Source organism: Streptomyces sp. 8N114 (genome assembly GCF_052245835.1).
Taxonomy (GTDB): Bacteria; Actinomycetota; Actinomycetes; order Streptomycetales; family Streptomycetaceae; genus Streptomyces.
Map to the genome: position 1 here is coordinate 1 of NZ_JBQQBT010000028.1, position 56966 is coordinate 56966.

At 70.0% G+C, this 56966-nt stretch carries 53 protein-coding genes, 3 tRNA genes and 1 pseudogene (1 of these 57 running past the window's edge); 31 read left to right on the forward strand and 26 right to left on the reverse strand.

Annotated elements, in window-relative coordinates; translation table 11 throughout:
• Positions 1 to 70 precede the first annotated feature (70 nt).
• The 9 genes and pseudogenes from ACTWQF_RS32335 to rpmH form a co-directional block, all read right to left on the reverse strand.
• The gene (locus tag ACTWQF_RS32335; RefSeq protein ID WP_443283302.1) at positions 71 to 691 is read right to left on the reverse strand and encodes a GNAT family N-acetyltransferase; all 621 of its coding nucleotides are present in this window, start codon (positions 689 to 691) and stop codon (positions 71 to 73) included.
• 135 nt (positions 692 to 826) lie between these two features.
• Positions 827 to 1993: a ParB/RepB/Spo0J family partition protein gene (locus tag ACTWQF_RS32340; protein ID WP_443283303.1), complete on the reverse strand. Its 1167-nt coding sequence runs from the start codon at positions 1991 to 1993 to the stop codon at positions 827 to 829.
• Entirely contained in the window at positions 1990 to 3147 is a 1158-nt protein-coding gene (locus ACTWQF_RS32345) for a ParA family protein (protein ID WP_443249845.1), read from the reverse strand. Before ACTWQF_RS32345 ends, ACTWQF_RS32340 begins: the two co-directional genes overlap by 4 nt.
• 271 nt (positions 3148 to 3418) lie before the next feature.
• A complete protein-coding gene (gene rsmG / locus ACTWQF_RS32350; protein WP_443283304.1) occupies positions 3419 to 4183 on the reverse strand; it encodes a 16S rRNA (guanine(527)-N(7))-methyltransferase RsmG in 765 nt (254 codons plus the stop codon).
• Positions 4180 to 4692: a Jag family protein gene (locus tag ACTWQF_RS32355; RefSeq protein WP_209266052.1), complete on the reverse strand. Its 513-nt coding sequence runs from the start codon at positions 4690 to 4692 to the stop codon at positions 4180 to 4182. The genes rsmG and ACTWQF_RS32355 overlap by 4 nt, the downstream gene beginning before the upstream one ends.
• 20 nt (positions 4693 to 4712) lie before the next feature.
• Positions 4713 to 5915 (reverse strand): membrane protein insertase YidC, encoded by a 1203-nt coding sequence (yidC, locus tag ACTWQF_RS32360; protein WP_443283305.1) that lies wholly within the window; start codon positions 5913 to 5915, stop codon positions 4713 to 4715.
• Between the two features lie 3 nt (positions 5916 to 5918).
• Positions 5919 to 6209: a membrane protein insertion efficiency factor YidD gene (gene yidD, locus ACTWQF_RS32365; protein ID WP_209242663.1), complete on the reverse strand. Its 291-nt coding sequence runs from the start codon at positions 6207 to 6209 to the stop codon at positions 5919 to 5921.
• Positions 6210 to 6268: 59 nt separating this feature from the next.
• Positions 6269 to 6634, reverse strand: a pseudogene (gene rnpA, locus ACTWQF_RS32370) (ribonuclease P protein component); the annotation flags it as partial.
• Positions 6635 to 6658: 24 nt separating this feature from the next.
• Complete coding sequence (gene rpmH / locus ACTWQF_RS32375; RefSeq protein ID WP_443283306.1) at positions 6659 to 6796, reverse strand: 50S ribosomal protein L34; 138 nt, start codon at positions 6794 to 6796, stop codon at positions 6659 to 6661.
• A 466-nt stretch (positions 6797 to 7262) separates the two neighbouring features.
• Here rpmH and dnaA point away from each other — a divergent pair, with 466 nt between their 5' ends.
• The 17 genes from dnaA to ACTWQF_RS32460 all read left to right on the forward strand — a co-directional run bounded on the left by dnaA (position 7263) and on the right by ACTWQF_RS32460 (position 28873).
• Positions 7263 to 9224 (forward strand): chromosomal replication initiator protein DnaA, encoded by a 1962-nt coding sequence (gene dnaA / locus ACTWQF_RS32380; RefSeq protein WP_443283307.1) that lies wholly within the window; start codon positions 7263 to 7265, stop codon positions 9222 to 9224.
• A 920-nt stretch (positions 9225 to 10144) separates the two neighbouring features.
• Positions 10145 to 11275 carry a DNA polymerase III subunit beta gene (dnaN, locus tag ACTWQF_RS32385; protein WP_443283308.1) on the forward strand — a complete coding sequence of 377 codons (1131 nt, stop codon included), beginning with the start codon at positions 10145 to 10147 and terminating at the stop codon, positions 11273 to 11275.
• A gap of 102 nt (positions 11276 to 11377) precedes the next feature.
• The gene (gene gnd, locus ACTWQF_RS32390; RefSeq protein WP_443283309.1) at positions 11378 to 12316 is read left to right on the forward strand and encodes a phosphogluconate dehydrogenase (NAD(+)-dependent, decarboxylating); all 939 of its coding nucleotides are present in this window, start codon (positions 11378 to 11380) and stop codon (positions 12314 to 12316) included.
• Between the two features lie 10 nt (positions 12317 to 12326).
• Complete coding sequence (recF, locus tag ACTWQF_RS32395) at positions 12327 to 13442, forward strand: DNA replication/repair protein RecF (protein WP_443283310.1); 1116 nt, start codon at positions 12327 to 12329, stop codon at positions 13440 to 13442.
• Positions 13443 to 13554: 112 nt separating this feature from the next.
• Entirely contained in the window at positions 13555 to 14112 is a 558-nt protein-coding gene (locus tag ACTWQF_RS32400) for a DUF721 domain-containing protein (RefSeq protein ID WP_443283311.1), read from the forward strand.
• Between the two features lie 262 nt (positions 14113 to 14374).
• Positions 14375 to 16438, forward strand: a complete 2064-nt coding sequence (gyrB, locus tag ACTWQF_RS32405) for a DNA topoisomerase (ATP-hydrolyzing) subunit B (protein WP_443283312.1) — start codon at positions 14375 to 14377, stop codon at positions 16436 to 16438.
• Between the two features lie 67 nt (positions 16439 to 16505).
• Entirely contained in the window at positions 16506 to 19118 is a 2613-nt protein-coding gene (gyrA, locus tag ACTWQF_RS32410) for a DNA gyrase subunit A (protein ID WP_443283313.1), read from the forward strand.
• A gap of 18 nt (positions 19119 to 19136) precedes the next feature.
• Positions 19137 to 19745, forward strand: a complete 609-nt coding sequence (locus tag ACTWQF_RS32415) for a DUF3566 domain-containing protein (protein WP_443283314.1) — start codon at positions 19137 to 19139, stop codon at positions 19743 to 19745.
• 90 nt (positions 19746 to 19835) lie between these two features.
• Positions 19836 to 19909, forward strand: a tRNA-Ile gene (locus ACTWQF_RS32420).
• A 289-nt stretch (positions 19910 to 20198) separates the two neighbouring features.
• Positions 20199 to 21281 carry a calcium-binding protein gene (locus ACTWQF_RS32425; protein ID WP_443283315.1) on the forward strand — a complete coding sequence of 361 codons (1083 nt, stop codon included), beginning with the start codon at positions 20199 to 20201 and terminating at the stop codon, positions 21279 to 21281.
• A 241-nt stretch (positions 21282 to 21522) separates the two neighbouring features.
• Positions 21523 to 22419, forward strand: a complete 897-nt coding sequence (locus ACTWQF_RS32430; RefSeq protein WP_443283316.1) for a DUF5707 domain-containing protein — start codon at positions 21523 to 21525, stop codon at positions 22417 to 22419.
• Positions 22420 to 22516: 97 nt separating this feature from the next.
• A complete protein-coding gene (locus tag ACTWQF_RS32435; RefSeq protein WP_443283317.1) occupies positions 22517 to 22999 on the forward strand; it encodes a hypothetical protein in 483 nt (160 codons plus the stop codon).
• Positions 23000 to 23035: 36 nt separating this feature from the next.
• On the forward strand, positions 23036 to 23410 hold the full coding sequence (locus ACTWQF_RS32440) for a hypothetical protein (protein WP_443283318.1): 375 nt from the start codon (positions 23036 to 23038) through the stop codon (positions 23408 to 23410).
• 238 nt (positions 23411 to 23648) lie between these two features.
• Positions 23649 to 24974, forward strand: coding sequence for a YihY/virulence factor BrkB family protein (locus ACTWQF_RS32445; protein ID WP_443283319.1), 1326 nt, complete (start codon positions 23649 to 23651; stop codon positions 24972 to 24974).
• A gap of 128 nt (positions 24975 to 25102) precedes the next feature.
• Positions 25103 to 25237, forward strand: a complete 135-nt coding sequence (locus tag ACTWQF_RS32450) for a DLW-39 family protein (RefSeq protein ID WP_019356762.1) — start codon at positions 25103 to 25105, stop codon at positions 25235 to 25237.
• Between the two features lie 202 nt (positions 25238 to 25439).
• Positions 25440 to 27482: a VWA domain-containing protein gene (locus ACTWQF_RS32455; protein WP_443283320.1), complete on the forward strand. Its 2043-nt coding sequence runs from the start codon at positions 25440 to 25442 to the stop codon at positions 27480 to 27482.
• Complete coding sequence (locus ACTWQF_RS32460; protein WP_443283321.1) at positions 27476 to 28873, forward strand: hypothetical protein; 1398 nt, start codon at positions 27476 to 27478, stop codon at positions 28871 to 28873. The genes ACTWQF_RS32455 and ACTWQF_RS32460 overlap by 7 nt, the downstream gene beginning before the upstream one ends.
• 30 nt (positions 28874 to 28903) lie before the next feature.
• On the opposite strand, the gene ACTWQF_RS32465 is transcribed toward ACTWQF_RS32460, so the two are convergent.
• Entirely contained in the window at positions 28904 to 30202 is a 1299-nt protein-coding gene (locus ACTWQF_RS32465) for a serine/threonine-protein kinase (protein WP_443283322.1), read from the reverse strand.
• Positions 30203 to 30270: 68 nt separating this feature from the next.
• The gene (locus ACTWQF_RS32470; RefSeq protein WP_443283323.1) at positions 30271 to 30822 is read right to left on the reverse strand and encodes a helix-turn-helix domain-containing protein; all 552 of its coding nucleotides are present in this window, start codon (positions 30820 to 30822) and stop codon (positions 30271 to 30273) included.
• Positions 30823 to 30952: 130 nt separating this feature from the next.
• Here ACTWQF_RS32470 and ACTWQF_RS32475 point away from each other — a divergent pair.
• Positions 30953 to 31025: transfer RNA gene (locus ACTWQF_RS32475), tRNA-Ala, on the forward strand.
• 162 nt (positions 31026 to 31187) lie between these two features.
• Here ACTWQF_RS32475 and ACTWQF_RS32480 read toward each other — a convergent pair.
• Entirely contained in the window at positions 31188 to 33242 is a 2055-nt protein-coding gene (locus ACTWQF_RS32480) for an ATP-binding protein (protein WP_443283324.1), read from the reverse strand.
• Positions 33243 to 33470: 228 nt separating this feature from the next.
• Between ACTWQF_RS32480 and ACTWQF_RS32485 the strand changes: the two genes are divergently transcribed.
• Entirely contained in the window at positions 33471 to 33992 is a 522-nt protein-coding gene (locus ACTWQF_RS32485) for an STAS domain-containing protein (RefSeq protein ID WP_443283325.1), read from the forward strand.
• Between the two features lie 106 nt (positions 33993 to 34098).
• On the opposite strand, the gene ACTWQF_RS32490 is transcribed toward ACTWQF_RS32485, so the two are convergent.
• Positions 34099 to 34836 carry a DUF5324 family protein gene (locus ACTWQF_RS32490; RefSeq protein WP_443283326.1) on the reverse strand — a complete coding sequence of 246 codons (738 nt, stop codon included), beginning with the start codon at positions 34834 to 34836 and terminating at the stop codon, positions 34099 to 34101.
• A gap of 214 nt (positions 34837 to 35050) precedes the next feature.
• On the opposite strand from ACTWQF_RS32490, the gene ACTWQF_RS32495 reads away from it, so the two are divergent.
• Positions 35051 to 35578 (forward strand): peptidylprolyl isomerase, encoded by a 528-nt coding sequence (locus ACTWQF_RS32495; RefSeq protein ID WP_443283327.1) that lies wholly within the window; start codon positions 35051 to 35053, stop codon positions 35576 to 35578.
• A gap of 109 nt (positions 35579 to 35687) precedes the next feature.
• The gene (locus ACTWQF_RS32500) at positions 35688 to 36587 is read left to right on the forward strand and encodes a rhomboid family intramembrane serine protease (RefSeq protein WP_443283328.1); all 900 of its coding nucleotides are present in this window, start codon (positions 35688 to 35690) and stop codon (positions 36585 to 36587) included.
• A gap of 311 nt (positions 36588 to 36898) precedes the next feature.
• Here the strand turns inward: ACTWQF_RS32500 and crgA are convergent, their stop codons facing one another.
• Complete coding sequence (crgA, locus tag ACTWQF_RS32505) at positions 36899 to 37162, reverse strand: cell division protein CrgA (RefSeq protein WP_443283329.1); 264 nt, start codon at positions 37160 to 37162, stop codon at positions 36899 to 36901.
• A 102-nt stretch (positions 37163 to 37264) separates the two neighbouring features.
• Here crgA and ACTWQF_RS32510 point away from each other — a divergent pair, with 102 nt between their 5' ends.
• The 6 genes from ACTWQF_RS32510 to ACTWQF_RS32535 all read left to right on the forward strand — a co-directional run bounded on the left by ACTWQF_RS32510 (position 37265) and on the right by ACTWQF_RS32535 (position 41889).
• Positions 37265 to 38002, forward strand: a complete 738-nt coding sequence (locus ACTWQF_RS32510; protein ID WP_443283330.1) for a DUF881 domain-containing protein — start codon at positions 37265 to 37267, stop codon at positions 38000 to 38002.
• 20 nt (positions 38003 to 38022) lie between these two features.
• Positions 38023 to 38793: a class E sortase gene (locus ACTWQF_RS32515; protein WP_443283331.1), complete on the forward strand. Its 771-nt coding sequence runs from the start codon at positions 38023 to 38025 to the stop codon at positions 38791 to 38793.
• An 87-nt stretch (positions 38794 to 38880) separates the two neighbouring features.
• Positions 38881 to 39090 carry a hypothetical protein gene (locus tag ACTWQF_RS32520; RefSeq protein WP_443283360.1) on the forward strand — a complete coding sequence of 70 codons (210 nt, stop codon included), beginning with the start codon at positions 38881 to 38883 and terminating at the stop codon, positions 39088 to 39090.
• Positions 39087 to 39788 (forward strand): aminodeoxychorismate/anthranilate synthase component II, encoded by a 702-nt coding sequence (locus ACTWQF_RS32525; protein ID WP_443283332.1) that lies wholly within the window; start codon positions 39087 to 39089, stop codon positions 39786 to 39788. Before ACTWQF_RS32520 ends, ACTWQF_RS32525 begins: the two co-directional genes overlap by 4 nt.
• A complete protein-coding gene (locus tag ACTWQF_RS32530; RefSeq protein ID WP_443283333.1) occupies positions 39785 to 41047 on the forward strand; it encodes a class E sortase in 1263 nt (420 codons plus the stop codon). Before ACTWQF_RS32525 ends, ACTWQF_RS32530 begins: the two co-directional genes overlap by 4 nt.
• A gap of 59 nt (positions 41048 to 41106) precedes the next feature.
• Positions 41107 to 41889, forward strand: a complete 783-nt coding sequence (locus ACTWQF_RS32535) for a class E sortase (protein ID WP_443283334.1) — start codon at positions 41107 to 41109, stop codon at positions 41887 to 41889.
• A gap of 114 nt (positions 41890 to 42003) precedes the next feature.
• Here the strand turns inward: ACTWQF_RS32535 and pknB are convergent, their stop codons facing one another.
• From pknB to ACTWQF_RS32565, 6 genes are all read right to left on the reverse strand, one after another.
• Positions 42004 to 43965 carry a Stk1 family PASTA domain-containing Ser/Thr kinase gene (gene pknB / locus ACTWQF_RS32540; RefSeq protein WP_443283335.1) on the reverse strand — a complete coding sequence of 654 codons (1962 nt, stop codon included), beginning with the start codon at positions 43963 to 43965 and terminating at the stop codon, positions 42004 to 42006.
• Between the two features lie 149 nt (positions 43966 to 44114).
• Positions 44115 to 45593, reverse strand: coding sequence for a peptidoglycan D,D-transpeptidase FtsI family protein (locus ACTWQF_RS32545; RefSeq protein WP_443283336.1), 1479 nt, complete (start codon positions 45591 to 45593; stop codon positions 44115 to 44117).
• On the reverse strand, positions 45590 to 47008 hold the full coding sequence (locus tag ACTWQF_RS32550; RefSeq protein WP_443283337.1) for an FtsW/RodA/SpoVE family cell cycle protein: 1419 nt from the start codon (positions 47006 to 47008) through the stop codon (positions 45590 to 45592). Before ACTWQF_RS32550 ends, ACTWQF_RS32545 begins: the two co-directional genes overlap by 4 nt.
• A 14-nt stretch (positions 47009 to 47022) precedes the next feature.
• Complete coding sequence (locus ACTWQF_RS32555; protein WP_443283338.1) at positions 47023 to 48708, reverse strand: Stp1/IreP family PP2C-type Ser/Thr phosphatase; 1686 nt, start codon at positions 48706 to 48708, stop codon at positions 47023 to 47025.
• Positions 48709 to 48729: 21 nt separating this feature from the next.
• Positions 48730 to 49236 (reverse strand): FHA domain-containing protein FhaB/FipA, encoded by a 507-nt coding sequence (locus ACTWQF_RS32560; protein ID WP_433101690.1) that lies wholly within the window; start codon positions 49234 to 49236, stop codon positions 48730 to 48732.
• Positions 49237 to 49246: 10 nt separating this feature from the next.
• The gene (locus ACTWQF_RS32565) at positions 49247 to 50074 is read right to left on the reverse strand and encodes an FhaA domain-containing protein (protein WP_443283339.1); all 828 of its coding nucleotides are present in this window, start codon (positions 50072 to 50074) and stop codon (positions 49247 to 49249) included.
• A 439-nt stretch (positions 50075 to 50513) separates the two neighbouring features.
• On the opposite strand from ACTWQF_RS32565, the gene ACTWQF_RS32570 reads away from it, so the two are divergent.
• Positions 50514 to 50597: transfer RNA gene (locus tag ACTWQF_RS32570), tRNA-Leu, on the forward strand.
• Positions 50598 to 50701: 104 nt separating this feature from the next.
• Here ACTWQF_RS32570 and ACTWQF_RS32575 read toward each other — a convergent pair.
• Positions 50702 to 51358 carry an FMN-dependent NADH-azoreductase gene (locus ACTWQF_RS32575; RefSeq protein ID WP_443283340.1) on the reverse strand — a complete coding sequence of 219 codons (657 nt, stop codon included), beginning with the start codon at positions 51356 to 51358 and terminating at the stop codon, positions 50702 to 50704.
• Positions 51359 to 51485: 127 nt separating this feature from the next.
• Between ACTWQF_RS32575 and ACTWQF_RS32580 the strand changes: the two genes are divergently transcribed.
• Genes ACTWQF_RS32580 through ACTWQF_RS32590 form a run of 3 tightly spaced genes read left to right on the forward strand, consistent with a single transcriptional unit; the run spans position 51486 to position 53141 of the window.
• Positions 51486 to 51869, forward strand: coding sequence for a winged helix-turn-helix transcriptional regulator (locus ACTWQF_RS32580; protein ID WP_443283361.1), 384 nt, complete (start codon positions 51486 to 51488; stop codon positions 51867 to 51869).
• 52 nt (positions 51870 to 51921) lie between these two features.
• Positions 51922 to 52797 (forward strand): J domain-containing protein, encoded by an 876-nt coding sequence (locus ACTWQF_RS32585; protein ID WP_443283341.1) that lies wholly within the window; start codon positions 51922 to 51924, stop codon positions 52795 to 52797.
• Positions 52794 to 53141 carry a rhodanese-like domain-containing protein gene (locus ACTWQF_RS32590; protein ID WP_443283342.1) on the forward strand — a complete coding sequence of 116 codons (348 nt, stop codon included), beginning with the start codon at positions 52794 to 52796 and terminating at the stop codon, positions 53139 to 53141. Before ACTWQF_RS32585 ends, ACTWQF_RS32590 begins: the two co-directional genes overlap by 4 nt.
• 132 nt (positions 53142 to 53273) lie before the next feature.
• Here the strand turns inward: ACTWQF_RS32590 and ACTWQF_RS32595 are convergent, their stop codons facing one another.
• Entirely contained in the window at positions 53274 to 54377 is a 1104-nt protein-coding gene (locus ACTWQF_RS32595; protein ID WP_443283343.1) for an acyl-CoA dehydrogenase family protein, read from the reverse strand.
• A 119-nt stretch (positions 54378 to 54496) separates the two neighbouring features.
• Complete coding sequence (locus ACTWQF_RS32600) at positions 54497 to 55588, reverse strand: 2Fe-2S iron-sulfur cluster-binding protein (RefSeq protein WP_443283344.1); 1092 nt, start codon at positions 55586 to 55588, stop codon at positions 54497 to 54499.
• The gene (locus ACTWQF_RS32605) at positions 55588 to 56250 is read right to left on the reverse strand and encodes a PaaD-like zinc ribbon domain-containing protein (RefSeq protein WP_443283345.1); all 663 of its coding nucleotides are present in this window, start codon (positions 56248 to 56250) and stop codon (positions 55588 to 55590) included. The genes ACTWQF_RS32600 and ACTWQF_RS32605 overlap by 1 nt, the downstream gene beginning before the upstream one ends.
• A complete protein-coding gene (gene paaC, locus ACTWQF_RS32610) occupies positions 56244 to 56966 on the reverse strand; it encodes a 1,2-phenylacetyl-CoA epoxidase subunit PaaC (protein ID WP_443283346.1) in 723 nt (240 codons plus the stop codon). The genes ACTWQF_RS32605 and paaC overlap by 7 nt, the downstream gene beginning before the upstream one ends.
• Positions 56963 to 56966, reverse strand: the 3' end of a protein-coding gene (gene paaB, locus ACTWQF_RS32615; protein WP_443249889.1) for a 1,2-phenylacetyl-CoA epoxidase subunit PaaB. 281 nt of this gene lie beyond the right edge of the window; 4 of the gene's 285 nt are visible here — the last part of the coding sequence; its start codon lies beyond the right edge, outside the window; the stop codon is at positions 56963 to 56965. The genes paaC and paaB overlap by 4 nt, the downstream gene beginning before the upstream one ends.

Below are 56966 nucleotides of genomic sequence, written 5' to 3' on the forward strand. Positions count from 1 at the left end.
CCGTTTCACGTGAAACGGCGCGCCCCTCAGTCGTACTCGAAGGCCCCCTAGGAAGCCCCCAACTGCGCCCTCACAGCGGCCGCAGTGCCGGCTCCTTGCTGTGCACCTTGCCCAGCAACTGGTCCAGCGCCCGTTCCATGTCGTGCCGCCACGAGACGGTGGAGCGCAGTTCCAGCCGCAGCCGGGGGTAGCGGGGATGCGGGCGGACGGTCTTGAAGCCGACGGACAGCAGATGGTCGGCGGGCAGCAGACAGGCCGGCTCCGCCCACTGTGTGTCCCCGAACGCCTCTATCGCCTTGAACCCCCGTCGCAGCAGATCCTTCGCCACTGTCTGCACGATCACCCGGCCGAGCCCCTGCCCCTGGAACTCCGGCAGCAGGGAGGCCGTCATCAACTGCACCGCGTCGGGGGAGACGGGGCTGGTAGGAAAGGCGAAGGAACGCGGCACATACGCAGGGGGCGCGTACAGCACATAGCCGACCGCTACATCGTCGACATAGACGACCCGGCCGCATGAACCCCACTCCAGCAGCACCGCCGAGATCCAGGCTTCTTTCTCCAGATCCGGCCGCCCTGCCTTCTTCGCCTCCTCACCGCTGACCGGGTCCAGCTCCCAGAAGGTGCACCCACGGCAGCGCTTCGGCAGGTCCGGGAGGTTGTCCAGCGTGAGCGGAACGAGTTGTCGCCCCATGACAGACATCGTATCCATGGGGCGACAACTCGTCGGCGGGTTTCTTCTGTTGTGACGGGCACAAGCAGGGGCCCGGGCGACAGACGCCCGGGCCCCTTACCGTCTATGGGGATTCAGCTCTCTGTAGGTCCAGTGCTAGGAGACATCGGCGTCCTCGCCGCTGTCGCCCTCGGCGAGCTTCTGCTCCAGCACCCGGCCCTCACCCGGAGCGAGCTGCCCCAGGATGCGCTCCAGATCCTCCATCGAGGCGAACTCGACCACGATCTTGCCCTTCTTCTGGCCGAGATCGACCTTCACCCGCGTCTCGAAGCGGTCCGAAAGCCGCCCCGCCAGGTGGTCCAGCGCGGGGGAGACCCGCGCGCCGGCTCGGGGTCCCTTGGGCTTGGTGCTGCCCTTGGGCTTGCCGCCCATCAGCGTGACGATCTCCTCCACCGCACGCACCGAGAGTCCCTCGGCAACGATGCGGTGAGCGAGCTTGTCCTGCTCCTCTCCGTCCTCCACGGACAGCAGCGCTCGCGCATGCCCCGCGGAGAGCACTCCGGCGGCCACCCGGCGCTGCACTGCCGGAGAGAGCCGCAGCAGCCGCAGTGTGTTGGACACCTGCGGGCGGGAACGGCCGATACGGTCGGCCAGCTCGTCATGGGTGCAGTTGAAGTCCTTGAGGAGCTGGTCGTAGGCGGCCGCCTCTTCCAGCGGGTTGAGCTGTGCGCGGTGCAGGTTCTCCAGCAACGCATCAAGCAGCAGCTTCTCGTCCTCGGTGGCCCGGACGATGGCCGGGATCCGCTCCAGTCCCGCCTCACGGCAGGCCCGCCAGCGGCGCTCACCCATGATGAGCTCGAAGCTGCCGGCCTTGAGCTCCCGGACGACCACGGGCTGGAGGAGGCCAACTTCCTTGATGGAAGTGACCAGTTCGGACAGCGCATCCTCGTCGAAGACCTCACGGGGCTGCCGCGGGTTCGGCGTGATGGCCTCGAGTGGCACCTCCGCGAAGAACGCACCCGCCGCCTCCTCAGGAACACCGCCTTCCACAGTGGCCGATGGCTCTGTTTCACGTGAAACGGCGTCTTCTCGTGAAACCTCGTCCTCGTTCTCCCGCTGGGAGAGCGCGGCGACCTTGGCCGCTGCCACGCCTCGTACCCCCTTCTCGGGAGTGAGCACGGGAACAGCGGTGGGGGAGGTGGAGCCCCCCGACATGTTCGGCTTCTGCTCGTTCTCGGCGGAGTCAGCTGTATCCGTCCCCGTTGGAGCCGCCGGGATCAGTGCACCGAGCCCCCGCCCAAGACCCCTACGTCGCTCGCTCACTGAGTCCCCTCCGCCATGCTGCCGTGCTGCTGCGCCTGTGCTTGCTGTGTGTGGTGTGCGTGTACTTGCTGGGCCTGCGCCTGCTGTAGCTGAAGCTGCTGCTGTGCTTGCTGCGCCTGCTCAATGTGCGGGTCTCGCAGGGCAATCTCCCGCGCCGCCTCCAGATAGGAGAGCGAACCGCTGGAGCCCGGATCGTAGGTGAGGACCGTCTGCCCGTAGCTGGGCGCCTCCGAAATCCGTACCGACCGCGGGATGTTGGTGCGCAGGACCTCCTTGCCGAAGTGGCTACGCACCTCCTCCGCCACCTGCGACGCCAGCCGGGTCCGGCCGTCGTACATGGTGAGGATGATGGTCGAGACGTGCAGCCGCGGGTTCAGATGACCCCGCACCAGCTCGACGTTCCGCAGCAGTTGGCCGAGCCCCTCCAGCGCGTAGTACTCGCACTGAATGGGGATCAGCACCTCGGCGCCGGCCACGAGCGCGTTCACCGTCAGCAGCCCCAGCGAGGGCGGGCAGTCGATGAGGACGTAGTCCAACGGCTGCTCGTATGCCTCGATGGCGCGCTGAAGGCGGCTCTCCCGCGCGACCAGTGACACGAGTTCGATCTCCGCACCGGCGAGATCGATGGTCGCTGGCGCGCAGAAGAGCCCCTCCACGTCCGGCACCGGCTGGACGACTTCCGAGAGCGGCTTGCTCTCCACCAGAACGTCGTAGATCGACGGAACCTCGGCATGGTGGTCGACCCCCAGCGCCGTCGAGGCGTTGCCCTGCGGGTCGAGGTCGACAACCAGGACGCGGCCCCCGTGCAGCGCCAGCGAGGCGGCGAGATTCACCGTCGTGGTGGTCTTGCCGACTCCGCCCTTCTGGTTGGCGACGACCATGACCCTCGTCTGGGCGGGGCGAGGCAGCCCCTCCCCGGCGCGGTTCATCGCTTCGACCGCCTGCTGGGCCGCACGGCCGATCGGCGTGTCATCCATGGGCGGTGGCGTTTCACGTGCCGCGTCACCGCGGGGAGCGACCCCACCCGCGCTGGTATCCCCCGGCTCTGTGCGGGGACCGGGGACCGGGTCGGCCATCGGTCCCGCGATGTTGGCGTCGGACCGCAACGGTTCACTCTCCTCAACATCAGGCTCGCTATGGACAGAGCCTCCCATGCTTTCGGTCCCGTGAACCAGCGAGCCCCGCTCAGTTGTGGACAACTCCACGTCCGAGCGGGGCTCAGGGGCGGTCTGGCCGCGCGCACTGGCGGCAGAGCGGCCTCGGTTGATGATTCCGTGCAACAGAGAGCGGCGTTTCACGTGAAACACGATGCACACGCACCCGACGGTGACCGTCGCGACACTCCGCTCCGCGGGGCCTTAAGCGTTTTTATGGAGTAACCGAATCAGCGTTTCAGCGCCGACCCGGCCACTCCCTCCCGGTGCGTCAGCGTCGCCGTCGACCGCCCCGCGTGGAACGGCCGCTCGCCCGGGCTGCCTTCTCGGCCTTGACGCGGCGGGCCGCGAAACGCACCCCACCGGGGCTCTCGCCGACCCTGGCCCGTACGACCGTCGAGGGGGGATCGACCAGACCACGGCCGATCTGCTCCACCGTCGTCTCCACGACACCCAGCTTGTGCAGCGCGTCCCGGGCCGCCCGTACCTCTTCCTCGGCGGTGTCGCCCTTGAGCGCCACCATCTCGCCGTACGGCCGCAGCAGCGGAACGCCCCAGCCGGCCAGCCGGTCCAGCGGCGCCACCGCACGGGCCGTCACCACATGGACAGGGGTCAGCGTGCCCAGCATCTCCTCGGCCCGGCCCCGCATCACCGTCACATGGTCGAGCCCCAGCAGCTCGACGACCTCCTGGAGGAAGGTCGTCCGCCGCAGCAGCGGCTCCAGCAGCGTGATCTCCAGATCCGGCCGCACCAGCGCCAGCGGAATGCCCGGCAGCCCGGCGCCCGAGCCGACGTCGCAGACCGTGACGCCCTCGGGCACCACCTCGGAGAGCACCACACAGTTCAGCAGGTGCCGCTCCCACAGCCGGGGCACCTCGCGCGGGCCGAGCAGTCCGCGGCGTACTCCGGCATCCGCCAGCAACTCCGCGTACCGCTCGACAGCGGGCAGGCTGTCCCCGAACGCCTTGTGCGCCGTCTCCGGAGCGGGCGGCAGCTCCGCCTGCTGCTCCGGGGTCTCCCCCCACCGCTCCGTCACGGGAGTACGACCACGCAGCGCTGCGGCTCCTCGCCCTCGGACTCGCTGCGCAGTCCGGCGGCCTTCACCGCGTCGTGCACGACCTTGCGCTCGAACGGCGTCATCGGACGCAGCTTGACGGGCTCTCCGCTGCTCTTCGCCTCCTGAGCCGCCTTCGCGCCCAGCTCCGCGAGCTCCTCGCGCTTACGGGCCCGGAACCCGGCGATGTCCAGCATCAGCCGGCTGCGGTCACCGGTCTCCCGGTGCACGGCCAGCCGGGTCAGCTCCTGGAGGGCCTCCAGGACCTCCCCGTCCCTGCCGACCAGCTTCTGCAAGTCGCGGGACGAGCCCTCGCTGATCACCGACACCGCGGCGCGGTCGGCCTCGACGTCCATGTCGATGTCGCCGTCCAGGTCGGCGATATCGAGAAGTCCCTCGAGGTAGTCGGCCGCGATCTCACCCTCCTGTTCCAGGCGGGTCAGGGTGTCGGTGTCGGCTTCGGTGCCTTCTGGGGCAGTCGTGTCCGTCACGGCGGGGACTCCTTCGGTGCTCACTTCTTGGAGGGGTGCTTGGGACGCTGCGGGCCCTTGCGCTGCTGGCCGGACTTCTTCTGGCCCGACTTCTGCTGGCCGGACTTGGCCTGGCCTGCCGCCTTCGACCCGCCGCCCTGCTTCTGGCCGGCGCCCTTCTGCCCGGACTGCTTCTGACCGGACTGGCCGGACTGACCGCCCTGCTTCTGGTCCGTCTTCTGGTCGGTCTTCTGCATGGACGTGGCAGCCGGGGCGGAGTCGTCCTTCTTGGTGCCCGTGGCGACCGCGCCGCCGCCGCTCTGACGCTTCGCCTTGGGCTGCCGCTTCGGCTGCTGCCGCCGGACCCGGGCCGCCTCGGCGGCCTCGCGCGCCTCGACCTCCTTCGGGTCCTCCTTGAGCTTGCCCTTGGCGCGCAGCTTCTCCTGGCGCTCCGTGAAGGCACGGGAGCCGGGGGTCGGATTGCGCTTGATCACGTACATCTGCTGGCCCATCGTCCACACGTTGGTGGTCAGCCAGTAGACGAGGACACCGACGGGGAAGTTGATGCCGAAGACGGCGAACATGATGGGGAAGACGTACATCAGCATCTTCTGCTGCTGCATGAACGGCGTCTTCACCGTCAGGTCGACGTTCTTGGTCATCAGCTGGCGCTGCGTGTAGAACTGCGACGCCGACATCAGAATGATCATGATGACCGTGACGACGCGGACGTCGGTCAGCGTGGCGGCCAGCTCCTGCACCTTGCCGGCGCTGTCCATGAACTTCGCAGCGATCGGGGCGCCGAAGACCTTGGCGTTACGGGCGCTGTCGACCTCGGCCTGGGTGAGCACACCCACAGCCTTGTCGTTGGCGATGTGGTTGAGCACCTGGAAGAGGGCGATGAAGAACGGCGACTGCGCCAGGATCGGCAGGCAGCTGGAGAGCGGGTTGGTGCCCGTCTCCTTGTAGAGCTTCATCATCTCTTCGCTCTGGCGCTGCTTGTCGCTCTTGTAGCGCTCCTGGATCGCCTTCATCTTCGGCTGGAGCGCCTGCATGTTCCGGGTCGACTTGATCTGCTTCACGAAGAGCGGGATCAGGCAGATCCGGATCAGCACCACCAGGCAGAAGATGGACAGACCCCAGGCCCAACCGCTGTTCTCGTCGAAGACCAGGCTGAACAGCGAATGGAACTGGACAATGATCCAGGAGACAGCGGTATAGAGAGGACTCAGGATCGTGTCCACGTATCAGGCTCCTTGGGCGTTGGACTGGGTCCGGTGCTGCTGCCAGCGGGAGCGGATCCGCTGGTGCCATACCGGGTGCTTCCGGGCGGGGACATGGTCGACGCCACCGGGCGACCACGGATTGCAGCGCAGAATGCGCCAGGCCGTCAGCGCCGTTCCCTTCACGGCGCCATGGCGGGCGATGGCCGTATAGCCGTAGTGCGAGCACGACGGGTAGTACCGGCACACCGGGCCGAGCATCGGACTGATGGTCCACTGGTACAGCTTGATCAACCACAGCAGCGGGTACTTCACTGAGCTCTCCCTCCCGGTTCACGGCCGGGAATCCGGGGGCTGTCCCCCGAGGCAGCTGAGCGAGGGGACCCTTTGAGCAGCTTCCGCAGCGCGGCATCCAGATCGCGGGCCAGTTCCACGTGGTCCGCCTCCGCCGCGCTGGGTTGCGCCCGTACGACGACAAGGCTACCGGGGGCCAGCTGGGACAGGCGGTCCCGCAGCAGATGCCGCAGGCGCCGCTTCACACGGTTACGGACCACCGCATTGCCGACGGCCTTGCTCACGACGAAACCCGCACGCACCGGGGGGACCTCTCCCCCCGACGCATGCGGGTCCGTTCGACTGCGTAGATGGACGACGAGGAGAGGGCGCCCAGCCCTGCGTCCTCGGCGTACCGCGGCCGCGAAGTCCTCGCGCCGCCTCAGCCGGTTCTCGGTAGGCAGCACGTCATGGACCTGTGGTCAGGCTGCTCAGGCCGACAGGCGGGTGCGACCCTTGCTGCGGCGGTTCGCGATGATCGCGCGGCCGGCGCGGGTCCGCATGCGCAGCCGGAAGCCGTGGGTCTTCGCGCGGCGGCGGTTGTTCGGCTGGAAGGTGCGCTTGCTCACTCGGGGGCTCCAGAGATGCTTCGTGTCCCACGATCACCGCGGGACTGGGTGTGGGGAGTCGACCGGCTGTCACCGTGCGCCCACGAGTAGCTCGCAACGCCCGAGTGTGCACCGCTTCATGATCGACCGGGAGAACCCGCCGATCTTGCCCATCGGAGGCAGGCGGCAGCAGCCGTCGACACTCGACCTGGTTACGGTACGCGCGCCTTAGCCATCCGGTCAAACCAGCGCCAGTGGGGCGCCCGGCCCCCGCCCGGCGGCCGCTCCGCCCGCTGCCCGGCTACTGCACTCGTGCACAGCCTGTGGACAACGACTTGAACGGGGCACGTCCGCGTGACTACCGTGGCCGAACTTCCCTTCCTTCCCGACCGTCCCGAGAAACATGCATTCGTGGGACATGGTCGATCACCGGACGACCGTCACACAGCGAGTGACCCGTCACCCAGCGAGTGAGAGAGCGTGCCCCGTGGCTGACCTACCTGCCGATCTTGCCGCAGTGTGGCCACGGGTGCTGGACCAGCTCCTGCGCGAGGGACAGGGCGTCGAGGCGAAGGACCAGCGCTGGCTGCGGGACTGCCAGCCCCTCGTCCTCGTCTCCGGTACGGCACTGCTCGGCGTTCCGAACGAGTATGCGAAGGGGGTCCTGGAGGGCCGCCTCGCGCCGCTGATCACCGAGGCCCTCAGCCGGGAGTGCCAGCAGCCCATCCGGCTGGCGATCACGGTGACGGGCCCCGCCCCCGAGGCAACCGCCCCACCCGCCCCGGCCATCCCATCCCCCACACCGGCCCCCGAACAGCAACAGCAGTCGCAGCCGCAGCAGCCCTCGCACCCCCAGCCCCCGCAACAGCACGGCCACCAGGACCGCTACGAGCCGGACCGGTACGGCGAGGACAGGTACGAGCAGGACCGCTACGAGCAGTACGAGAGCCGCGATGTCCCCGGTGCCCGCTCCGCGTACCCGACGGACTACTCCCACTGGCAGCAGCCGCGCGAGCCGTATCCCCCGCAGCAGCACCAGCCCCGCCAGCCCTACGAGCGCCAGCAGCAGCCGTACGACCAGCAGAGCTACGAGCAGCAGCAGTCCTACGACCAGCAGGGCGGCGGCTACGACACCGGCCAGGGCTACGAGGGTGCCCAGGGCTACAGCGGCGGACAGGGCTACGAGCGCGCCGGCAGTCAGACCTACGAGCGCGGTGGGCAGGGCTACGACCAGCAGTCTTTCGAGTCGTACGAGCAGCAGCACCAGCAGCACCAGCAGCGGCCCCGGCCGCAGGTGCCGCCCCAGGGCCGGCCGCCCGCCCCGCACTACGACAGCCCGGCTCAGCTGCCGGCACCCAGCGGGGCGCCCGGGCCGCTGGCCGCGCAGCCGGCTCCGGCCACGGGTCCGGGGGAGCCCACCGCGCGGCTGAACCCGAAGTACCTCTTCGACACCTTCGTGATCGGCGCCTCGAACCGCTTCGCGCACGCCGCGGCCGTCGCCGTGGCGGAGGCGCCGGCCAAGGCGTACAACCCGCTGTTCATCTACGGCGAGTCCGGGCTCGGCAAAACGCATCTGCTGCACGCGATCGGCCACTACGCGCGCAGCCTCTACCCGGGCACGCGGGTGCGCTACGTCAGCTCGGAGGAGTTCACCAACGAGTTCATCAACTCCATCCGCGACGGCAAGGCGGACGCGTTCCGCAAGCGCTACCGCGACATGGACATCCTGCTCGTCGACGACGTCCAGTTCCTGGCGGACAAGGAGTCGACGCAGGAGGAGTTCTTCCACACCTTCAACACCCTGCACAACGCCAACAAGCAGATCGTCCTCTCCAGCGACCGGCCGCCCAAGGCCCTCGAAACGCTTGAGGACCGGCTGCGCAACCGCTTCGAGTGGGGCCTGATCACCGACGTCCAGCCCCCCGAGCTGGAGACGCGGATCGCGATCCTCCGTAAGAAGGCGGTGCAGGAGCAGCTGAACGCCCCGCCCGAGGTGCTGGAGTTCATCGCCTCGCGCATCTCCCGCAACATCCGGGAGCTGGAGGGCGCCCTGATCCGGGTGACGGCCTTCGCCAGCCTCAACCGGCAGCCCGTCGACCTGGGGCTGACCGAGATCGTGCTGAAGGACCTCATCCCCGGCGGCGAGGACGCAACGCCGGAGATCACCGCGCCCGCGATCATGGCCGCGACGGCCGACTATTTCGGGCTGACGGTGGACGATCTTTGCGGCTCCTCACGCAGCCGGGTCCTGGTCACAGCACGGCAGATCGCGATGTATCTGTGCCGGGAGCTGACGGATCTCTCGCTGCCGAAGATCGGCGGCCAGTTCGGCGGGCGCGACCACACCACCGTGATGCACGCCGACCGGAAGATCCGCGCGCTCATGGCCGAGCGGCGCTCCATCTACAACCAGGTCACGGAGCTGACCAACCGCATCAAGAACGGCTGACACGCGCCGCTGTGCGGGGCTTGTACGGCGGATCTGGCGCCGTCCCTCCCATTGTTCGGGCAGGGGGTGCCCCTGCCCGACGCCCGCAGGCTGCGAGGGACGTCGTGGCCGAGCGCGCCCACGCGGCGGAGCCGCACATTGAACGCCGCCCCGCGCCCCTTCGGGGCACGACCTCCCCGGGGACCCTTCGCTGTTCGAATCTCGGGTCCAGGCGCGGCCCGGTCCACAGCAACAGGCGGTTTACCGCTTCCACACCCTGGGGACCGTTTCCGTTGTCCCAAGGGCGTCCACAACTGCCCCGGTGGGAGGGTGGTTTACCGAGGTCACTCGGCTGTGTACTTGTGGGCGCGCGACGTCCACAGGGTGTGGAGGGCGGGACGGGGCGCGAGGCGGCTCGTGGCTTGTCCACCGGCCGCCCACAGGTTGGGGCTTCTTTTCCCCAGTGATCGGCTACTTCTCCACAGAGCTGTCCACTGTTCGGTAACCCAACGCGCCTGCTCACCGGTCCGAGTGAAAGCGGTCACATCGAGGGCGAGGATTGGGCTGTGGGAAAGGCGGGTAAAACTGTGGGCGCCGCTGTGGGGAAACCGCCCCTGCCTGTGGGCGGGGTGTGCAGAACTTTTCCGCGTCCACAGCAAACCCCGCTTCCTCCACCGGTCCGCCCACAGGCGCGGTGGACAAAATTCCCGGGCTGAGCTGCGGAAACGCGCTTTTCCACCGTTTCCACAGGCCCTACTACTACGACGACACCTAGAGAGCCCGGGATTCGCTTCGAAGTGGGGGCTGTGCACAACTCGGCGCCGCGGGCCCCGACCCGGATCGCGCCGACTTGACCCGCACCCGCACCTGCTGTCAGTCCGGTGCGTCAGACTGGTGCCCGGCAAAGCACGAGCAGAGGCAGCAGCAGGAGGCGGCTGAACGTGAAGATCCGGGTTGAACGCGATGTGCTCGCGGAGGCGGTGGCCTGGACGGCCAAGAGCCTCCCCGCCCGCCCGCCGGTGCCCGTGCTCGCGGGCCTGCTGTTGAAGGCGGAAGACGGCACACTGAGCCTCTCCGGCTTCGACTACGAGGTCTCGGCACGGGTCTCGGTCGAGGCAGAGGTCGAGGAGGACGGCACGGTGCTGGTCTCCGGCCGGCTGCTGGCCGACATCTGCCGCGCCCTCCCCAACCGACCGGTGGAGATCTCCACAGACGGTGTACGGGCGACCGTCGTCTGCGGCTCCTCCCGGTTCACCCTGCACACCCTCCCTGTGGAGGAGTACCCGGCGCTGCCGGAGATGCCGTCCGCCACCGGCACCGTTCCCGGCGAGGTCTTCGCCGCGGCGGCGCAGCAGGTCGCCATCGCGGCCGGGCGGGACGACACCCTGCCGGTGCTGACCGGTGTGCGCATCGAGATCGAGGGCGACACCGTCACGCTGGCCTCCACCGACCGGTACCGCTTCGCGGTGCGCGAGTTCCTGTGGAAGCCCGAGACGCCGGACGCCTCCGCGGTGGCCCTGGTGCCCGCCAAGACGCTGCTGGAGACCGCCAAGTCGCTCAGCGGCGGGGACAGCGTGACGTTGGCGCTGTCCGGATCCGGTTCCGGCGAGGGGCTGATCGGCTTCGAGGGCGCCGGGCGGCGGACGACGACGCGGCTGCTGGAGGGCGACCTGCCGAAGTACCGCACGCTGTTCCCGACGGAGTTCAACTCCGTCGCCGTGATCGAGACGGCGCCGTTCGTGGAGGCCGTCAAGCGTGTGGCGCTCGTCGCGGAGCGGAACACCCCGGTGCGGCTCAGCTTCGAGCAGGGGGTGCTCACCCTGGAGGCCGGGTCCAGCGACGATGCACAGGCTGTGGAGCGCGTCGACGCGGAGCTGGAGGGCGACGACATCTCGATCGCCTTCAACCCCGGGTTCCTGCTGGAGGGGCTGAGCGCCATCGACTCGCCCGTCGCCCAGCTGTCGTTCACGACCTCGACCAAGCCCGCCCTGCTCAGTGGCCGTCCGGCCAAGGACGCCGAGGCTGACGAGGCGTACAAGTACCTGATCATGCCCGTGCGGCTTTCGGGCTGACGCCTGCCGAGGGCGTCCCTGGCGGCAGCCTGCCCACAGCCTGTGGAAGCGTAGGGTCGTATCCAGGTACGAATCAGCAAGAAACTCAGCTAAGGGGCAGTGATGGAGCTCGGTCTGGTCGGTCTCGGGAAGATGGGCGGGAACATGCGCGAGCGCATCCGCCGCGGGGGCCACACGGTCATCGGGTATGACCGGAATCCGGACGTCGCCGACGTGGGCAGCCTCAAGGAGCTGGTGGACTCGCTGAGCGCACCGCGCGTGGTGTGGGTGATGGTGCCGGCGGGGTCGGCCACCCAGTCGACCATCGACGAGCTCGGTGACCTGCTCTCCCCAGGTGACCTGGTCGTGGACGGCGGCAACTCGCGCTGGACCGACGACGAGAAGCACGCCGAGGAGCTGAAGGCCAAGGGCATCGGCTTCGTCGACTGCGGTGTCTCCGGCGGAGTGTGGGGCCTGGAGAACGGCTATGCGCTGATGTACGGCGGCTCCGCCGAGGACGTGGCCAAGGTGCAGCCGGTCTTCGACGCGCTCAAGCCCGAGGGAGAGTTTGGCTCCGTCCACGCGGGCAAGGTCGGCGCGGGCCACTTCGCGAAGATGGTCCACAACGGCATCGAGTACGCGATGATGCAGTCCTTCGCCGAGGGCTGGGAGCTGCTGGAGGCCGCGGACTCGGTGACCGACGTGCGCGAGGTCTTCCGCTCCTGGCAGGAGGGCACCGTCATCCGCTCCTGGCTGCTGGACCTGGCCGTCAAGGCGCTGGACAGCGACGAGCACCTGGACGCGCTGCGCGGCTACGCGGCGGACTCGGGCGAGGGCCGCTGGACGGTGGAGGCCGCGATCGACAACGCGGTGCCGCTGCCCGCGATCACTGCTTCGCTGTTCGCCCGGTTCTCCTCCCGGCAGGAGGACTCCCCGCAGATGAAGATGATCGCCGCGCTCCGCAACCAGTTCGGCGGGCACGCGGTGACGGCCGCGGACAAGGCCGGTGAGCGGGGTGCCGATTCCCCCGGCGCCGACGTCACTCCGCCCACCGGAGGCTGACGGCCAGGCGATGCACGTCACGCATCTCTCGCTCGCTGATTTCCGCTCGTACGCCCGGGCCGAGGTGCCGCTCGGTCCGGGCGTGACGGCGTTTCTCGGTCCGAACGGCCAGGGCAAGACCAACCTGGTCGAGGCCGTCGGCTATCTGGCCACGCTGGGCAGCCACCGGGTCTCGGCGGACGCGCCGCTGGTGCGGCAGGGTGCCCAGCGCGCCGTCGTACGGGCCCAGGTGCGGCAGGGTGAGCGCGAGCAGCTGGTCGAGCTGGAGCTGAACCCGGGCAAGGCCAACCGGGCGCGGATCAACCGCTCCTCGCAGGTGCGGCCCCGCGATGTGCTGGGCATCCTGCGCACGGTGCTGTTCGCGCCGGAGGACCTGACGCTGGTCAAGGGCGACCCGGGAGAACGGCGCCGCTTCCTGGACGAGCTGGTGACGGCGCGTGCCCCGCGGATGGCGGGGGTGCGCTCGGACTACGAGCGGGTGCTCAAGCAGCGCAACAGTCTGCTCAAATCGGCTGCCATGGCGCGGCGGCACGGCGGCCGGGGCGTGGACCTCTCCACGCTCGATGTGTGGGATCAGCATCTGGCGCGTACGGGCGCCGAGTTGCTGGCGCAGCGGCTGGACCTGCTGGCGGTGCTGGGACCGCTGGCCGACAAGGCGTACGAGCGGCTGGCGCCGGGCGGCGGTCCTGTCGCGTTCGAGTACCGGGGTCCGGTGGCCGGCGCTTCCAGGGAGGAGCTGTACGCGGGGCTGGTCGCGGCGCTGGGCGAAGCACGCAGGCAGGAGATCGAGCGCGGCGTGACGCTGGTCGGCCCGCACCGCGACGATGTACTGCTGCGGCTGGGCGAGCTGCCCGCGAAGGGGTATGCCAGCCATGGCGAGTCCTGGTCGTACGCGCTGGCGCTGCGGCTGGCCGCGTACGAGCTGCTCAAGAGCGAGGGACATGAGCCGGTGCTGATCCTGGACGATGTCTTCGCCGAGCTGGACACCAGACGCCGTACCCGGCTGGCGGAGCTGGTGGCCCCGGCCGAGCAGGTGCTGGTGACCGCCGCCGTGCCGGAGGACGTACCGGATGTGCTGGTGGGGACGCGATTCGCGGTGGCGGACGGGGAGGTGACGCCGTCGTGAGCTGGGGGCACCACCCGGCCGGAGGCTGGGGGAACACGTGGCTGCCGGGGCCGCAGACGACGATGATGCCCGCACGCTGCCGCGTCGGCGGAGAAGCGAACGGAAAGATCCTGTGAAGGAGTCCGAAGAGCCCCAAGAAGCCCAGGAGCCCGGCAAGTCGGAGCCTCGCGCGACCAGTGGTGTCGACCTGGCGCGGGTCGCGCTGCGTGCTGCCAAGGAGCAGGCACGGGCGCGCGGGGCGGAGGCGCAGGAGCGGCGGCAGGCCCGGCGCGGCGGCGGGCTGCGCTCGGGCGCGCGGCGGGACGGGAGGGATCCGCTGCCGCTGGGTGCCGCCGTCAGCAGGCTGATCGCGGAGCGCGGCTGGGAGACCCCGGCGGCGGTCGGCGGGGTGATGGGGCGCTGGCCGCAGTTGGTGGGACCCGAGTTGGCGCAGCACTGCGAGCCGCAGCGGTACGACGAGGAGGAGCGCGCCCTGCTGGTGCGCTGCGATTCGACGGCGTGGGCGACGCAGCTGCGGCTGCTGGCGCCGCAGCTGGTGGCGCGGCTGAACGAGGACCTCGGTCAGGGCACCGTACGGATGATCAAGGTGCGCGGCCCGGAGGCTCCGCGCAAGGGGTACGGGCCGCTGCGGGCGCCCGGCAGCAGAGGGCCGGGCGACACGTACGGGTGAGGCTTTCGGGCCTCCGGTCGCGGTGCGTATGCGGGCCGGGACAGCCGGAGACGGATCGAAGCGCTCAGTGCCACTGTGAAGCTCTTGGCCCCCCGGTCCAGATATGGGGAGTCGAACGACGCCAGTTCAGGGCGCCACATGTGGACTCAGGCACCGGCAAACCCCCACTCCTGTCGCAGCCACCGGTACACTGGGGGACTACCGCACCGTTGCGGGACATGTCGAACGACGCAGCCGCTCCGCCTTGCCCTGGAGACGGCCTGTGCTGTGCCAGAAAGGGCGCTTCGTGGCCGATTCCGGCGATCTCAACGAGAACGACAAGACGACTCCGCCGCAGACCGCGGAGGCAACCCCCACTTCCGTCCCCGTAGACGGTGCCGAGGTGCCGTCGTACGACGCGAGCGCGATCACTGTCCTGGAGGGGCTGGACGCGGTTCGCAAACGGCCCGGCATGTACATCGGGTCGACCGGTGAGCGTGGTCTTCATCACCTTGTGTACGAGGTGGTCGACAACTCCGTGGACGAGGCGCTGGCCGGGCACGCGGACACCATCGAGGTGGTGCTGCTCGCCGACGGCGGTGTACGTGTGACCGACAACGGGCGCGGTATCCCCGTGGACATCGTCCCCTCGGAGAACAAGCCGGCCGTCGAGGTCGTGCTCACCGTGCTGCACGCGGGCGGCAAGTTCGGCGGTGGCGGCTACGCCGTCTCCGGGGGTCTGCACGGCGTGGGTGTCTCCGTCGTCAACGCGCTGTCGCAGAAGGTGGCCGTCGAGGTCAAGCGGGACGGCTACCGCTGGACGCAGGACTACAAGCTGGGTGCGCCGACGGCGCCGCTGTCCCGTAACGAGGCCACGGACGAGACCGGCACCGTGGTCACCTTCTGGGCCGACAGCGACATCTTCGAGACGACGGACTACTCCTTCGAGACGCTCTCCCGGCGCTTCCAGGAGATGGCGTTCCTCAACAAGGGCCTGACCATCTCGCTGACGGACGAGCGCGAGGGGCACGTCGACGAGGAGGGCCGGCCCAACACCGTCCGGTACCACTACGAGGGCGGTATTGCGGACTTCGTCCGCTACCTCAACTCCCGCAAGGGCGAGCTGGTCCATGACACCGTCATCTCCTTCGAGGTCGAGGACACCGAGCGGATGCTCTCGGTCGAGCTCGCGATGCAGTGGAACAGCCAGTACAGCGAGGGGGTCTACTCCTTCGCCAACACCATCCACACCCACGAGGGCGGTACCCACGAGGAGGGCTTCCGGGCCGCGCTGACCGGGCTGATCAACCGGTATGCGCGGGACCGCAAGCTGCTGCGCGAGAAGGACGACAACCTCACGGGTGAGGACATCCGCGAGGGTCTGACCGCGATCATCTCCGTCAAGCTGGGTGAGCCGCAGTTCGAGGGCCAGACGAAGACGAAGCTGGGCAACACCGAGGCGAAGACCTTCGTCCAGAAGATCGTCCATGAGCATCTGACCGACTGGCTCGACCGGAACCCGAACGAGGCCGCGGACATCATCCGCAAGGGCATCCAGGCGGCCACGGCCCGGGTCGCCGCGCGCAAGGCGCGGGACCTGACGCGCCGCAAGGGTCTGCTGGAGACGGCTTCGCTGCCGGGCAAGCTCTCGGACTGCCAGTCCAACGACCCGGTCAAGTGCGAGATCTTCATCGTGGAGGGCGACTCGGCGGGCGGCTCGGCCAAGTCCGGCCGTGACCCCGAGTACCAGGCCATCCTGCCGATCCGCGGCAAGATCTTGAACGTGGAGAAGGCGCGGATCGACAAGGTCCTGCAGAACGCCGAGGTGCAGGCGCTGATCTCGGCGTTCGGCACAGGTGTGCATGAGGACTTCGACATCGAGAAGCTCCGCTACCACAAGATCATCTTGATGGCGGACGCCGACGTCGACGGTCAGCACATCAACACCCTGCTGCTCACCCTGCTGTTCCGCTTCATGCGGCCGCTGGTGGAGGCCGGACACGTCTTCCTGTCGCAGCCGCCGCTGTACAAGATCAAGTGGAGCCGGGACGAGTACCAGTACGCGTACTCCGACCCCGAGCGCGACAACCTCATCCAGCTCGGCCGCGAGCAGGGCAAGCGGATCAGGGACGACTCGGTGCAGCGCTTCAAGGGTCTGGGTGAGATGAACGCGGACGAGCTGCGCGTCACCACCATGGACATCGAGCACCGCGTTCTGCGCCAGGTGACGCTGGACGACGCGGCCGCCGCCGACGACCTGTTCTCCATCCTGATGGGTGAGGACGTCGAGGCCCGCCGCTCGTTCATCCAGCGGAACGCCAAGGACGTCCGCTTCCTCGATATCTGACGTCGGCCCCTGGTTGCCGTACCAGGACCCGAAGCGCCGCACACAGAGAAGGACTTGATCTTTAACCATGGCCGACGAGACCCCCATCACACCCGAGCCCACGCCCGAGAACGCCCCCGCGCCCGACAGCGCGCTGGTGGACACCGAGGCGGGTGCGCGCGTCGAGCCCGTCAGCCTCGAGACGGAGATGCAGCGCTCCTACCTCGACTACGCGATGAGCGTGATCGTGAGCCGCGCGCTGCCCGACATCCGCGACGGCCTCAAGCCGGTGCACCGCCGGGTGCTGTACGCGATGTACGACGGCGGGTACCGCCCCGAGAAGGGCTTCTACAAGTGCGCCCGCGTCGTCGGCGACGTCATGGGCACTTACCACCCGCACGGTGACACCTCGATCTACGACGCGCTGGTGCGGCTGGCGCAGACGTGGTCGATGCGGATGCCATTGGTCGACTCCAACGGCAACTTCGGCTCGCCGGGCAACGACCCGGCCGCGGCCATGCGGTACACCGAGTGCAAGATGGCGCCGCTGGCCATGGAGATGCTCCGGGACATCGACGAGGAGACCGTCGACTTCCAGGACAACTACGACGGCCGCAACCAGGAGCCGACGGTTCTTCCGGCGCGCTTCCCCAACCTGCTGGTCAACGGCTCGGCCGGGATCGCCGTCGGCATGGCGACCAACATTCCCCCGCACAACCTGCGCGAGGTCGCCGCCGGCGCCCAGTGGTATCTCGACCACCCCGAGGCCTCCAGCGAGGAATTGCTGGACGCCCTCATGGAGCGCATCAAGGGCCCCGACTTCCCCAGCGGCGCGCTGGTGGTGGGCCGTAAGGGCATCGAGGAGGCGTACCGCACCGGGCGCGGCTCGATCACCATGCGGGCCGTGGTGGAGGTCGAGGAGATCCAGGGCCGCCAGTGCCTGGTCGTCACCGAGCTGCCCTACCAGGTCAACCCGGACAACCTCGCGCTGAAGATCGCCGACCTGGTCAAGGACGGCCGGATCGGCGGCATCGCGGACGTCCGCGACGAGACCTCCTCGCGGACCGGCCAGCGGCTCGTCATCGTTCTGAAGCGGGACGCGGTTGCCAAGGTCGTCCTCAACAACCTCTACAAGCACACCGATCTGCAGACCAACTTCGGCGCCAACATGCTGGCCCTGGTCGAGGGCGTGCCGCGCACCCTGTCGCTGGACGCCTTCATCCGGCACTGGGTCGCGCACCAGATCGACGTGATCGTGCGGCGTACCCGCTTCCGGCTGCGCAAGGCCGAGGAGCGCGCCCACATCCTGCGCGGTCTGCTCAAGGCACTGGATGCGATCGACGAGGTCATCGCGCTGATCCGGCGCAGCCAGACCGTCGAGGAGGCCCGCGAGGGCCTGATGGGGCTGCTGACGATCGACGAGATCCAGGCCAACGCGATCCTGGAGATGCAGCTGCGCAGGCTGGCCGCGCTGGAGCGGCAGAAGATCACCGCCGAGCACGACGAGCTCCAGGCGAAGATCAACGAGTACAACGCGATCCTCGCCTCGCCCGAGCGGCAGCGGCAGATCATCGGCGAGGAGATGCGGGCGATCGTCGACAAGTTCGGCGACGACCGGCGTACCAAGCTGATCCCCTTCGAGGGCGACATGTCCATCGAGGACCTGATCGCCGAGGAGGACATCGTCGTCACGATCACCCGTGGCGGCTACGTCAAGCGCACCAAGACCGACGACTACCGCGCCCAGAAGCGCGGCGGCAAGGGCGTGCGCGGGACGAAGCTGAAGGAAGACGACATCGTCGACCACTTCTTCGTCTCCACCACCCACCACTGGCTGCTGTTCTTCACCAACAAGGGCCGCGTCTACCGGGCCAAGGCGTACGAGCTGCCGGACGCCGGGCGGGACGCACGGGGTCAGCACGTGGCGAACCTGCTGGCCTTCCAGCCGGACGAGCAGATCGCCGAGATCCTCGCCATCCGGGACTACGAGGCGGCGCCCTATCTGGTGCTGGCCACCAAATCGGGTCTGGTCAAGAAGACCCCGCTCAAGGACTACGACTCGCCCCGCTCCGGCGGCGTCATCGCGATCAACCTCCGCGAGATGGAGGACGGCCGCGACGACGAGCTGATCGGTGCCGAGCTGGTCTCCCCCGATGACGACCTGCTGCTGGTCAGCAGGAAGGCGCAGTCGATCCGCTTCACCGCGACCGACGAGGCGTTGCGCCCGATGGGCCGGGCCACCTCCGGCGTCAAGGGGATGAGTTTCCGTGAAGACGACGAACTCCTCTCGATGAATGTCGTGCGGGCGGGTACGTTCGTGTTCACGGCAACCGACGGCGGGTACGCGAAGCGGACCAATGTGGACGAGTACCGGGTCCAGGGCCGCGGCGGTCTCGGCATCAAGGCGGCCAAGATCGTGGAAGACCGGGGAACACTGGTCGGTGCGCTGGTGGTCGAGGAGACCGACGAGATCCTCGCCATCACGCTCGGCGGCGGTGTGATCCGTACGCGGGTCAACGAAGTGAGGGAGACCGGCCGTGACACCATGGGCGTCCAACTGATCAACCTGGGCAAGAAGGACGCGGTTGTCGGCGTGGCACGTAACGCCGAAGCCGGTCGGGAGGCCGAGGAAGTGGAGGCCGCGGCGGGTACCCCCCACGAGGGGGAGCAGCAGGACGCGCCCGACCCGGACGACGACTAGGACAACTAGGAGCAGGGCGTGAGTGGTGCTCAGCCGCAGCCGAAGGCGCAGCCGCAGCCGCAGGCGAAGCCCCCGTCCCCGGCCCAGCCGCAGCCGCAGCCGCAGAAGGGCGAGCAGCAGCCGCACCGGCCGCCGCAGGCGTATCCGTCGCCGGACGGCGGCCGGCCGGGCCCGTCGGGTCGGCCGCCGTCGGGGTCGGACACTGCCGGGTCGGACACCGTACGCAAGCCCCGCACCGGGGCGCGTACGGTGCCGCGGACGCGCAAGGCGCGGCTGCGGGTGGCGAAGGCCGATCCGTGGTCGGTGATGAAGGTCAGCTTCCTGCTGGCGGTGGCGCTGGGGGTGTGCACCGTCGTGGCGGTCGCCGTGCTGTGGATGGTGATGGACGCGATGGGCGTCTTCTCCACCCTGGGCGGCACCGTCAGCGAGGCCACCAGCGCCGAGGGCAGTGGCGGCTTCGACCTGGAGACCTTCCTCTCGCTGCCCCGCGTCCTGCTCTTCACCTCGCTCATCGCGGTGATCAACGTCGTCCTGGCCACCGCACTGGCCACCCTCGGCGCCTTCATCTACAACCTCTCGGCCGGCTTCGTCGGCGGCGTGGAGCTGACCCTGGCGGAGGACGAGTAGGCCCACCCGGAACCCGCGGAGGCTGCCTCCGGACCCCGCGGAACCGATTTGGGACGACGGCTGAAGTGCGCTAACCTTTCCGTGCAGCGCGCGGCTATAGCTCAGACGGTTAGAGCGCTTCCCTGATAAGGAAGAGGCCCCAGGTTCAAGTCCTGGTAGCCGCACAGTGGCGCAACGCCAGATCGGAAGGCCCGGTCCCTCATGAGGGGCCGGGCCTTCCGCATGTCCGGGCCCGTGGCGGTGCGCGGAGCGCCGTTGTTCCGGGCCCCCGGCGGGACGGGTGATGTTCGCGGGCTTCGGCTGCGTCGTTCCGCATATCGGACGATAACCCTCCGTATAGTCACAAATATTCAATGGTTACCGCCTCCTGAGCCGGCCGGGCGACGTCAGCAGAGGCTTGCTGTCCTGCTCCAGGTCGGCGTGGCCGGCGGCGTCCAGCAACCGGAGGTCTTCATGTCCGTGGATCGCGTTTCCCCATCGCCGTCGGCGCACAGATTCTGCCGCCCGGCAGACCGGCGGGTCCGGCGGGTTCTCCCCGTCGGCCTCGCCGCGACAGCACTGCTCACCCTCTGGCTCCCCGCGGCCACTGCTGCCGAGCAGGGTCAGGAGGCCACCTGCTTCGGCCGCCCGGCGACCATCACCGGTGCCGGCACCGTCAACGGAACCGGGGGCGCCGACGTCATCGTCGGCTCTCCCGGCGCCGACACCATCGACGGCAACGGCGGCAACGACCTGATCTGCGGTCTCGCGGGAGGCGACAACGTCAGCGGGGGTCGCGGGAACGACGCGATCAGCTCCGGCGCCGACAACGACACCGTGTCCGGAGATGTCTTCGCGAAGAGCGGCGACGCCTCCGGCGGAGGAGAGGACCTGCTGCTCCTCGGGGAAGGCGCCGACCGCGCGAGCGGCGACAGCATCGCCTTCCACGGCAACGCCTCGGGAGGGGGCGACGACCTGATCTTCGGCGGGCCCGGTGACGACGGAGCGGCGGGTGACAGCACGTCCCTCACGGGCAGTGCCTCGGGCGCCGGCGACGACCTCGTCGAGGGAGGCATGGGCGTCGACGGCCTGAGGGGCGACGGCATCGCGGCCGTACGCGCCACCGGCAGGGACGGCGACGATGTCCTGGACCTGGGGGCCGACGGCGGGGCCTTCGCCGTCGGGGACCACAACACCGTCCCGCCGGAAGGTACGGCGGTCGGTGGGGGCGACGACGAGCTCATCGGCGGATCGGCGGGCGAGACTCTCATCGGCGACAGTGCCGCGAAAAACGTCAGCGCCGCGGGCGAGGACCGGATCCGGGGCCGCGACGGCAACGACAAGCTCTTCGGCGACAACGTGGATGCCGGCGGCACCATGACCGTCGGCACCGTGGGCGGTGGGGACCGGCTTCTGGGCGGTACCGGGGACGACACCCTGCGGGCGGGCCCGGACGCAGACCGCCTCGACGGAGGCCCGCAGGCCGATGACTGCGACGGTGAAGGAGGCGACCGTGATGTGGCGGTGCGGTGCGAGGTGAGCAGCAACATCCCGTAGTCCGCGTGGTGTTCCCCCGCGTCCCCGCGGTGCCTGGTGCGCCTTGCGGTCCGGGTGCTTGTAGGTGCAAAGGGCAGGTTGTCGGTAAAGAGGTCTCTTTTCCTGCGTCTTCCCCCAACGAGTGCAACCTTCCTGACCTTTCATGGATCTGCTTCGTCGAGTCAACAGACTCCTTCGAAACTTGGGCCCTTCCACGAGCAGCCAGCTCGCGGGGCCCCTTCTCCACTTGGGGAACATGCGTATGCGTGCCACTGCCGCCGCCGTGAGCGGTGCCCTGGCCCTGACCGCTCTCGCGGTTCCGACCGCGTTGGCCGCCCCCGCTCCGGCGAGCGATGCCGCGGCGGACGTCCGTGCCACCCACGACGCCGAGCTGCGCAAGGCCACCTCGGCGCAGCGTGCCGCCGCCCCGCTCGGGCTGCGGGCCGCCGCTGAGGACGACGGGTACGGCGACACGCAGATCTCCGGCGTCGTCGTCAACGGCGGCCAGGACGTGGTGCTGGGCACCACCAGGACCAGGACGGTGACGGTCACCTTCACCGTGACCGACGACTCCGGCGCCGCGTGGGCCGACGCGATCCTGTGGCACGGCTCGGCGTTCGACGAGCTCGACGCCGGTGTCCTGGCGAACGAGGACGAGGCCGACTGCACGGCCACGTCGGCCACCACCGCCGACTGCAAGCAGACGTTCACGATCGACCCGCAGGTGGACCTGTCCAACCAGGCGGCGGGCACCTGGAAGGTCGAGGCCATCGCCCAGGGCAACGACGGGGACTGGCTGCAGCAGGACAACACCGGGTCGTTCGCGATGAAGCGCTACTCGAAGCTCACCGTCAACGCCTCCCCGGAGCCGGTGAAGAAGGGCAAGACCCTCACCATCACCGGCTCCCTCACCCGCGCCAACTGGGACACGTCCAAGTACGCGGGCTACACCAAGCAGGCGGTGAAGCTGGAGTCCCGGCCGGCGAGCGGTGGGAGCTACGTCACGGGCAAGACGTACACCACCGGCAGCGGTTCGTCCGCCGGGGTCGTCAGGACCACGCGCACCGCGGACAAGGACACCTGCTGGCGCTACTCCTTCGCGGGCACCTCGACCACTCCTGCGGTCACCTCGACCGGCGACTGCGTCGACGTCCGCTGACCCCGGCGCACGGCAGGTCCATGAGCTGACCCCGTTGCGCTGAGACGGCCGCCCTGGGGCACCGGATGAGGTGTCCCCAGGGATCAGCGTTGCGAGCATGCCGGCGCCTGCTGCGACGGCGGTGATGTGCAGCACCACGGCGACGGCGAGGTTTTCCGGCAGTACGACGCCGGTCGGCTGGGCCAGCGCCACGAACAGCGTGAACGGCAGTTTCCAGCCGCTCCAGGCGAACAGCGAGCCCGACCCGAGCCAGCACACCGCGAGCGGGAGCCGCCGGGGCAGCCGGGCCGGCCGCCCCCGTACGAGCGTCCAGCAGGCGGCCGAAGCGGCCAGCGCCCAGCACGCGCCGACGCCGGTCAGCAGGGAGCCGTCGGTGTTCCGCTCGGCGGGACGGGCGATCCCCAGGGTGCCGCCGGCCGACCAGTACAGCCAGATCAGCCCCACCACGGCCGCGAGGGCGGGCGCCCAGAGCGGGACGGCGCGGGGGCGGGCCCCGTTCCCGGCCCCGTTCCCCTCCTCCTCCCCGTCCTCGTCGCCGAGCCGTCCCGCGAACGCGTCCGGCCAGCGCCGTCGCAGGTAGGCGGGGAGCGCGACGGCGAGCCCGAGCCCCATCCCGATGAAGCTGAACTGGACCAGCGCGGCCTCCCAGCCCGGCATGGTGGGGTCGCCGCCCCCGCCGTCCGCGGAGTCGCCGTCGGCGGGGTCGAGCACCGCGCTGAGCACGCTGTACGGCAGGACCGACACCAGGAACCCGGAGCCCGCCCAGGCGCAGAAGACCACCAGCCATGCCGGTATCCGCATCCCCCACGGCCGTACCAGGGCGAGGCCCAGTGTGATTCCGATGCCCGCCATACCGATGGTCACCGTGTTGAGGAGCACCCACCCGGCCAGGCCGAAGCCCTCTCCCCCCGGCAGCAGTCCCAGCAACGAGCCGACCACCCAGGACACCTTGATCAGCAAATACGGTGCGAGCGCCAGGGCCGCTCCATAGGCCGACCCCCGTCCGGCCCGGTCCCAGCGCTCCACCTGGATCCCCTTTCCTTGTCGGCGTTCCCAGCCTCGGACGCCGCTTGTGCCGGGACATCCACCGCTGGGCCCATCCGCCTCCACCGCCCGGCGGAGCGGGGGTCACGCCTTGTGGTGACGTTTGCACCGACTCCGGCCCTGGTACCGGTAGCCCGACCCGACGCCGGCGCCGGCCGGCGCCCCTCGGTGAGCGGAGTGCTGCGATGACCGGTCCCGATCCCGGATCCCGGCCCGAGAACAAGCCTGAGCACGAGCAGTCCGGGCCCGAGCAGCCGCCCGGCCGCAAACAGCCGCCCGGGCCCGAACAGCCTCCGGGGCACGGACGACGCGGGCCCGGAGAGCGGGCTGTGCCCGAGCGGGGGCCCGTGGCCGAGCCCGGCCTCGGCAAGCCCCAGCCGGAGAACGAGCGTCGGCCCCGGCCTGAGCGTCCGCCCGAGAACGAGCGGCCCCGGCGGTCCGAGCGCCGACCCGAGAACGAGCGCCGGCCGCGGCCCGAGCGCGGCCGGTCCGAGAAGGAGCCCGAGCAGCAGGAACGCGAGCCTGCTGCGTACGAGCCCGAGCGGGAGAAGACGTCCGGGCGACGGCCCGAGGGGCCACCGCACGCGCGCAAAGGAACTCTCGGCCAGACGCTCAAGCGCACCCTGACCGAGTTCAAGGAGGACAATCTCTCCGACTCGGCCGCCGCCCTCACCTACTACTCGGTGCTGTCGATCTTCCCCGCGCTGATCGCGCTGATCTCGCTCGTCAGCCTGGTGATGAGCCCGAAAAAGATCATCAGCACCCTGAACGACCTGGTCAGTTCGATCGGCCCGGCGTCCGCGGTGGAGACCTTCAAGAAGCCGATCGAGTCCATGGCGGCCAGCTCCGGCACTTCCACGGTGCTGTTGATCGTCGGCGCCCTGGGCGCGCTGTGGACGGCCTCGGGGTACGTGGGGGCCTTCATGCGCGCCTCCAACGTGATCTACGAAGTGGAGGAGGGGCGCCCCTTCTTCAAGCTGCGTCCGGTGCAACTGCTGGTGACGCTGATCGCGGTGCTGCTCCAGGCCGCTGTGTTGGTCGCGTTGGTGATCAGCGGGCCGCTGGCGAAGAAGCTCGGGAACGCGCTGGGCGCCGGGGACGCGGCGGTGACGGCGTGGAACTTCGCCAAGTGGCCGGTGATGGTGCTGGTCGTCGTACTGATCATCGCCGTGCTGTACTACGCCTCGCCCAACGCGCGGCTGCGCGGCTTCGGCTCGGTGCTGCCCGGTGCCGTACTGGCGCTGGTGGTCTGGCTGGTCGCCTCGGTGGGTTTCGCGTTCTACGTGGCGAACTTCGGCTCGTACAACAAGACGTACGGGACGCTGGGCGGGGTCGTGGTCTTCCTGGTGTGGCTGTGGCTCACCAACCTGGCCATCGAGTTGGGCGCCGAGTTCAACGCCGAGCGGGAGCGCGGACGGCAACTGAGCGCAGGGGTGCTCGGCGCCGAGCGCGAGATCCAGCTGGACGAGCGCTCGAAGACCAAGCGGAAGAAGCGCTCCCGGACCGCCTGACGGACGCCTCACCAGCCATCTGACGGCGCGTGAGGGCGCGGCCGGGCCGACCCGGCTGTACGGGGAGGCTGTTGGGTATCATCGGCCGCCAGAGAGGTCCCAATGTCTATGAAGGACGAGGTAGCGCGGTGAAGAAGCTTTTCCTGGTCGCACTGGCCGCCATCGGCGGTCTCCTCGTGTACCGCCAGATCCAGGCGGACCGCGCCGAGCAGGATCTGTGGACGGAGGCGACCGACTCCGTGCCCGCAGGTTCGGGCGTGTAGCCCCAGCGAACAGTGAACGAGAGGCCCCGGCCGCCCCAGGCGGCCGGGGCCTCTGTCATGCGGCCCCTGGAACAGGCGGCGTAAGAGGCTGCCTCCTGTTGCCGTACCGTGACACCCTTCCCCTTGTTACTTGCTGTAGCAAACAAATACCGTGCGGGAGCAAAGTTGCCGAGACCCGAACGGTCCGAGGGGGACGAAGGACATGCGATCAGTGCGAAGCCGCCTGACGAAGGGGGTGACAGGAGGGGCGCTGCTCGCCCTCCTGGCCGGACCGCTGACGGCGGCCACGACCGGCACCGCCACGGCGGCCACGACCGGAACGGCGACGACCGGCGCGGCGGCATCGGCCCCGGCCGGCCGCGGTACCGAAGCGCCCGGCCGCGGTACCGAAGCGCTCGGCGCCAACTCGATGGAGATCCTGCTGGACTCCTCGGGCTCCATGGCCGAGAAGGACGACTCGGGACGGCCCCGGATGCAGTCCGCACGCAAGGCGGTCGGCACGCTCGTCGACAGCCTGCCCGACGGCTACCCGACCGGGCTGCGCGTCTACGGCGCCGACAAGGCCGACAGCTGCACCGACACCCGGCTCGCCGAACCGGTCCGGGCGCTGGAGCGGGAAAGCATCAAGAAGGCCGTCGCCAAGGTGCGGCCCAAGGGCGAGACCCCCATCGGCTACTCCCTCAAGAAGGCCGCCGCCGACCTGCCCCGCGAGTCGGAGAACGGCTTCGGCCGCCGCACCATCGTGCTGGTCTCCGACGGCGACGACACCTGCGGGACGCCCAAGCCCTGCGAGGTCGCAAAGCAGCTGTCCCGGGACGGTCTGGATCTGCGTATCGACGCCATCGGCTTCCAGGTGAAGGGCAAGGCCCGCAAGCAGCTGGAGTGCATCGCCGAAGCCGGGCACGGCAAGTACTACGACGCGCCGAAGGCCGACGACCTGGCCCGTGAACTGGAGCGCGCGGGCCGGCAGTCGGCCGCGGGCTACCGCCTCAAGGGCAAGCGCGTCACCGGTACGCGGTCCTCCGCCGACGCCCCCACGCTGCGCGCCCCCGGCCAGTACCTGGACACCATCGGGCCCGGCGAGACCCGTTGGTACAGCACCGAGCTGGACAGCCGGTCCGCCGCGAAGGCCGTGGACTTCGCCGCCACGGGCGTGCCGCAGCCCGGGGCGCGGGTCGGCAGGATGGACGGGCTGAAGCTCACCATGCGCAGCTCCGACGGCAGCATGTGCGGGGACAAGAGGACCTGGTTCCAGCAGGACGAGGGCGGCACCCCGATCACCACCGCCGTCAGCCGGATTCCCAGCGAGGACGGCAGCCGCGGCTGCGACAAGCCGGGCCGGTACACCTTCGAGCTGACCCGCGACACCGAAAAGGACTCCGACCAGGCACGCTGGCCCGTGGAGCTGCGGCTCGGCGCCGAGCGGGGGCTGCCCGAGGGGGCGGTCCCGGCCCGCGCGGAGACCAAGTACCGGAAAGCGGGCAAGGACGCCACGCTGCCGACCGGAACGCCCAAGGACATCGAGGGCGGCACCGGCTTCAACGACGCGAGGAAGCTCAAGAAGGGCGTGTGGCGGGACACCCTGCTGCCGGCCGAGACCCGCTGGTACCGGGTTCCCGTCGGCTGGAACCAACAGCTCCGCTACGACGTGGAGTTCGCCAACGAGCCCAAGCGCCCGGAGATCAGCCCTTCCACCTCGTATGTATGGACGGATACGTACGCGCCTGGGCGGTTGCCGGTCTCGGACGGCCTGGAGTTCAGCCCCCGTCAGCCCTACCGGGGTGACCCGGTGAAGGTGTCGCAGGGTACGGTGCCCGTCGCCTGGAAGAACCGCGCGGAGTCGCAGAGCTCCGTGCAGCCTGTGCGGCGCGGCGGCAACTACTACATTGCCGTCACGCTGGGCGCCGGCGCCGCCGAGATCGCCGACAATGCCGCGGTCCGCGTCGTGCTGCGCGTCGACGTCAAGGGCAAGGCGAAGCAGGGGCCCGAGCACGACGCCCCGTTCGTCGACGCCAAGGGCGTGGGGGCACCTCCCGGCCGGAGGCTGGGGGAGCTGGGCGACGGCGCGTCCGCCGGGTCCGGTGGCGGCGACGGGAAGGACGCCGCGGACTTCGCGCTGCACCCGGCCGTGCTGGCCGGTGGCGGTGCCGCAGCTGTGCTGCTGGTGGCAGGAGGGGTCTGGCTCGCGCTGCGGCGGCGTGCCAGGGTCCGGAGCATGAACGGGATGAGGGGTGGGACGTGGTGACTCGCCACAACTGGAGCCGCGGGCGCGGCCGGGCCGGGCGCGCGGGCGCATGGACAGCCGCGCTGTGTGTGACCGCCGCGGCGCTGGGCATGTCCGCGCCGGGTGCCTGGGCAGCGGGCAAGCCGCGCCTCTACGAGATGTCCGAGGACGCCAAGAAGGTCACCGGCACCACCAGCAGCGCCGACGCGCCCAAGGTGGCACCCGGACTGTTCTCCGACCGGATCAAGCCGGGCGAGGAGAAGTACTACGCCCTCGACCTGGATGCCAAGTCCGATGTCCACGTCACCGCGACCGGCGTCCCGGAGCCCGGCACCAGGGTCACCTACGAGGACGGCCTGACGGTGACGCTCCAGACCACCGACGGCAGCGACTGCAACGAGGGGGAGGCCGACGGCGACGGCGACACCGCCTTCCCGCTGTCCGCCCACGCCGCCCGGCTGGTGGGCGACACCGCCCACGAGACGTGCCGCGCGAAGGGCCCGTACCTCGTGCACGTCGTCCGCGAGGAGGGCGACAACTCCGATCCGAGCTCATGGCCGGTGGAGCTGTCGGTCATGAAGGAGCCCGGCCTCAAGGGCAGCATCCCCGCGCCCCCGCCGGGCGGCGAGGACGAGACCGACGACAACAACACCCGCCCGGCGCCGCCCTCGGGGACGCCGAAGTCCCGCAAGGGCGGCACCGGTTTCAACGACGCCCGCGCGGTCGGCGACGGGGTCTGGAAGGACCGCCTCCGCCCGGGCGAGACCCGCTACTTCCGGGTGCCCGTCGACTGGGGCCAGCGGCTGTACGCGCGCATGGAGGTGCCCAACGCGGCACGGGAGGACGAGACGGGCAGCATGTTCCTGCCCAACGGCTTCCGGATGAACATCTACAACCCGGCGCGGTCCCCCCTCTACGACGAGGATTTCCAGAGCTACGACGGAGACGGCGCCAAGTTCGACCGGTACAGCAACCCGGTCCGCTACGAGAACCGCTTCCTCAACGGCGACACCGTCTCCGGGACCCGCTTCGCGGGCTGGTACTACGTGGCCGTGACCGCCGCCCCGGACATGGTCAAGCCGTTCCCCAAGGGCACCCCGGTCACGCTGCGGATCGGTGTGGAGGGCCGTACGAAGAAGGGCCCGGAGTACGCCGGGGACGCCAAGGCCGCCGGGTTCGGGGTCGACGGCCAGGACCGTGAGATGGCCGACAAGGGACTGACCGAAGCCGACGTCGACCGCAATTCGTCCCTGCGTATGTTCGGGTGGGTCGGCGTCGGTGCGGGCGCCGCGTTGCTCTTCGTTCTCGCCGTGTGGTTGCTGGTCGCTCGCCGCCGTGCGGCTCCCCAGCAGCCAGGGGGCTGGCCCTCCCAGCCCCCTCAGCCCCCTTACGGCGGCTATCCCCCGCGCTGACCGGCCTCGGTACCCGCGGCGGGGGGCGGGTCAGGCCGCGGACGTGAGGGCCCACACGCCCGCGGCCAGGCAGAGGAGGGCGACGATCAGTACGGGCACCGCGACCTTCAACGGCGGGCCGGGCTTCCGCACAGGCGCCCCCGGCGGCACAGCGGGCGCCGGGGCCGAGGACACAGGCGAGGGCGGCGGCACCGGCCCCGGCACCGGCCCCGGCACGGGAGCCGCAGCGGGCGGCTGGTACGCGGTGTACGGACGGGTACCGTCACCCGCGTCGGGCGCGTACGGATGCAGCTGCGTCTCGGCGACGGGCTCCGGCGGTTGCAGCGGAAAGCTCCCGGTGGGCGAAGGCTGTGGCGGCGCAGACACGCCGACGGCAACACCACCACCGGCGGCACCATCGGCGGCGACAGCCGCAGTGCCCGGCGTACCCGCGTCGGGTGCGGCGGCGGGCAGCGGCCCGTCCGGGCCGAAGCCTTCGGGCAGCGGGCCGAGATGGTCGAAGACCTCGACCGCTTCCTGCTCCAGCGTGGCGTCCTGGTCCAACAGTTCCGCCGCGCTCGCCAGCGCCTTGCGGGCGCCTGTCGCGGTGCGGAACCGCGCGGCGGGGTCGGGCTGCAGCAGCTGCCCCAGCACCTGCCACAGCGGCTCGGGAACGCCCTCGGGGGCCGCGGGCATCCCGTTCTCGTACTGCTCGAAAAGTGCCTGTGAGTCCGGCTTCCGGCCGGTGAGCAGATAGAGCCCGACCAGCCCGACCGCGTACAGGTCGGAGGGGAAGTCCGCCTCGGCCTCCAGCATCTGCTCGGGCGCGAAGTAGCCGGGCGTACCGACGACGTAGTTGGTCTCGGTCAGCCGGGGCTCGCCCTTGCGCATGGAGATGCCGAAGTCGGACAGCCGCAGATGTGGCCGTCCGGTGCCGGTGGGCTCGAGCAGGATGTTGGCCGGTTTGATGTCCCGGTGGATCACATCCTCGGCGTGTACGGCGGCCAGGCCGGAGAGCAGCTGGTCGAGCAGGGTGCACACGAACGTGGGGGGCAACGGCCCGTAGTCGCCGACGAGATGGGCCAGCGAACCGCCGCGCACCAGGTCCATGGTGAACAGGACCTTGTCGTCGTCGGCCGCCCAGCTCGCGGGTGCCAGCACGTGCGGGTGGTCGATGCGCAGGGCTTGTTCGCGGACGAAGCGCAGCAGGGTGTGGGCGTCGGACTGCTGGAGCACCTTGGCGGCCACGTACCGTCTGCGCCGGTGGTCCCAGGCCCGCCAGACCATGCCGACGCCGCCGCGTCCGATCGGATCGATCAGCTCGTATCTGCCGGCGAAGATCTCTCCCATGGTGCTGCGCCTGCCCCCTGCTTCCGGTTTGTGCGTTCTGTGCCGATCAGTCGGGGATCGACCGCTGATCAGCTCTGGTGCGCTTCGTAGTGCTTGACGGCGTCCGAAGTGCGGCCCGCGCCGTAGACCCTGAGGAACTCTGCCAGCTCCGGGTGGGAGGGGGCGAGCGCGTTGGACGCCTCGATGATGTCCGCAGCGTCCGAGACCGAGCGCAGCAGGGCCTGGATCTCCCGTACGACGCGCTTGACGGGGGTCTGGGAGGCGCCGGAGGAGGTGGTCTGCGTGGTGTTGTTGAGCACATTTCCGCCCGCGGTGCGCCGGATCTCGTCCATCCGGTTGGTCGCGTCGGCCGCGCTGACATCGCCGCGCGCCACCTCGGCGGCCAGCTCCTGGAGGGCCTGGACCCGCTGGACGACGGCCGGGTTGCCGATCTTTGCCCGCTGCCCGCTCATGAGCTGCGAAAGCATAGGCGCGGACAGTCCGAGCACTGTTGCGAGGCGCGCCTGGTTGAGCCCCAGGTCCTCGATCAGGCGGCGGAAGAGAGTCCCCAACGGCTCGCCGTACCACTGACTCTGGAGCTCGCGCGCTTTCGCTGTCGGGTCCTGTGCTGCTGCGTCCATGGCGTCTCCCCTGGGCTGCCCTGTTTCACTTCGCTCGCGCGAACTTGCCGTGCATCCTACGGACGGTGACAGGGGCGGGGCGATACCCGGTCGGAATTCGCCCACGGGAGCCGGTACGCTGGTGCCCGACGGGGCCATAGCTCAGTTGGTAGAGCGCTGTCTTTGCATGGCAGATGTCAGGGGTTCGACTCCCCTTGGCTCCACGAGACCGAGGCCGACGTGTGTTCGCGCAGAGCGCGAACCGCGTCGGTCTCGTTGTTTTTGCTCGGCTTCGCCTCGCTTTGCGGGGGCTTCGCCACCCGCACCCCCTTCGGGTTGCTGGCCCCTCAGAGATCGGTCGGGCGCTCGCAGGTCGGGCGGGGCCCTCACAGGTGTGGTTCCGGGTCGGGGCGGGTCGCCCAGGTCACCACGTGGTCGCGGTCGGCATGCAGTGCGCTGCGGAAGAGCGCCTCGTACGCGGCGTCGCCCAGCTGGGCCCGGGCCGTGGCCTGGCCCTCGTCGCGCAGCGGGGCCACCTCGGGGGTGCCGCGCTGCGGGTACCCCACCATCCCCCAGTGCTGCACCGCTGCGCCGTACGCGAGGGCGGCACGCTCCGGCTCGCCCTGCTGGGCCCAGGCGGTGGCCAGCAGCTCCAGGCCGAGAGCGATACCGAAGCGGTCGCCGATCCGCCGCTTGGCGTCGAGCATGTCCCGCGCATGCGCACCGGCCGCGCCCGCGCGGCTCTCGAACAGCGCGATCAGTGCCAGTTGGTAGTCGGTGTACGAGCGGGTCCAGTGCTCCCCGAGCCGTACGCACTCCTGGCGCAGCGCCTCGGCCTCGCGGCGGGCCTCCTTCAGCCGCCTCGCGCCGGTCAGTGCGAAGGCCCGCACCAGGCGGCACAGGACGTCGCCGAACGCGGGCGGCCGGCGGTCTTCGGCGTCCGCGTCCCGCAGCGCCGCTTCGGCCGTCGCCAGGGCCGCCAGCGGGCGGCCGGTCAGCAGCGCGGCGAGAGCCTCCAGATAGGCGGCCTGGCGCAGCCCGTCCTCGTCGCCGGAATCGGTTGCCGCCTGCCGGCTCAGCTCGGCGAAGGTGCGGCCCGCCTCATGGTCCCCCTGCAGCAGCCTGGCCAGCCCCAGTGACCACAGCCCTCGCGCCCGTGCCGCGCTCGGCCCCTGGGCGCAGGCCAGCGCCAACTCCAGATAGTGGTGGGTTTCGTAGAGGTGGCCGCAGCACACCCAGAAGAACGCCACGTTTCCGGCCAGCTCCAAGGCTGCCGCGGGGTGGACGCCCAGCAGGAACCGCAGCGCCTCCCGCACGTCGTGATAGAGCTCCTCCAGCCGCTCGTACCACGCCTGCTGGCAGGCCCCCAGCCATTCGGCACGGGCCTGCCGGGACAGTTCCACCACCGCGGTGGCGTGCCGGGCGGCGACGTGCTCGGTCTCGCCCAGCTCCCGCAGCCACATCCGGCCGTACTCGCGGATGGTCTCCAGCATCCGGTAGCGGCCGGCCTCCGCCATGACGACCGACTTGTGCACCAGCCCGGCCAGGCTGGCGCGCAGCTCTTCGGGGGTCAACGGGCCGCCCGAGCACACCCGTTCGGCCAGGTCGGCGTCGAAGCTGCCGGGGAAGACGGTCAGCCGGGCCCACAGCAGCCGTTCGGTGGGGCGGCACAGCTCGTGGCTCCAGCCCACCGCTGTCCGTACCGCGCTGTGTCGTGCGGGCCGCCGGGGACTTTCGGCGGGATGCGCGGGGCCGTCGGGCAGGTCCAGGCCGGAGCGGACCCGGCCCGCCGTCTCGGCCAGCGTGCGGTGCCGAAGCTGTGCCGCGGCCAGCTCCAGGGCGAGCGGCACCCCTTCCAGACGGGCGCACAGCCGCGCTGCCAGCCGCTGGTCACAGACCTCGCGCAGCGGTCTGCCGGCGGCCTCGGCGCGCTGTCCGAAGAGGGTCACCGCCTCGGTGGCGGGCGCGAGCGGCGGTACGGGCAGCACGCCCTCGCACGGCATGTCCAGCGGCTCCCGGCTGGTGGCCAGCACCGTCAGGTTCGGGCACGCGGTCAGCAGCTCGCCGACCAGGTGGCGGCAGTGCGGCACGAGGTGCTCGCAGGAGTCGAGCACGAGAAGCACCGCACGGTCGGCCACCCAGCCGCACAGCGCGTCCAGCGGTATCCGGGGCGTGTGGTCCGACAGACCGAGGGCGTCGGCCACCGTGGCGGCGAGCAGTTCGTCGCTCCGCAGCGGCCACAGGTCGGCCCAGTAGATGCTCCGGGACTCCTCGGGCGGGGCGGCGCTCAGGGCGTGCAGCGCGAGCCGGGACTTCCCCACTCCGGCTCCGCCGACAAGGGTCACCAGTCGGTGCTCCCTGAGCGCTCCGGTCAGCCGCGCCAGTTCGGCCGCCCTTCCGACGAACGAACTCGTTTCCTCAAGGATGTTCTGCTGCTGCACAGGTTCAGTTTTCACGGCCGGTCGGCCCGTAGTCCGCCACTTCGGGGTTTCTCCGGATGCAGAGAACTCGTGAGAGTGAGGCCTCAACTCGCAAGCAGAATTGGGTTTTTCCACTCGTTCGAGTGACGATGCAGGGGTGGCGCAACGCCACCCCCAAGGCCCCTGCCTATGCTTACGGGCCGATTTCCCCGGACTCCTACGGTCACAAGGTCATACGTGAGGGCACCGATGGCACCGCACCCGGACGAGAGCGGCCGCAGGCTGTCCTCCACCGAACGAGAGGAGCCCTGGGCCGCGGGCGAGGAGCGCTGGGCCGCGGACGCCGCCGAGGAGGAAGAGGGCCCGGCCGGCACGGTGCTCACCCGCACGGAGCACGGCCGTACCGTGGTCGAGCTGCACGGGGAGATCGACCTCGCGGTGGTGCTCGAGACCACGCCCCAGCTGTACGCGCTGACCACCGCCGCCGCCCCACGGCTCGTCGCCGATCTGCGGCCCGTCACCTTCATCGACTGCAGCGGCCTGGCCCTCCTGGTGGACATCCGCTCCCGGGTGCTGGCGAGCGGCGGCACCTTCACCCTGGTGTGCGCCGATTCACGGGTGCTGCGTCTGTTGCAGATCACGGGGCTGTCGGATGTGCTGGCCCCGGTGCCGTCCCTGGAGGACCCGGGGAGCGCACGGGGCCCGATGAGTCCGCGGGACCCGAGGGACGCGGAGGACGGTGAGGTCACAGCCAGGGGGCGGGAGAGCTGAATCTCCCGCCCCCCTGACGTCACCGGCGCACATCACCGGCCCTCATTTCCGGGGCCGACGGCACGGGCGGCACCGGTGGCACCGGCGGCACCGGCGGCACCGGCGGCTACTTCTTCTTGTGGCCGTCCTCGGACTCCGCGTCCTCCTGCTTGGCCTTGACCTCCGGATCGAGCTCGGTGCCCCCGCTCTCGGCGGGTGAGCCGTTCACACTTGAGAGCGACGCCCGATCGCCGACCTCCGTCGCGGCCGGCGGCTCGACCAGCCAGTCCGGGTTCGCCTGCCGGTCCCACCAGCGCCAGGCGGCATAGGCGCCGCCCGCAACCAGTCCGACCAGGCCCGCACGCAGGAGGAACCGGCCGGTGCTGGAGCGCCTGCGGCGGCGGCGCGAGAGCTTCTCGATCTCCTCGACCGTCACCTGACCGCGCAGCGCGGCCACGGCGGCGGCCCCGCGCTGCACCGCTTCTTCCCGGGCGGGTCCGGCGGCGGCGCGGGCCTCCGTCACCGCGCTCTCGATGCGTGGACCCGCGTAGGCCGCCGCCTTGCGGGCGGCCTTACGGGTGCGCCTGGCAGCGCGGCCCGCGGCCACCTCGACCTCGGGCGGGAGGGCGTCACGAGCGTGGGCGACCCGGGGGCCGACGTAATGTTCGTATCCTTCACGGGCGGAGTGGCGGGCCTGCTCGGCGGCCTTGGAGACCTTCGGCCCGAGCCGCGCACTCGCCTCCTGCGCGTAGCGCGCCGCGGTGTCCCTGGCCTGGCCCGCATGGGGCTTCACCACCTCCGCGGCGTGGCGCACGCTCTCCTTGGCTGTGCCGGTCGCAGCGCGCACGCTTTTCCTGGCGGTCACGGTTCCTCCTCCTGGGTGGCTCATGACTCGGGTGCAGTCTCTCCGGCAGCCTCTGCGGCTACGGAGGACAGGAAGTCGTTTTTCCACCTGTTTCGAAGATCATGCCTGCCTGTGCTCTGCCCGGCATCTCCCGGTCGGGCATCCGGGTCAGCCGCTTGCTCCAGCGTCCGTGGGAGGATCGGGGGAGTCAATGCAGACAGATGGAAGGTAGATCGTGGCCGAGCAACTCCACGCCACCCTGAAGACCAACCACGGCGACATCCGCGTTCAGCTCTTCCCGAACCACGCGCCGAAGACAGTCAAGAACTTCGTCGAGCTCGCCGAGGGCTCCCGCGAATGGACGAACCCGGAGACGGGGCAGAAGACCACGGCAAAGCTGTATGACGGCACCGTCTTCCACCGGGTGATCAGCGGATTCATGATCCAGGGCGGGGACCCGCTGGGCAACGGCACCGGCGGCCCGGGATACGAGTTCGGCGACGAGATCCACCCCGATCTCGCCTTCACCAAGCCGTACCTCCTGGCCATGGCCAACGCGGGCCCCGGCACCAACGGCTCGCAGTTCTTCATCACCGTCGGTGCCACCAGCTGGCTGACGGGCAAGCACACCATCTTCGGCGAGGTCACCGACAAGGCCGGCCAGGAGGTGGTCGACAAGATCAGCAACACTCAGACCAACCCCCGCACCGACCGTCCGCTCCAGGACGTCGTGCTCGAGTCCGTCGTCATCGAGCGGCAGTAGCCGTCACCGGAGTCGTCATCGAGCGGCAGCAAGCGAACGGCGGGGAACCGCACGCCCCACCCGTCCGTATTCAGGGCGGGTGGGGCTGGTGCGTACGGACACTGGAGGGGTGAGCGTGGAGCAGGACGGACAACCCGGGGGCGGGGCCGAAGGGCGGGCGCCGCAGCACTGCTACCGGCACCCCGACCGGGAGACGGGAATCTCGTGCACGCGCTGCGAGCGGCCGATCTGCCCCGAGTGCATGGTGCCGGCCTCCGTCGGATTCCAGTGCCCCGAGTGCGTCCGGTCCGGCTCGGGGACCGGACACCGGCCGGGCGCCAATCGGCCCAGGACGGTAGCGGGCGGCCACGTCACGGAGGACTCGCGGCTGGTCACCAAGGTGCTGCTGGGCATCAACGTCGCCGTTTTCATCGCGGTGCTCGCGGTCGGCGACCGGCTGCTGGACGAGCTGCTGCTGTTCGGCAAGGCGGTGACCGAGCCGTACGGTCCGCTGGAGGGCGTGGCCGAGGGGCAGTGGTACCGACTGCTGACCTCGATGTTCCTGCACCAGGAGATCTGGCACATCGCGATGAACATGCTCGGGCTGTGGTTCCTGGGCCCGCCGCTGGAGGCGGCGTTGGGCCGGGTGCGCTTCCTGGGGCTGTATCTGCTCTCCGGGCTCGGCGGCGGCGCGGTCACCTATCTGCTGGTGGCGCCGCAGCAGGCGTCGCTGGGCGCCTCCGGCGCGATCTTCGGGCTGTTCGGCGCGACGGCCGTGCTGATGCGGCGGCTGCGCTACGACATGCGGCCGATCCTGATCCTGCTGGCGATCAACCTGGTCTTCACCTTCACCTGGAAGAACATCGCCTGGGAGGCGCACGTCGGCGGCCTGGTCACGGGCATACTGCTGGCCTACGCGATGGTCCACGCGCCCCGCGAGCGGCGGGCGCTGGTGCAGTACGGCGCCTGCGCGCTGGTGCTGGGGCTGGTCGTGATGCTGCTGGTGATCCGGACGCTCCAGCTCGGCTGAAGCACCGCTGAGCAGGCGCTGAGCCCGGGGCCTGCGGCTGCCGCGGACCCGGTGGACAACCGGGCGCCGGACCCCTCGTACGGTGCTCGAAAGGGGACCCGGCCCCGGGTTGTCCACAGCGGGTACGGAATCTTGTGCATGGCGTGGCCCGTCCGGGGCTGCCTTCGCTCAGGTGTGCGTTTCCCTTGCGAATGCTTGGCCGACCAGGGCTCTCCGCACCGCCCGAGCGATCACATCGGCGTCAACGCCCGGAAAGTTATCCACAGATCTTGTGAGTTTTCCAAGGCTGTGGATCAGCCTGTGGATAACTCTTATTTCCACTGGGTGGAGACGACGAAGCCGGTGGCGATGAAGCCGAACCCGACCACGATGTTCCAGTTGCCCAGCGACTCGACGGGAAGCGAGTTGTTGGTGACATAGAACACCACGATCCAGGCGAGGCCGATCCCGAACATCGCCAGCATCAGGGGCGCCACCCAGCGGCGGCCACCACCACTGCTCAGATCAATCTTGGTGGCCTGCTTCTCCGGCGGGGGCGTGAAGTCCGCTTTCTTCCGGGTACGTGACTTCGGCACGAGAGACTCTCCTGTCGATGCTCTGCTGACCGCCGTACGGCCCACGGGGACGGTGGTCCGTTAGCGTAGTGCTTTCCCAGGGCGGAGGGAGACAAGGGTACGGTGACCAGATCGTTGATCCGGCCTGCACGGCTGGCCGCGATAGGCGTCTTCGCCCTCGCGGGACTCATCTTCTGGGTCAGCTTCAACACGGCGCAAGGGACGAACATCCGCAGCGACAGTTCCATGCTGCGGCTCTCCGACCTCATCCAGGAGCGCAGCAGACAGAACACCGAGCTCGACAACCAGGCCGCAGGACTCCGCCGCCAGGTCGACGGACTCGCCCGGCGCGACGACGGCAGCACCCGGGACGAGGACCGCAAACTCGGCGCGCTGGAGGAGCAGGCCGGCCTCAAGAAGCTCTCCGGCCAGGGGCTGACCGTCACCCTCGACGACGCCCCCACCAACGCCACCGCCAAGGTCCCCGGGCTCCCCGACCCCGAACCCAACGATCTGGTCATCCACCAGCAGGACCTCCAGGCCGTCGTGAACGCGCTGTGGCAGGGCGGGGCCAAGGGCATCAAGGTCATGGACCAGCGGCTGATCTCCACCAGCGCCGTGCGCTGCGTCGGCAACACCCTCATCCTGCAGGGCCGGGTCTACTCCCCGCCCTACAAGGTCAGCGCCGTCGGCGACCGGGAGAAACTGCAGGCGGCCCTCGACAAGGCCCCGGCGATCCGCAACTACCTCGAATACGTGGATGCCTACGGACTCGGCTGGAAAGTCGACGAGCACAAGGCACTGACTCTTCCCGGCTACTCCGGCACAGTGGATCTCCGGCAGGCCAAGCCCCTGGAGTGACCGTGCGGGAGTGAGACGGCGTGGCGTTACGAGCGGTCGTACGAAGCCTCAGCGAGCTGTGCATCACCGTCGGCATCCTGATCGTGCTCTTCGTCGTCCACCTCCTCTACTGGACGGGACTGCGCGCCGACAGCGCCTCCGACGACGAGATCGCCCGGCTCCAGAAGGAGTGGTCGTCCCGCCCCGTCGGCGGCGGCTCCGGCGAGGGGGAGACCGGCGGCGCGGATCCGTCCCCGGGGGGCGGCCGGGACGGCGGACAGCCGCAGAACGGCACCGGCACCCACGGCCAGGCTCGCCCCGCCTACCGGGATGGCAGGTCCTTCGCCGTCATGTACATCCCCCGCTTCGGCCGCGACTGGTCCCGGCCCGTCCTGGAGGACACCCGCGCGACGACGCTGCGCAAGGGCCTCGGCCACTACACCCGCACCGCGGGCCTCGGACAGCGGGGCAACTTCGCGGTGGCCGGCCACCGCCGTACCTATGGCGACCCCTTCAAGGACTTCCCGAGGCTGCGCCCCGGCGACCATGTGTACGTCACCGACGGCGACACCTGGTACACCTACACGCTCACCCGGCGCCCCTACCGCACCCTGCCCGGCGACACCGGAGTGCTCGATTCCGTTCCCGCGCCGGTCAACAAGGCCGCCACCCCCTTCGACCGGCCCGGCCGCTACCTCACCCTCACGACCTGTGATCCGGAGTGGGGCAGCAGCCACCGGCTGATCGCCTGGGCCCGCCTGGACGCCACCCGCCCGGCCGGCGAGGGGAGGCCGGACGCGCTCCAGGGCTGACGCCGTACCCTGACGCCGTACTCTTGGGTGAGCCGAACGGCACGCGTGCCCGGTGTGGCGCGGGAGGAGAGAGGACGGCATCGCGGGATGTACGGCTGGATCTGGCGGCATCTGCCGGGCAACGTGTACGTACGCGCACTGATTTCGGTGGTGCTGGTGGTCGGGGTCGTCTTCCTGCTTTTCCAGTACGTCTTTCCGTGGGCGGAGCCGATGCTCCCGTTCAACGACGTGACGGTGGACGGCGCGGCCGGCCACGTCACCGGGCTCACCGGCACAGTCCCCGGAGGTACGGCGTGAGCGCCCGCATCCTGGTCGTCGACAACTACGACAGCTTCGTCTTCAACCTCGTCCAGTACCTCTACCAACTCGGCGCCACCTGCGAGGTGGTGCGCAACGACGAGGTCGAGCCGCAGCACGCCGAGGAGGGTTTCGACGGCGTACTCCTCTCCCCCGGCCCCGGCGCGCCCGAGGAGGCCGGGGTCTGCATCAGCATGGTGCGGCACTGCGCGGCCCGCGAGATCCCGGTCTTCGGCGTCTGCCTCGGCATGCAGTCGATGGCCGTCGCCTACGGCGGTGTCGTCGGCCGGGCCCCGGAACTGCTGCACGGCAAGACCTCGGTGGTCTCCCACGAGGGTGCGGGCGTCTTCGACGGGCTGCCCTCGCCCTTCACCGCGACGCGCTACCACTCGCTGGCCGTACGCGGCACGCTCCCCCCTGAACTGGAGATCACCGCCTGGACGGCGCCCGGCGGCGAAACGTCCCTCCTTGCCCCCCTTCGGGGAGGAGGGGCCGACGGTGCCGATCTGGTGATGGGGCTGCGCCACCGCGAGCTCCCGGTCGAGGGCGTGCAGTTCCACCCCGAGTCCGTCCTCACCGAGGGCGGCCACCGGATGCTGGCCAACTGGCTGGTGCGGTGCGGGGACGCCGGGGCCGTGGAGCGCTCCGCCGGACTGGGGGTGCCGCGCGGAGTCGGATTCGGGACGGTCAGCGGGTGACGACGGGCCACGGTGACGGCACGGGGGCGGGAGGGTACGGCTCCGACTCGGAGTACGACCCGTACCGTGCGGCCGTCGACGCCCTCGCCGACCCGCTCAACGACCCCCTTCCGGGCCAGCAACCGCAGCAGCAGCAGCCGCCGCAGCCGGAGGTGACGCCACAGCCGGGCCCGGTGGCGGCTGACGCCCGGTACGGGGCCGAGGCGGACCAGGAGCCCGCTTGGTACGCGGCGGCACCGCACGAGGCGTACAGCGAGCCGTACCAGCCGTACGAGGCGTACGCGGAGCCCGTACAGCCGCAGCCGCAGACGTCCCCGCGCTTGGCGCAGGAGGCGCCCGCACAGCCCGTACAGACGCCGCAGTCGCCCCCGCAGCAGTTCGGGCAGGAGCCCGACTTCGGCCGGACGGAGGACGGCAGCACCGTGCGGCTGCGGAGGCCGCACCTGGAGGAGTGGGCGCGCCGGACCGGCGTCGAGACGCCCCGCACACGCACGCGCACGCACACCGAACGCCCGCCCGGACCCTCGCGGCTGGAGGCACGCAGGGCGGCCCGTGCGCTGCGGCCCGGGCCCGGCATCATCGCCAGTCGTGCCATCGGCGAGGTCTTCATCACCTGCGGTGTGCTGATGCTCCTCTTCGTCGCCTATCAGCTGTGGTGGACCAATGTCCTCGCCAACCAGCAGGCGGGCGGCGCCACCGACCAGCTCCACAAACAGTGGGACGAGCACAAGCCGGGTGACGGCACGGATCCCGAGCGCAAGGCCGGTGCCTTCAAACCGGGCGAGGGCTTCGCGATCATCCACATGCCGAAGATCGACGTCACCGCGCCGATCGCCGAGGGCACCTCCAAGGCGAAGGTGCTCGACAAGGGCATGGTCGGCCACTACGACGAGAAGCCCCTGAAGACGGCCATGCCGTGGGACAAGAAGGGCAACTTCGCGCTCGCCGGGCACCGCAACACCCATGGCGAACCGTTCCGCTACATCAACAAGCTGAAGTACGGGGATGTCGTCGTGGTGGAGACGCAGTCCAAGTACTACACGTACAAGGTGACGCGCCAGCTCCCGTCCACCTCCCCGTCCGACACGGGGGTCATCGGCCCGGTTCCGCCGAAGTCGGGCTACACGAAGCCCGGTCGCTACATCACGCTGACCACCTGCACACCGGAGTACACCTCCAAGTACCGTCTGATCGTCTGGGGCATCATGGTGGACGAACGTCCGCGCAGCAAGGGCAAGCCGGACGCGCTCGTCGACTGAACCCCGACGACGGGCGGGCCCGGGGTGGTGACCAGAGAAAGCGGCGGAGGCGGCAACAGGTGAGCGAGGGCGAGCGGAACTCTTCCGTCGAGGAGACCGCCGAGGAGGCGGAGTTCACCTCCGGCGAGGGCTCCGGTGCTTCTGACAGCGCAGGTTCCTCGGAGCCGGTGCGCCGGGGGCTGATAGCCGGCGCGGTCGGCGTCTTCGGTGAACTCCTCATCACCGCCGGGCTGGTGCTCGCGCTGTTCGTCGTCTACTCGCTGTGGTGGACGAACGTACTCGCCGACCGGCAGGCCAAGAAGGAGAGCGACCGCGTCCGCGAGCACTGGGCGGCCGACCGCGGTCCCGGAAACCTCGACACCCGGGACGGCATCGGCTTCCTGCACGTACCGTCGATGTCGTCCGACGACATCCTGGTCAAGAAGGGCACCGACCCCAAGGAACTGAACCAGGGCATCGCGGGCTACTACACCAAGCCCGTCAAGTCCGCCCTCCCGCAGGACCAGTCCGGCAACTTCTCCCTCGCCGCGCACCGGGACGGGCACGGGGCGAAGTTCCACAAGATCGACAAGATCGACAAGGGCGATCCGGTCGTCTTCGAGACGAAGAACACCTGGTACGTGTACAAGGTGTTCAAGACCCTGCCGCAGACGTCGAAGTACAACGTCGATGTGCTGGACCCGATCCCGAAGGGCTCGGGCGTGAAGCAGCGGGGCCGCTACATCACCCTCACGACGTGCACGCCCGTCTACACCTCGCGCTACCGCTACATCGTCTGGGGCGAGTTGGTCCGCACGGAAGACGTCGACGAGGACCGCACGCCCCCTGCGGAGATTCGTTGACCGAGCGCGGGGGTTGAGGGGCTCCGCCCCTGGACCCCTTCGTCTCAGGGGATGAGGGGGCGAAGCCCCGAAGGCGGCCTCAGCAACAACGTCCGGCCCTCAACGGCGAAGCCCTCAGTTGCGGAGGCCGCCGACGAAGCCGCCGTCGTCGCCACCGCCGCCGTCGCCCTCGTCGGGGCCGCCGGGGCGGGTCATGATGTCGACCTTGTCGCCCTTCATGCCCTGAGAGTTGGGGGCCGGGGTGGTGGTCACGACGAGTGCGTTGGGGCCTTGCTGTCCATGGATGGTGCCGACGGTGAAACCGGCGTCCTGGAGGGCCTTCTTGGCGTCCTTGAGCTTCTGGTTGGTGACGTCCGGCACGGTGGCGGGCTCGTCGGCGGGCGCCTTGGCGACGGTCAGCGTGACGGTGCTCTCCTCCGCCCGCTTGGTGCCCGGCCCCGGGTCCTGCTTCAGCACGGTGCCGGCGGCCTTGGTCTCGTCGTCCTGTTCGGTCTTGGAGACCTTGAAGCCGAGCGCTTCGAGCTGGGACTTGGCCTTGTCGTAGGGCTGGTCGACCACGTTGGGCACGGTGGGCCGGGACTCGGTGGCCACGGTCAGCGTGACCGTGGAGCCCTTCTTGGCCTTCTCACCTGCGCCGGGGTCCTGGCCGATGACCGTACCGGCCTGCTGGTCCTCGGACTCCTGCTGCTTCTTGGCGACCTTGAAGCCCGCCTCTTGGAGCTTCTGCTTGGCGTCGGCGTAGACATCGCCCTCGACGCCCGGAACGCTGCGGGGCGCCTTGTCCCGCGGTCCCTTGGACATGATCATGTTGACGCTGGTGTTGGGCTCGACGCTCTCGCCGACCCCCGGGTCCGTCTTGCAGACGGTGCCCTTCTTCTCGTCGCAGAAGATGCTGTCGCCCTTGGTGGCCTTCAGCCCGGAGTTGCCGATCTGTTCCTCGGCCTCGGAGGCGGACAGCCCTGTGACGTTGGGCACATCCACATTGTTGTTGGGCGAGTCGAGCAGTGCCTTGCCGACGAAGATCGCGCCGACGAGCACCAGGATCACGGCGAGCGCCAGCAGGATGGTCGACCACGGGTTCCTGCCCCTGCGACGGCCGTGCTGATCGTCGTAGTAGCCGCCGTCCTCCGAGCGCATCGGCGGCAGCATGGAGGTCTGCGGCTCCTGGGCGCGCAGTGCCGTGGTGGGCTGGTCCTCCGGGTAGCCGCCGGCGCCCATCGCGGCGGCGGCGACGGGCTGGCCGTCCAGGCACGCCTCGATATCGGCGCGCATCTCGTCGGCGCTCTGGTACCGGTAGTCCGGGTCCTTGACGAGCGCCTTCAACACGATCGCGTCCATGGCGGGCGAGATCTCGGGGTCGAAGGCGCTGGGCGGCTGCGGCTCCTCCCGTACGTGCTGGTAGGCGACCGCGACCGGGGAGTCGCCGACGAACGGCGGCCGTACGGTCAGCAGCTCGTACAGCAGACACCCGGTGGAGTACAGGTCGGAGCGGGAGTCGACGGTCTCGCCCTTGGCCTGCTCGGGCGAGAGGTACTGGGCTGTGCCGATCACAGCGGCCGTCTGCGTCATCGTCATACCGGAGTCGCCCATGGCCCGCGCGATGCCGAAGTCCATGACCTTGACCTGGCCGTTGCGCGTCAGCATGACGTTGGCGGGCTTGATGTCGCGGTGGACGATGCCGTTGCGGTGGCTGTACTCCAGCGCCTGGAGGATGCCGACGCACATCTCCATGGCCCGCTCGGGCAGCAGCTTACGGCCGGAGTGCAGCAGCTCACGGAGCGTGGAGCCGTCCACGTACTCCATGACGATGTACGGGATGGAGACCCCGTCCACGTAGTCCTCGCCGGTGTCGTACACCGCGACGATCGCCGGGTGGTTCAGCGAGGCGGCCGACTGGGCCTCACGGCGGAAGCGGGCCTGGAACGACGGATCGCGGGCGAGGTCGACGCGGAGCGTCTTGACCGCGACCGTACGGCCCAGCCGGGTGTCCTGGGCGAGGTAGACCTCGGCCATGCCTCCGCGGCCGAGCACCGAGCCCAGCTCGTACCGGCCGCCTAGGCGACGCGGCTCTTCCATAGTCTCCAGCCCTCTCCGGTCTTCCGTGCCGCGGCGCGTGGAAGCGGCTTGCGACACGGCGGTGTGCTGCTCGGCATACGGTACCCGCCACAGGGTGCGTGCCTGATGTGGCCGTGGTGACCGGGCTCACCTGATGCTGCTGGTGTGCGTCACTGCTTCCCGTCGAGGACGGCCTCCATCACGCTCTTGGCGATGGGGGCTGCCAGCTTGCCGCCTGCGATGTCGCTGCGGAGTGTGTCGGAACTCTCCACCACGACAGCGACAGCGACAGGAGATCCGTCACTCGTCTTCGCATACGAGATGAACCAGGCGTACGGATTGTCTTTGTTGTTCTCGCCGTGCTGTGCGGTACCGGTCTTGCCACCGACCGTGACGCCGGGGATCTTGCCCGACTCTCCGGTGCCCTTCTCGACGACCGTCTCCATGGCCGACTGAAGCTTCTGCGCATTCTCCGGCGAGACCGGCTGGCTCAGCTCCTTGGGCTTGGTCTGTTCGACCACGTTCAGGTTCGGCGCCACGAGCTGGTCCACCATGTAGGGCTTCATCAGCTTGCCGTCGTTGGCGACGGCGGCGGCGACCATGGCCATCTGGAGCGGAGTGGCGCGGTTGGACGCCTGGCCGATGCCCGCCATGGCGTTCTGCGGCTGGTTGTCCTTGGGGTAGATGCTGGACGCCGGGCGGACCGGGGTGTCCTGCGAGTCGTCGTTCTGGTCGCGGTTGAAGCCGAACTTCTCGGCCTCCTTCATCATCTCGTCGTTGCCGAGCTGGTCGCTCATCTTGGCGAAGACGGTGTTGCAGGACCACTGGAGCGCGACGCGGACGGAGGCGTTCTTGCAGGCCGGGTTGTTGCCCTCGTTGCCCAGGTTCTTGGTGGTCTGCGGCAGCCGGTACGGGTCCTCGGAGTCGGTCTTGGAGTCGAGGTCGTACTTGCCGCTCTCCAGGCCCGCCGCCGCGGTGACGACCTTGAACGTGGAGCCGGGCGGGTAGGTCTGCCGCAGCGCCCGGTTGAGCATCGGGTCGTCTTCGTTGTTCTTCTTCTGCAGCCCGTTGAACGCCTTGCTGTCCTTCTTGCTGGTGCCGGAGAAGGCGGACGGGTCGTAGGAGGGCTTGTTGGCCAGCGCGAGGATTGCGCCGGTCTTCGGGTTGATCGCGGCGACCGCGCCCTTCTTGTCACCGAGCCCGTCGTAGGCGGCCTTCTGGGCCTTGGCGTTGAGCGTCGTGACGACGTTGCCGCCCTTCTGCGGCTTGCCGGTGATCATGTCGATGGTGCGGTTGAAGAACAGCCGGTCGTCGTCGCCGGTCAATATCGGGTCGTACAGCTTCTCCAGCTGGTTGGCACCGAACGCCTGCGAGGCGTAGCCGGTGACCGGCGACCACAGCTTGCCGTTCTTGTAGGTGCGCTTGTACTTGAAGTCGTTGCCGTTGACGACCGTGGAACCGGTGACCGACTTGCCGTCGACGATGATGTTGCCGCGCGGCTGGGCGTAGCGCGCGATGTCGACCCGTCTGTTCTTCGGGTCGGTCTTGAGCTCGTCGGCCTGGACGAACTGCAGCCAGTTGGTCCGTACGAGGAGGGCCAGAACCAGCAGACCGCAGAAGATCGCGATGCGGCGCAGGGGCTTGTTCACGGTCGGACCACCTGAGTCATCTCGGCGTCGGGTGACGGGGCGGGCGCGGGCGCCGGACGGCGGGCGGTGTCGCTGATCCTGATCAGGATGCCGAGCAGTGCCCAGTTGGCGAGCACCGAGGAGCCGCCGGAGGCCAGGAACGGCATGGTCATACCGGTCAGCGGGATCAGGCCCATCACGCCGCCCGCGACGACGAAGACCTGGAGCCCGAAGGCGCCCGAGAGGCCGACCGCCAGCAGCTTGCCGAACGGGTCACGGGCGGCGAGCGAGATGCGGACCCCGCGCTCGACGATCAGCCCGTAGATGACGAGAACCGCCATCATGCCGGTCAGCCCGAGCTCCTCGCCGACCGTGGCGAGGATGAAGTCGGAGTTGGCGGCGAAGCCGATGAGGTCCGAGTTGCCCTGGCCCCAGCCGGTGCCGAGCACCCCGCCGGAGCCGAATGCCCACAGGGCCTGGGCGATCTGGTCGCTCTGCGCCATCGTCTCCTTGGCGAAGGGGTGCAGCCACGCCTGGACGCGGTCCTGCACATGCGGCTCGAACGTGGCCACCGCCGTGGCACCGCCCGCCGACAGGAGCAGACCGAAGACGATCCAGCTCGTGCGCTCGGTGGCGACGTACAGCATGATCACGAAGAGGCCGAAGAAGAGCAGCGAGGTGCCCAGGTCCGTCTCGAAGACCAGGATCATCAGGCTCAGCGCCCAGATGACGAGGATCGGCCCAAGGTCCCGGCCACGCGGCAGATACAGCCCCATGAAGCGGCGGGAGGCCAGCGCCAGCGCATCGCGTTTCACCATCAGATAGCCCGCGAAGAAGACCGCGAGGATGATCTTCACGAACTCGCCGGGCTGGAGGTTGATGAAGCCCAGGTTCACCCAGATCCGGGCGCCGTTCACCGGCGGGAAGAACATCGGCAGGATCAGCAGCACCAGGCCGACGGCCATGGAGATGTAGGTGTAGCGCTGCAGCACCCGGTGGTCCTTGAGGAACATCAGGATCGCCACGAACAGCGCCAGCCCGATCGCCGAGTACAGCAACTGCTTGGGGGCGTCCGGGGTGAAGGCGCCGAACAGGTCCTCGGCGCGCTGCTGCAGCCGCTCCGACTGGTCCAGCCGCCAGATCAGCACCAGGCCGAGCCCGTTGAGCAGGGTCGCCAGCGGCAGCAGCAGCGGGTCGGCGTACGGCGCGTACCGGCGCACCACCAGATGGCCGACTCCCGCCAGCAGCACCATCCCGCAGCCGTAGCCGAGCATGCCCGAGGGCAGCTCGTCGTGGATGGCCAGCCCCACGTTGGCGTACGCGAAGACCGGGACGAGCACCGCGAAGATGAGCATCGCCAGCTCGGTGTTGCGGCGGCTCGGCAGTCCGCCGGAGGACACGGTGGTGTTGCTGCCCGTGTTGGTGAGGTTGCTCATGCCTGTGCCGCCCCCTACGGCCCGGTGCACTGCTTGGCCAGCTCCTGCTGCTTCTCCGTGAGCTTGGGGCTCGGCGAGGGAGTGCTGGAGGCGGCGTCAGTGGTGTCGTTGGTGGAGCCGGAGGTGAAGGCGGCGTTGTGGGCGGTGCCCACACTGGCGGTGCCCTGGCCGACGCCCGCGGTACCGGTGCCCGTGCCGGCGGTGCCGGTGCCGGTACCGCCGTTGGTGGCCGCGTCACCGGGCGTGTTCTGCTCGTCCTTGCGCTGCTTCTCGGAGTCCTTGTTCCCGCCCTTGTCGCCGGGCTCCTTGGGCTGCTTCTTCTCCTCGGCGACGATCTTGCAGACCTTCGCCTGCTCGCTCAGCTCGTCCAGCTTGTCGCGGGCCTCGCCCCGGCTGCCCATCGCGATCGTCTCGCGGAGCTCCTTGCGCTGGAAGCCGGGCAGGTACTTGAGTTCGATCTCGGGGTGGTCCTGGTCGACCTTGTGCAGCTTGACGCCTGCCAGCTCCTGGTTGATGCCGCGGTAGAGGGCGACGTGGTCCTCGTTGGAGCCGACGTAGTACTGCGTCTGCGTCCAGCGGTAGCCGCCGTACAGTCCGCCGCCGGCCACGGCCAGTGCCAGCGCGATCCACAGCGAGCGCTTGAGCCAGCGCCCCTTGGCCTTGCCGGGCTTGGCGAAGTCCGCGTCGGTGTAAGGGCCGAAGGCTCCGGGGGGTGCCCCCGGGTCGGCGTTCGGGGGGCCGAACCCTTCCGGAGCGCCGGGCTGGCCCTGCTGCGGCACTCCGCCGCCGCGCCCCAGTTCGGCGGCGCGGGCCGCGGGGGTGCTCCGGGCCGCGCTGTCGCCGCCCAGCGGCTGCTGGCTCTCGGCGACCGCGCCCACGATGATGGGGGTGTCGTTGAGCTGGCCGTGCAGGGTGTCCTCGGGGCCGAGGGCGTCCACGTCCAGCACATCGGCGACGATGCAGGTGATGTTGTCGGGGCCGCCGCCGCGCAGCGCGAGCTGGATCAGCTCCTGCACGGTGTCCTGCGGGCCGTGGTAACTGGCCAGCGTCTCTTCGATCGTCTGGTGCGAGACGACCGCCGAGAGCCCGTCCGAGCACAGCAGATAGCGGTCGCCGGCCCGTACTTCGCGGATCGACAGGTCCGGCTCCACATGGTCGCCGCTGCCCAGCGCCCGCATCAGCAGCGAGCGCTGCGGGTGCGTGGTGGCCTCTTCCTCGGTGATCCGGCCCTCGTCCACCAGCCGCTGCACCCAGGTGTGGTCCTGGGTGATCTGCGTGAGCTGGCCGTCCCGCAGCAGATAGGCGCGGGAGTCGCCGACGTGTACGAGGCCGAGCCGCTGGCCCGTCCACAGCAGCGCGGTCAGCGTGGTGCCCATGCCCTCGAGCTGGGGGTCCTCCTCGACCATGACGCGCAGTTGGTCGTTGGCGCGCTGCACGGTCGTACCGAGGGAGGTGAGGATGTCCGAGCCGGGGATGTCCTCGTCGAGCTGGACCATCGCTGAGATCACCTCGGAGGAGGCGACCTCGCCGGCGGCCTGGCCGCCCATCCCGTCGGCGACCGCGAGCAGCCGTGGACCGGCGTAGCCGGAGTCCTCGTTGTGCTCGCGGATCATGCCGTCGTGTGATCCGGCGGCAAAGCGCAGTGACAGGCTCATGTGCACCTCGCCCGTCGGCTCCGGGTACATCCGCACGGTGCCCACCCTCCGGTCGTCATGTCGGTACTACTTCCGCAGCTCGATGACCGTCTTGCCGATACGGATCGGCGCTTCGAGCGGGATCGGCGTCGGTGTGGTGAGCCGGGTCCGATCGAGATAGGTGCCGTTGGTCGACCCGAGATCCTCGACGATCCACTTTCCGTCACGGTCCGGGTAGATCCTGGCATGCCGGCTGGACGCGTAGTCGTCGTCCAGCACGATCGTGGAGTCGTGCGCGCGGCCCAGCGTGATGGTCTGCCCCTGGAGGGCCACGGTGGTGCCGGTGAGCGACCCCTCGGTGACGACCAGTTTGCTGGGAGCGTTCCGGCCGCGCCCGCGCCTGCCGCCGCCCTGCGGGGGCTGCTGGGGCTGGGGCCGCTGCGCGGGGCGCTGTGCTTCGGCACGCCGGGCGGTGCGCTGAGTCACCCTGGTGCCGAACAGGTCACTTCTGATGACCTGGATGGACACGATGACGAACAGCCACAGTACGGCGAGAAACCCCAACCGCATGACCGTGAGGGTCAGCTCTGACATTGCCCCCGCTTCACCCTTCGGCTTGCCGGTAAATGATCGTGGTACTGCCCACGACGATGCGTGAGCCGTCGCGGAGCGTAGCGCGCGTGGTGTGCTGTCCGTCTACCACGATTCCGTTTGTGGAGCCCAGATCCTGGATCGAGGAGGGGTTTCCCGCGCGGATCTCGCAGTGGCGGCGCGAGACCCCGGGGTCGTCGATCCGCACGTCGGCCTCCGTGCTGCGGCCGAGCACCAGGGTCGGGCCGGAGATCTGGTGGCGGTTGCCGTTGATCTCGACCCAGCGTCGCGTCTCGGTGCCCGGCAGCGGTCCCGCACCGCCGGACGGACCCGGCGCGTAGGTGGGCGGGGCCGTGGGCGCGGGCGGCGCCGAAGCGGGCGGCGGCGGATAGCCAGCACCCGCACCCGCACCGCCGTATCCGGCGCCGGCCTGCGCCGGGCCACCGCGCTGCTGCGGCTGGGAGGTGCTGGAGGCGAGGGTGCGGCTGCGTACGCGGTAGAGGCCGGTGTCGAGATCGTCGGCCTTCTCCAGATTGACCTTGATCGGACCCATGAACGTGTAGCGCTGCTGCTTGGCGTAGTCCCGCACCATGCTGGCGAGTTCGTCGCCGAGCTGGCCCGAGTACGGGCTGAGCCGCTCGTAGTCCGGCGGGCTGAGTTCGACGACGAAGTCGTTGGGGACAACTGTGCGCTCGCGATTCCAGATCGTCGCGTTGTTGTCGCACTCCCGCTGGAGGGCGCCCGCGATCTCAACGGGTTGCACCTCGGACTTGAACACCTTCGCGAAGGTGCCGTTCACGAGACCCTCGAGTCGCTGCTCGAACCGCTTCAGTACTCCCACGACGCACCTCCTTCCCAGATGCTCTCCGACCTAGTGCCTGCTTCGTGCCTAGTGCCTGGTGCCTGCTCGCATGTCTGCTTCGTGCCCGGTGCCGTGCTTCGTACCTGTTTCCCAGTGTCCCCGGGATCCGGGCACGACGCTTCTGCGGTACTGCTTACTGATCGTATCCACGCGCGAGGAAATCGACTGGTTCCCCACCGGGGCCCGGTGCTCAAGTGTTGCCCCTCACAGTGGTCCGCGCGTGCCCCCGCCCACAGTCGCTCGTACCGCTCTACACCCTCGCATGGATAGTAGAGCGCCTGCGCTGGGTCCCGCACCGAGTGTCCTGCGGAGGGGGTCCGAGCAGGGGCGGAATACGGATGTGAGTCCACCCCGGACAGCGTGCTAATCTTCTGGATGTCGGCAGGCGCCCGCACCGGGCGGAGCGACAACACCCAATGCGCGGGTGGCGGAATAGGCAGACGCGCTGGATTCAGGTTCCAGTGTCCGAAAGGACGTGGGGGTTCAACTCCCCCCTCGCGCACAGAAGAAGGCCCCCACCGGGTTCCGGTGGGGGCCTTATCTCTGTCTGCTCACAGTGTTCGCGCCGTGACCCTTCGCGTTGTGGTCCCGGGCGAACCTGTGGTCTCAGGCGGCGAGCTGGGCCGCGAGGGTCTTGCCGCGGGCCTGGGCCGCCTCGTGCGCCTTGGCGCGGGACTCCTTGGCCAGGTCGATGAGCTGTTCCATGCCGGGCGTCGTCTCGGCCAGCGTGAGCTCCGGCACGATGAACTCGACATCCAGCCCGAGGGTGCCCTCGCCCAGCAGCTTCTCCAGGTAGGGCAGTACGAACTCGAAGCTCTCGCGCGGGGTGCCCGGGCCGTAGCCGCCGCCGCGGCTGGCGACCACCGTGGCCGGCTTGCCGGCTGCGGTCGGGTTCTCCGTGCCGGCGGTGCGGCCCATGATGATCACGTGGTCCAGCCACGCCTTGAGGGTCGAGGGGATCGTGTAGTTGTACATCGGGGCGCCGATCAGCACCGCGTCCGCCTGCTCCAGCTCGGTGGCCAGCTGGTCGCGCGGTGCGAAGGCGGCAGCCTGCTCAGCGGTGTGGTTCTGGGGAGGTATGAAGCCTGCGGCCGCGGCCACGTCCTGCAGATGCGGGATCGGGTCGGCGTTGAGGTCGCGGTAGATCACCTTTCCGTCCGGGTGCTGGGCCTCCCATGCCTCGCGGAAGGAGGCGGTGACGGAGCGGGAGGCGGAGGCACCGTCCGGGTGGACCGAGGTGTCGATGTGCAGGAGGGTGGCCATGGGGGGACTCCTAGTGATTCGTAAGCTGTCGAACTTTCCGACGTAACTAGGTATAACACAGCTACTTACTTTTCTGCACCTACTTGCCCTCACGCAGTACCCTGGTGGCATGTCAGAGCTTGGAGAGATGCGCGACCTGCCGCCGGAGCGCGCCACGGCCGCTGCGGTCTGCACCGAGCCGGAGAGCGCCATAACGCGCGTCTTCCACCTGCTCGGCAAGCGGTGGACGGGGCTGATCCTGGCTGCGCTGATGAGCGGCCCGGGACACTTCGCCGAGCTGCGCCGTGCCGTACCGGGCATCAGTGAGCGGATGCTCTCCGACCGGCTCACCGAGCTTGCGGCCTTCGGCCTGGTCTCCCGGTCCGTCGAGGAGGGGCCGCCGCTGCGGGTGAGCTACAGCCTCACCGACTCCGGGCACGCCCTGCGGCCCGCCATGGTCGAGCTCACGCGCTGGGCGGACAGTCACCTTCCGCGGTCGGCCGCTTCCTGTCCGGAGGCGTTTCGGGAGTGACCGGAGGTGTTCCGGGGGTGGGTCGGGGCGCCGCGGTCGTAGGGTGGTGGCGATGAACGCCAACTCCCCCGCCGAGGCGAGCGAAGACCCGAAGGCGAGCGAAGACCCGACGGTGAGCGAAGGCCCGACAGCACGCGAAGAGCCCGGCACCGAGCGCCTCGAGAAGGCGGTGCGGGCCGCGGAGACCGCACTGATCGAGTACGAGATCGCGGTCGAGACCTTCCGGGTCGAGGTGGAGAACTTCTCCCGGCTGCACCACCAGCGGCTCGGCCCCGTCTACGCCCGGCTCGACGAGCTCGACGCGCAGATCGCCGAGGCGATCGCGGCCCGTACCGGGGACCCCGAGGACATCCGCAAGGCCGACGCGGCACGTGGCGCCGTGCTGCCGATGCCGAAGGTCGATGAGCTCTTCTTCGGCTGGATCGACTCGAACGGCATGCTCCCCGAGGCCCAGGCGATGCTCAACGAGCAGCCCGTCAGCCCTCCGAGCCGGGTACGGCCCAGCGAGGAGGCCCGTAAGGCGTATCGGGACCTGGTCCGCAAGGCACACCCCGACCTCGCCCAGGACGACGCGGAGCGCGAGCGGCGGGAGGCGTTCCTCGTGCGGGTGAACAAGGCGTACGCGGAGGGTGACGCGCCCGCGCTCGCCGCGCTCGCCGCGGAGTGGGAAGCGGGCCCGCTGCCCGAACCCGTGGCCGAACTGCTGCGCAGCGAAGAGCTGTACGCGCGGCTGGAGTGGCTGGCGCAGCGCAAGGAGATGCTCGCCGGGATGGCCACGGAGCTGGAGGAGAGTGCGATCGGGGCAATGCTGAAGCTGGCGCCCGACGACCCCGACGCGCTGCTGGAAGAGATCGCCGAGCAACTGCTCGGGCAGGTGGCCGAGCGCGAGCGCGAGCTCGCCCGGCTGAGAGAGGGAGAGCAGGAATGAACGCCCTTCCCGGGCAGGTGCCGCAGACGGACGCCGCCTCCGTACCGGCCGACGCGCTGCTGCTGGACGTCCGCGAGGACGACGAGTGGGCCGCCGGGCGGGCTCCCGGCGCCGTGCACATTCCGATGAGCGAGTTCGTCGCGCGGCAGGGCGAGCTGACCGAACGGCTGGGCGAGGGCGAGCGGGTGTACGTCGTCTGCCGCGTCGGTGGTCGTTCGGCGCAGGTCGCGGCCTACCTCGCCCAGCAGGGCGTGGACGCGGTCAACGTCGACGGCGGCATGCTCGCCTGGCATGCCGCGGGGCGCCCCCTGGAGGGCGACACGGAGTCGGCTTTCGTGCGGTAGGGCAGGGGTTGCGCCCCGAAGGGGCGCGGGGAACTGCGCGACCAGCCACAACAAACCCGAAGTCCGCGGACGGCGGGCAGGGGCACCCTCTCATCGGAGAAGATGCGCGGGGCAAACCCTGTGGCCGACTGGTCAATTGGTGGCGAGGAGGTCCGCGAGGACTTCCTCATGGGCGGCTGCCGGGCCACAGGACAGCTCCCATTGCTTGGCCCATGCATGAAAGCGGTGCAGGGGGTAGTCGGTGTCGGCGCCCATGCCGCCGTGCAGATGCTGGGCCGTCTGCACGACTCTCCGTACCCCGTCGGCCGCCCACATCTTGGCGACCGCCACGTCGACCGGGTCGAGACGCCAGGCAGCCTGCCAGAGGGTGGCCTCCATCGCGCGCAGATCGATGTAGCGGTCGGCCGCCTGGACGGCCACTGCCTGGAACGTGGCGACGGGGAACCCGAACTGCTCGCGGTGGCTGACGTATTCGCTGGTCATCTCCAGCACCCTGCTGCCCAGGCCGAGCGCCAGCGCACAGGTGCCGGTGGCCAGCAGTCGGTGCAGCCGGCCGGGAGCCTCCGGGTCGTCGATGACGTCGCGCGACGGTACGCGTACCGCTTCCAGCGTCATCTCCGCGTAGCGCTCGCCGTTGGTTGACGCCTGCTCGGCGAGGGAGACGCCCTCGGTGCCGGGCGCCAGGAACGCCAGCAGCGGGCGGCCCTCGGCCGTGTGTGCCGGGACGAGGGTGAGGTCCGCGGTGGCCGCCCACGGTACGGCCGTCTGTATTCCGTCCAGCACCCAGCCGTCCCCGCCGGGCGCCGCGCTCGCCGTCACGGCGTGCTCGGCGGGCTCATGGCCCGTACGTCCCTGCCCGGCGACCGTGACCACCAGTTCGCCCGCCGCGATCCGGGGCAGCAGCGCGGCGCGCGACTCCTCGGGGCCGTACGTGGCGAGGGCCAGGGCCGCCGCGCTGGTCTCCAGCAGTGGTACGCGCGCCAGCACGCGGCCCGCCTCGCGCAGCACCAGGCACAGCGCCACCGGGTCGAGCTCCAGGCCGCCGTACTCGCGGGGTACGGCGAGACCGAGCAGGTCGGAGTGCGCCAGCCGCTGCCACAGCGCCCGGTCGAAGTCGTCGGCGACCGCTCCCTGTGTCAGCGCCGGGCTGTCCACGGCGTCGGGCGACACCTGTGAGAAGACGGACTTGGCGGCTTCCTGGGCCGCCTGCTGCTCTTCGCTGAAGCTGAAGTCCATGGCGTTCTCCCCGGGGTGCTGCCCTTGAACGGGATCGCTGAACTGACGCCCCGTCAGGCTAGGGGTGGACGCCTGAACTCGCCAGAGGGCGGACTTCACCGGGGGCGGCGCCTCGGCCCTCATGCGTCGAAATCGACCTCCACCTTCGCGGTGAGCGGATGCGACTGGCACGCCAGCACATACCCCGCGTCCAACTCCTCCGGTTCCAGCGCGAAGTTGCGGTCCACATGGATCTCCCCGCCGAGCAGCCGGGCCCGGCAGGTGCCGCAGACCCCTCCCTTGCAGGCGTACGGGGCGTCGGACCGGTTCCGCAACACCGTCTCCAGCAGCGTCTCCCCCTGGCTCGCGGGCCAGCTGCCGCCGCGGCCGCCCAGGGTGGCGCTCACCGTGGCGGAGCCGGACATCGCCCGGGCGCCCGGCGGCGGTGCGGACGCGGCCGCAACAGCCGTGTCGGCGTGGAAGATCTCCTGGTGGACGCGGTCCCTGGGCACGCCCAGCGCCCGCAGCGCCTCGGTCGCGCCCTCGACCAGCCCCAGTGGGCCGCACAGATACCAGCCATCCGTCTCCCGTACCCCGGACTCGGAGAGGAGGGCGGGCAGCAGCGCGGTGAGCCGCTCCGTGTCCAGCCGGCCGGAGGGCAGCCCGCTGTGCTGCTCCTCCCGGGAGAGGGCCGTCACCAGGTGGAAGCGGTCGGGGTAGCGGTCCTTGAGGTCGGCGACCTCCTCCAGGAACATCGTCGAAGCCGTGGTGCGGTCGCTGCGTATCAGGCAGAAGCGGGCGGCCGGTTCGCGGGCCAGCAGCGTGCCGGCCATGGACAGCACGGGCGTGATGCCGCTGCCGCCCACTACCGCGGCGAACCGGCCCGGGCGGGGCTGCAGTACGAAGCGGCCGATGGGCGGCAGCACTTCGACGGTGCTGCCCTCGGTCAGCTCCTTGAGCGCGTACGTGGAGAACAGGCCGCCCTCCACCAGCCGGATACCTACCCGCAGTGACGGGGGACGGGACCGGGCCGGGTCGCACAGCGAGTAGGTGCGGCGGATCTCCTCACCTCGCTCGTTCACCCGCCGCAATGTGAGGTGCTGGCCGGGGGCGTGGCCGAAGGTCTCGCGCAGCTCGGGCGGGACGTCGAGGGTGAGCGCGGCCGAGTCGTCCGTCAGCCGCTCGACCGAGCGGACGCGCAGTGGGTGGAAGGTCGGCACTGTCGGCACCATCAGACCTCCTTGAAGTGGTCGAACGGCTCCCGGCAGTCGGTGCAGCGGCGCAGCGCCTTGCAGGCCGTGGAGGAGAACCGGCTGAGCAACTCCGTTTCGGCAGAACCGCAGTGCGGGCAGCGCACCGGCTCCGGCTCCTGCGCGGAGGGCGGCGGCGCGGAGGGCTGGGGTGCGGAGGGCTGGGGTGCGGCAGGCGGCGTGGAGGGCTCCGGCGCCGACGGTTGGGGCGCCGAGTGCTGCGGTGGCCGGGGGGCTGTATGCCGGGTGGGGGAGAGGCCCACCAGGACCGGCCCGGCGGCACGGGCTCCGGCGCGGGGTGGCGCGATGCCGTGCTCGGCGAGCTTGCGGCGGCCCTCCGCGCTGATGTCGTCGCTGGACCAGGGCGGCGCGAGCACCGTACGGACCTCGACCCGCTCGGCGCCGGCTTCTTGGCGCAGCACCCGTTCGATGTCGGCCGCCATCGCCTCGATCGCCGGGCAGCCGGTGTAGGTGGGGGTCAGCTCGACCATTACATGTCCGGGCTCGGGCTCCACCACGCGGCGCAGCACGCCCAGCTCGCCGAGGCTGATCACCGGCAGCTCCGGATCGGGCACGGATCCGGCCAGCTCGGTGAGGGACGCGGTACGGGAGCGGCGTCCGGCGGCGGTTGACGGCATCACCATGTCGCCCCCGGGTGGCTGCGGTGCAGATGCTGCATCTCGGCGAGCAGCCGGCCGAACGGCTCCGTGTGCAGCCCCTGGCGGCCCGCACCGGCGGACCAGGCGCCCTCGCTCGGGCCCTCCGGGACGGTGAGCCCGGCGTGGGAGAAGACCTCATGGATGCGCGCGGTCCACTCCTCGGTCAGCTCCTGCCAGTTCACCTCCAGGCCCTCGATCGGCTGGAACAGCTCGCCCGTGTACCGCCACAGCGTGTCGGCGGCGCGCTGGGTGCGGGCGTGGCTCTCCTCCGTGCCGTCGCCCAGCCGCAGCGTCCACTGCTCGGCGTGGTCGCGGTGGTAGGCCGTCTCGCGGACCGCCTTGGCCGCCAGCGGGAGTACCGGTGACAGTTGGGCGTAGAGCGGCAGTTGGTAGGTGGAGAAGTAGAGCTGCCTCACGATGGTGTGCGCGAAGTCGCCGCATGGCTGCTCCACCAGCTGGCAGTTGCGGAAGGCGCGTTCCTCCCGCAGGAAGGCGATCTCGTCCTCGCTGCCCAGCACGTCTGCGAGCCCGGCGTAGAGCGCGCGGGCCTGGCCCAGCAGATCCAGCGCGATGTTGGCCAGCGCCACCTCCTCCTCCAGAACGGGGGCGTGGCCCGCCCATTCGCCGAGGCGGTGGGAGAGGATCAGCGCGTCGTCGCCGAGGGGGAGGGTGGCCAGGGCCGGCGGTGCTGTGGCCGTCAC

Excerpts from the sequence above, each read along its gene's own strand:
- gnd (WP_443283309.1), top strand. The coding sequence starts at position 11,378 with ATGGAGCTCGGTCTGGTCGGTCTCGGGAAGATGGGCGGGAACATGCGC.
- ACTWQF_RS32520 (WP_443283360.1), top strand. The coding sequence starts at position 38,881 with ATGTACGGCTGGATCTGGCGGCATCTGCCGGGCAACGTGTACGTACGC.
- ACTWQF_RS32345 (WP_443249845.1), bottom strand. The coding sequence starts at position 3,147 with ATGGGAGGCTCTGTCCATAGCGAGCCTGATGTTGAGGAGAGTGAACCG.
- ACTWQF_RS32465 (WP_443283322.1), bottom strand. The coding sequence starts at position 30,202 with ATGGGAGAGATCTTCGCCGGCAGATACGAGCTGATCGATCCGATCGGA.
- ACTWQF_RS32470 (WP_443283323.1), bottom strand. The coding sequence starts at position 30,822 with ATGGACGCAGCAGCACAGGACCCGACAGCGAAAGCGCGCGAGCTCCAG.
- ACTWQF_RS32425 (WP_443283315.1), top strand. The coding sequence starts at position 20,199 with ATGTCCGTGGATCGCGTTTCCCCATCGCCGTCGGCGCACAGATTCTGC.
- gyrA (WP_443283313.1), top strand. The coding sequence starts at position 16,506 with ATGGCCGACGAGACCCCCATCACACCCGAGCCCACGCCCGAGAACGCC.
- ACTWQF_RS32430 (WP_443283316.1), top strand. The coding sequence starts at position 21,523 with ATGCGTGCCACTGCCGCCGCCGTGAGCGGTGCCCTGGCCCTGACCGCT.
- recF (WP_443283310.1), top strand. The coding sequence starts at position 12,327 with ATGCACGTCACGCATCTCTCGCTCGCTGATTTCCGCTCGTACGCCCGG.
- pknB (WP_443283335.1), bottom strand. The coding sequence starts at position 43,965 with ATGGAAGAGCCGCGTCGCCTAGGCGGCCGGTACGAGCTGGGCTCGGTG.
- ACTWQF_RS32550 (WP_443283337.1), bottom strand. The coding sequence starts at position 47,008 with ATGAGCAACCTCACCAACACGGGCAGCAACACCACCGTGTCCTCCGGC.
- ACTWQF_RS32445 (WP_443283319.1), top strand. The coding sequence starts at position 23,649 with ATGACCGGTCCCGATCCCGGATCCCGGCCCGAGAACAAGCCTGAGCAC.
- ACTWQF_RS32585 (WP_443283341.1), top strand. The coding sequence starts at position 51,922 with ATGAACGCCAACTCCCCCGCCGAGGCGAGCGAAGACCCGAAGGCGAGC.
- ACTWQF_RS32595 (WP_443283343.1), bottom strand. The coding sequence starts at position 54,377 with ATGGACTTCAGCTTCAGCGAAGAGCAGCAGGCGGCCCAGGAAGCCGCC.
- ACTWQF_RS32335 (WP_443283302.1), bottom strand. The coding sequence starts at position 691 with ATGGGGCGACAACTCGTTCCGCTCACGCTGGACAACCTCCCGGACCTG.
- ACTWQF_RS32440 (WP_443283318.1), top strand. The coding sequence starts at position 23,036 with ATGAAGCTGAACTGGACCAGCGCGGCCTCCCAGCCCGGCATGGTGGGG.
- ACTWQF_RS32435 (WP_443283317.1), top strand. The coding sequence starts at position 22,517 with ATGCCGGCGCCTGCTGCGACGGCGGTGATGTGCAGCACCACGGCGACG.
- ACTWQF_RS32485 (WP_443283325.1), top strand. The coding sequence starts at position 33,471 with ATGGCACCGCACCCGGACGAGAGCGGCCGCAGGCTGTCCTCCACCGAA.
- ACTWQF_RS32575 (WP_443283340.1), bottom strand. The coding sequence starts at position 51,358 with ATGGCCACCCTCCTGCACATCGACACCTCGGTCCACCCGGACGGTGCC.
- ACTWQF_RS32590 (WP_443283342.1), top strand. The coding sequence starts at position 52,794 with ATGAACGCCCTTCCCGGGCAGGTGCCGCAGACGGACGCCGCCTCCGTA.
- ACTWQF_RS32605 (WP_443283345.1), bottom strand. The coding sequence starts at position 56,250 with ATGGTGATGCCGTCAACCGCCGCCGGACGCCGCTCCCGTACCGCGTCC.
- ACTWQF_RS32580 (WP_443283361.1), top strand. The coding sequence starts at position 51,486 with ATGCGCGACCTGCCGCCGGAGCGCGCCACGGCCGCTGCGGTCTGCACC.
- ACTWQF_RS32455 (WP_443283320.1), top strand. The coding sequence starts at position 25,440 with ATGCGATCAGTGCGAAGCCGCCTGACGAAGGGGGTGACAGGAGGGGCG.
- ACTWQF_RS32560 (WP_433101690.1), bottom strand. The coding sequence starts at position 49,236 with ATGTCAGAGCTGACCCTCACGGTCATGCGGTTGGGGTTTCTCGCCGTA.
- ACTWQF_RS32600 (WP_443283344.1), bottom strand. The coding sequence starts at position 55,588 with ATGGTGCCGACAGTGCCGACCTTCCACCCACTGCGCGTCCGCTCGGTC.